Here is a 57,023-nt window from a genome sequence, read left to right on the forward strand (position 1 = left end):
GGCGCCGCCGTGAGGCAGTCCTCGCGGCCCTCGTATTCCACCGAACACGGTCCGCTGAAACCGAAGTCCTTGATCAGGCGAAGGACACGCGGCAGGTCCATGTCCCCGAGTCCGAACACGGAGCCCTGGATATGGTCACCTGCCAGCGTTTGCAGCCAGCCGTCGCCGGGGTTTCGCTTCCGGCGGTAGAAATCCTTCAGATGCACCACAGACGCGTAGGGGATGAGTTTGGCGACGGCCGATTCCGGCACCTCATCGACGCACAGGAAGTTGCCGATGTCCAAGGTGATCTTGAAATTGTCGCGGTCCACCGCGTGCACCAACTGCAGCAACCGTTCGCTGACGTTGAAGGCCATGCCGTGGTTTTCCACGCTGGTGGTGATTCCCAGGGTTGCCGCGTAGTCGGCGAGTTCCCTGGATGCAGGGACCACCTTCTCCAGGGCATCCCGGTATTCGATGTATGAGGCGGGGCGCCAGGCCCACGGGACAACATCGTGGCGGAAGCGGCTGATCCCCATCCGGTGGGCCGTGTCCAAGTGCGTCTTCACCCGGGCGATTTCAGCCGCCGCGTCGGCGCCAAGGAAATCCGCACCCACCACATAGTTGACCAAGGCGATCCCGGACGCCTCTGCACGCTCGCGCAGCCCTTCGGCTGCCCCCTGGTCCGCGGAAAGGTCCACGCCCAGTCCGGCCTCGGCCACTTCGAGATGGCCGGCCTGATGGGATGCCGCCCAGCCCGGCAGGTCCAAAAGGCCCACCCGGCCGTCAGCCAAGGCTCCCGCCAAACTGTACGTACTCAGCCCAATCTGCATTGTTCGATCCTCTTCCGTGGAGTCCGCGTGCCGTCACTTGCGAGCCCACGTTAGGCAGGATTCCGGGCGAAAAGGGCTGGTTGAACTTCATTCGGCATTGAACTTTCGCGGCCGCGCCCCGGTCCCGCAGCGAACCTCAATATCGTGGCAGGCATGATGGAAAAGAAGCCCCGGATCCTCATTACCGGAATCGCCCTCGAGGCCAGCACCTATTCCCCCGCCCGGACCCGCATGCAGGACTTTGTCCGGCGGGATGGCCAGGAGATCTTGGACCAGTACCCCTTTTTCGCCCCGGACCATCCGGTGCGCGAGGCGGCCGATTGGCTGCCGCTTGTCCACTTCCGTTCCATCCCGGGCGGGGCTGTCCCCTCCGCGGACTATGCCGAGATGAAACGGACGATTCTTTCCGCTGTGGCGGATGCGTTGTACGCAGGCCCCGTGGACGGGCTCTATTTCGACATCCACGGTGCCATGAACGTTGAAGGCCTCGACGATCCCGAGGGTGATTTGCTCCTTGCCCTGCGCGGTCTGATCGGCCCGGACGTGCTGGTGTCCAGCGGCATGGACTTGCACGGCAACGTTTCCTGGACTTTGGCGCACCAACTCGATATCCCCAGTTGCTACCGCATGGCCCCGCACGAGGACTGGCTGGAAACCAAGGAACGCGCCGCCGTGAACCTGTTGGAGCGATTGGCATTACCGGAGGCCGCCCGCCGCCCCATCAAGGCCTGGGTTCCGGTCCCCATCCTGCTGCCCGGGGAAAAGACCAGCACCCGATTGGAACCGGCAAAGTCGCTATATGAGGAGGTCGGGGTGATCGCCGGGCGGCCCGGCGTGCTCGACGCCGCGCTGTGGATCGGTTATGCCTGGGCAGACGAGCCGCGCAACCGGGCCGTGGTGATGGTCACGGGTGATGACGCCGACGCCGTCGCACGCCATGCGAGCGGGCTCGCCGTCGAGATGTGGAACCGGCGGGACGAGTTCCGTTTCGTGGCGCCCTCGGCGCCGCTCGCTGAATGCCTCGCGGCAGCGGAGGCGAGCACGAAGCGGCCGTATTTCATCAGCGATTCCGGGGACAATCCCACGGCCGGGGGAGCCGGTGACGTCACTTGGACCCTGCACAAACTCCTTGGGCACCCACCCATCGCCGCCGGAACGATGCAGGCAATCTACGCTTCGATCCCGGATCCCGCCGCGGTGGACGCGTGCATCGGCGCCGGCGTCGGTGGATCCGTCTCGGTGGACGTGGGCGCCCGCGTGGACGGCACACAGTCCGGTCCGGCGAGGCTGGACGGCATTGTGGAGCACCTGGCTCAGGGCGACCCTGTGGCCATTGACGAGGCCGTCATCCGCGTTGGCGGGCTGCGCGTCATCGTGACCCGGCGGCGCAAGCCGTATCACCTGGAATCGGACTTCCTCCGGAACGGCTTGGATGCCCGGACAGCCGACGTTGTGGTGGTCAAGATCGGCTACCTCGAGCCAGAGCTCTTCGACATGGCCGCGGACTGGATGTTGGCGCTCACTCCAGGCGGGGTGGACCAGGACCTGCACCGGCTGGGCCACCGCAGGATAGCGCGGCCCATGTTCCCGTTCGACGACGGCGGTGCAGCGCCCGACCTGACCGCACGGTTGGTACCCGCGTCGAACCAGCCGGCGGGCGTCGAGCGCTGAGGGGCGGGCCGCGTGCGTCCGGGCTCCAAATCGGACCCAAACTAAGTTCGATTCTGAACTAAGTTAGAGGCCCTTCCGAAGCATCATTCCTCCATGATTTCGTTTCCTGCATGGTCAATCGACCCTGTGAGTTCAAAGTGGAGGAAGCGATGAAAGAACTTAGTCGACGTGGTTTGCTCGGTCTGGGCGGAGCCCTGGGTGCCGCAGCCTTGCTGTCCGCATGTGGCGAGGCCTCGGGCTCCGCCTCTTCGGACAGCCTCTCCACTCCGGCAAAGCTGCGGGTCTGGTTCATGAAGGACTCCGTGTCGGACAAGGCCCAGGCGTGGCTCAAGCAGGAGTTCGAAAACAAGTTCCAGGGATCCACCCTCACCATCGAGCAGCAGGAGTGGGATGGCATCGTCCCGAAGCTCCAGACGGCCCTTGCCAGCCCCGAATCGACGCCGGACATCATCGAACTCGGCAACACCCAGGCGCCCACCTTCTGTGCGGTAGGAGCATTGGCCGATCTGAGCGGCATGAAGGAAGAGCTGGGCGGTGCGAATCTGACCAAATCGCTCGTGGAACTCGGCAGCTTCGAGAACAAGATGTACGCCGCCCCCTTCTACGCGGGAAGCCGGATCGTGTTCTACCGGAAGGACATGTTCCAGAAGCTCGGGCTCGCGATACCGAAGACCATTGACGAGCTGACCGCCGTCGCAACGAAGATCCAGACCGGCAACCCCGAGAAGAACGCACACTTTTCCGGGATGTTTCTGCCCGGGATTTCCTCACAATCCGCGTTCGCTTGGGTCTTCAGCAATGGCGGGCGGCTGGCCGTGCAGAAGGACGGGAAATGGGAAGGCAGCTTATCCTCGCCGGAAAGCCAGAAAGCCATCGCCCAGCTCCAGCAACTGTGGACGACCGGCTCCACCACCGGGACCATCACGGATTCGACCATCGGTTCCCAGCCGTACACCGCCTTCAACACGGGCGAGGCGGGAATGTTCTTCGGCTTCAACTTCCATCTGAAGAAGATCAAGAAGGAACTCCTGGACGCCGGCAAGGTGGGGTACTTCAACTTCCCGTCGCCTAAGGGCGACGCCGTGGGCAATCCTTTTGCCGGCGGCTCCAATGTGGCCATCTCGAACAACAGCAAGGCGCGGGGGCTGGCCAAGGAGGCCCTCAAACTCATCTTCAGCAAGCCGTTCCAGGAGTTCTTCGCGACCGAGGGAGGCTGGGTCCCGGGAAACCTGAACTACGCCGCGGCCCTCGGGCAGGACGAATTGTCCAAGGTCACCATCGAGGCCGTCAGGAATTCCGTGGGCACCCCGGCAGCAAAGAACTGGGCATTGGTGGAGAGCGCCAAGGTGGTTGACGACTTCTTCGTGGCCATGGGCGCGCTGAAGGATCCCGTGGGGCTGGCCAAGACGGCCGACGCCAAAATGACGGAAATCCTCAACAGCAAGTAGGCCCGGCGGGAAGCAGAAAGGACCGAAGCCATGACCGTAACCAGTACGCGTGCGAAGCCGGAAGGGACCCTGCCCGACCGGACTGAACCAGCGGCCCCCAGGAAACGCAGGCGCAACCCCCTGCCGTACATCCTTCTGCTTCCCGCGGTGCTCATTGTCCTGGTGGATATGGGCTACCCGTTGCTCCGCCAAATCACCATGGCGTTCCAGCACTTTTCCCTTGAGCAACAGTTCGGCAAACCCGCGGAATTCGTCGGGCTCGACAATTTCACCCGGGTGCTCGGCGATTCGGCATTCTGGCTCACCCTGGGTAGGTCCCTTGCCTTCTGCCTTGTGTGTGCCGCCCTGACAATGGCCATCGGGATCGGAGGCGCGCTTCTGCTCACCAAACTCTCGCGCCCGGTCTCCGTCTTCGTCCAGGCCGCCATGCTGCTGGCCTGGGCGATGCCCGTGTTGTCCTCGCTCCAAGTGTTCCAATGGATCTTCGATTCCAGGTCCGGGGTGGTCGACTGGACACTGGCCGGACTGGGAATGCAAGGGATGGCTGGCTACAACTGGTTTTCCAATCCCCTGACCTTCTTCGCGGTAGCGGCCATCCTGGTCATCTGGATGAGCGTGCCGCTGGTGGTCTTCATGGTCTACGCATCGGTCACCCAGATCGATGAGTCCATGCTGGAGGCCTCAACTCTCGATGGTGCCAACGGCTGGAAGCAATTCCGGGAAATCACCGTTCCCACCATCGCCCCGGTTCTCCTGCTGGTCACGATCCTTGAAATCATCTGGGACCTGCGGGTCTTTACGCAGATCTTCATCCTGCAGAAAAACGGCGGCATCACCGAGCAGACCAACGTCCTTGGCACATACGTCTACCAGGTGGGCTTGTCCGGCGGAGACTACGGTGTGGCTTCCGCGACCGCCCTGATCATGCTGCTGATCACGTTGCTCCTCACTTGGCGTTATGTCACCCAATTCCTGAAGCAGGGAGAAGTCTGAATGGCCCTCAAACCCAGCCCCGTCCGCCGCTCGGCGGCCAACATCACCGGCCTGGTCTTCGGGCTGCTGTGGATTTTCCCGGTCTACTGGTTGGTCAACAATTCGCTCGTCACGGACGACGCCTTGCAGTCCCGCACGCCGTCGTTCCTGCCGCTCGACTTTACTTGGGCGCACTACGAAACAGTGCTCCACGACAGCCGCTTCTGGTCCGCCCTGCGGATGAGCTTCGGGGTTGCCCTGATTGTGGTGGTGGCCGCATTGCTTTTCGCCTTCTTCGCGAGCATGGCGCTCAGCCGCTTTCGATTCAAGGGCCGCAAGATCATCATCATCTCGGTGCTCGTGATCCAGATGATCCCTGCTGAAGCCATGTTCATTTCCCAGTACAAGATGATCGACAGCTGGCACCTGCTCAACTCCGTGCTCGGCCTGAGCCTGCTGTACGTCGGGGCGTCCGTGCCTTTCACTATCTGGATGCTCAAGGGATTTGTTGACGGGGTCCCTGTGGAGCTCGAAGAGTCAGCGATGATTGACGGTTGCTCCCGAATGGGCGCATTCTTCCGGGTGACCTTTCCGCTACTGGGCTCCGGACTGGTGGCCTCCGGAATCTTCGCCTTCTTGGCCGCATGGAACGAATACACATTGGCGCTGGTACTGCTGAGCAGCGACAACAGCAAGACCCTCCCGCTGTGGATCCAAGGCTTCAGCGGCCAGAACCAGGCCACGGACTGGGGTGGGATCATGGCCGGGTCCACCCTCATGGCGCTACCGGTGATCATTCTCTTCGTCATCGTCCAGAAGAAGATGGCCCAGGGCCTCGTTGCCGGTGCGGTGAAAGGCTGACATGCAGTTGAGTGTTCAAACCGCCGGTTCCCCTCCGACGTCGTTGATTCCGGGACCGGGCGCTCCGGTGATGGTTTTCGACGTTGGCGGCACCGACCTCAAATACGGCGTCGTGGACTCCACGGGCCGCTTCGCACACCAGGGAAGCACACCAACGGCAATTGGTTCGCAGGAGAAATTCCTGGACCAGCTTTCCGGCCTGGTCGCCACCTACCAGGCTGGGCCCCGGGAGCAGCGACCGCAGGCAATCGCCGTCAACGCGCCGGGGATTGTGGATGCGAGCACCGGCGTTGTGGTCTCCGCAGTGAACCTGGGCTGGAGCGACTTCGCACTCTCCTCGGCTTTGGAAGCGCGCGTCGGACTTCCTGTGGTGCTCGGCAACGATGTGCAGATGGCCGGTTTGGCGGAGCACCGTCTGGGGGCAGCGAAGGGGCTGCGGAACGCCCTGGTGTTGGTCATCGGCACCGGGATCGCCAGCGCGGTCATCCTGGACGGTGAGGTGTACGACGGCGACGGGTACGCCGGAGAAATCGGCCACGCCCGCATGGAACCACTCACGAGCACCGTGGCCATCCTGTGCACGTGCGGCGCGTCAGGATGCCTGCAGACGGTGTCCTCAGCCTCGGCCATCGCACGCAACTATGCAGCCGTCTCCGGCACCCCCGTTGTTGGCGCGAAGGAAGTGATGGACGCCGCAGCAGCGGGTGACCCGGCCGCCGTCGGGGTCCTGAACCAGGCATATGACGGGCTCGCGCTGGCGATCGCGCAGAGCGTCGCACTCCTGGCGCCGCAGGCCGTCATCTTCGGCGGTGGCCTGTCCAATGCCGGCGACGCGCTCCTTCGCCCGGTAGCGGAGCGGCTGGACTCCATCCTGAGTTTCCACCGCAGGCCCCGGCTCCTGCCTGCGCGGTTCGGCTCTTCGGCGGGACTTCTCGGCGGCGCAGTGCAGGCCCGTCGGCTACTCTGCAAAGAGCAGCCCAACGGCGGGCAGCAGACACCGAGCCCCTGGAGGGACTGACTTTGGGTTACAAGCCTTCCTATGCCAAGACCGTCAAAAGAACCGGTCCCCGGGACATCGCGCTGACTGAATACTCCTCCAGCATCCTGTCCATGATCGCGAGCGGCCGGGCGACGTCGCGCGCCGACCTCGCGCGCACCCTGAACCTTGCCCCATCCACCATCACCATCAAGGTGAACGAGCTGATGGAAGCCGGGCTCATCAGCGAGAGCGGCTCAGGTTCGGCGACCGGAGGCCGGAGGCCAACGCTCCTGGAACTGGTCCCGGATGCGGGGTTCATCCTGGCGGCGGATTTGGGCGCCCATCATTTGTGGGTCGGCAAGCTGAACCTCTCAGGCAATCTGCTTGTCTCCGAAATCAGGACCATCGACATCAACGACGGCCCCGAAGTGGTTCTGCCCCAGGCCGCCGCGATGATGCGTGCCCTGAGCGATCCGGCCGTCGACCCTCCGCTGCGCGGCGTAGGGATGTCCTTGCCCGGACCGGTCAACTTTGCCTTGGGTGCGCTCGACTCGCCGTCCAGAATGCGCGGCTGGCACGAGTTCAAGGTCCGGAACTGGCTTGCCGAGGAATTCGGGACTTTGGCGGTAGTGGACAACGACGCCAACATGATGGCTTTGGGTGAGCACACGCTGCGCCAGCGGGAATCACCCGATTCCAAAGTCCGGCAGAACACGCTGTTCCTCAAAGCAGGGGCCGCGATCGGCTGCGGGCTCATCATTGACGGACAGGTCTACCGGGGCGCCACGGGAGCGGCCGGAGACATCGCCCACGTGCAGATCCCGGCCGCGGGCGATGCGCCATGCTCTTGCGGCAACCGCGGCTGCCTGGAGACGGTGGCCAGCGGGTCCGCCATCATCCGCGACCTGGCCGCCGTCGGGATCGATGCCGCGGACGTCAACGACATCGTCCTGCAGGTCAACAACGGCGACCCGCACACCACGACGCGAGTCCGCACTGCGGGCCGGATTTTGGGGCAGACCCTCAGCATCGTGGTGAATTTCGTGAACCCGGATGTGGTGGTGCTGGGCGGCGGACTTTCCCAATTGGAGCCGTATGTCGCCGCTGTGCGCTCGCAGCTCTACGAAAGCTGCCACCCGCTCGCCACCAAGAACATCGTGATCGAAGCCTCGCTCGCCGGTTCGCAAGCAGGCCTGCTAGGCGCGGGGCAGCTATGCCTGCGCACCGTGCTGGCCTCGTGAACATTCGGCCCGTCCGACGGAGGAACCATGAAGATTGAAATATGCGTGCAGGACCTGGACGGTGTTCGCTGTGCCATCGAAGCCGGCGCGGACCGCGTCGAGCTCTGTTCAGCGCTTGAGGCCGGCGGCCTTACCCCGAGCGCCGGCCTCGTTGAGGCAGCCGCTGGGCTCGCGCGCGACGCCGGTCGCCAGGATTTCGTCCACGTGCTCATCCGCCCGCGGCCGGGTGGCTTTGTCTATACACCTACCGAGATCGAGGTCATGAGGCGGGATGTCCGGCAGTCGCTTTCCCTCGGTGCCGACGGGGTCGTCGTCGGATTACTGACCGCGTCGGGCGACGTCGACGTCGCTGGCGCCGGGGCGCTGATCGATGCCGCGGGCGGGACCTTCGTCACGTTCCACCGCGCGGTGGATGCGGCCCGGGATCCGCTTCAAGCAGTGGACGACGCCGCCCGGCTGGGTGCGCAGCGCATTCTCACCTCGGGTGCAGCCCGGGCCGCTGGCGACGGTATTGACATGCTCAAACGCATGGTTGCGGCCCTCCCCACTGACGTTTCCGTCATGGCCGGCGGCGGCGTCACTGAGCGGGCCATACCCGCGCTTTTGGCCACGGGAATCCGTGACATACACTTCTCTGGCCGTAAGCTCATGGTCGATTCCGCTCCGTCCGGGCCAGGCGGCGGGGATGGGATACGCTCAGTCACGCATCCGGCCACAGTGGAGCGGATGGTCAAGGCGATGCGCACAGCGGAGGCAATGACGCACATGCGCTGATTTTTGCCACATTGTGGGGAATAGCAGCCGCATGGTGTATGTTGCACATTCGCCAGCAAATATACAAGAGAAGAGATAACCCCAGGTGGCAACCGATTACGACGAACTCCGCTCCGACGTCGCGGAATCCCAAAGCACGTCACTTCAGGCCCTGCAGTCTGCCAATGCTCCGGACGCCCGCAGCGTTGTACGGGAGCTGGACGAAGCCGATGCTTTTGAAGGCAACGAGGTACCAGGCGGCGAATTCGTGGCCGAGGAACTGATCATTGCGGTCGTTCCCCAGAAGGAAGACGAGTTCACGTGCTACTCGTGTTTCCTCGTCCGTCACCGCTCCCAGATTGCCCGTGAAAAGAACGGCCACGCCTACTGCGTAGAGTGCGAGGGCTGAGCCTCTGAGGCTCAGATCCGTCCCTCACAGTCCCGTCCCCGAGAGTTGCGTTCATCACAGGGGATTCAAGCGCTTCTTCTTGGCGAGCTTTTCATAGCGGGCCTCGGAGTCCGCGGCTCGCTGCTCTTCGGCAGCGAGCAGGGGGCCATAAGGCGAGTTGTCCTCCACCGATCCGCCGGTATCGTTTGCGAGGCGGAGCAGCACCGAGCGGCTCACGACGCTGTCCTGGTGCTCTCCTAGGATCTTCTGGATCTTCTGGGCGTTACGCGCCAGCTTCACGGCGGGCTTCCCATGAACGTCTTGCAATGCTTCGGCTGCATGGCGCAGGCGTTTGGCGTCTTTGCGGACCTGATGCAGTGCCGCGTCGTTTTCGTCGCCGCTGTTCCGGGCCACTGCCTTCTGGGACCGGCGCAACCGTTTGATCGCTTTTCCGGCCAGCTTGGCCGTGACGGGACGGGCCTTCTTCCCGGCACGAGGCCTTACGGGAGGCTCGTCGCGGAACTCCTCAAGCGCGTCCAGGAGCCGGAAATACCGTTTCGTTCCCAAGGAGCGGAGCATCTGGCGATACCCGGAGTTGAAGGCGGCCTCGAGTTCGTCATTGATCTTGGTGGCAGCTGGGGCGGGTACCAAGCCGTCGGGTTGCTCATTCATCAGTTCCCCGATCCGGTCGCGCAGCACCTCGGCATCCCGGGCCTTGCCCAGGACCTTGCTCAGCCATTTCAGTTCGGCCTTGAGCTGATCCCCGGCGTCGGCGTCGAAGAGCTTGCCATACGTGGACAAGGTCGAGCGCAGCCTGCGGGTGGCCGAGCGCATGCGGTGAACGGCGTCGTCGAGGCCTTGCCGGACTCCGGAGTCCAGTGCGGTGATTTCGGCGATCTGCGCGGCAACGTAGGCAACTATTGCGTCTCCGGCAGAACCCTTCGGACGGGCTTTTGGTGGCGTCGGCACAGCGGCTGGCCAGGCCGTTCCGAATGCGCGGGCAAGCTTGGAAGCATGCCCTGAGGGGGTTGCGCCGGCCCCTGACAAGACGCGCTCCGCACTCTCGAACAGCGCTTCATCGCCGTGGACCAGCTCGATTTCCCATTCCCGCCATCGCCTCTCCAATTGCCTTGGGTGCAAGGTCTCGGCTGTCACGTGGTCATCCACGAAGTCGGCCAGGGTGACGTCTTCGCTTCCGTGCAGGCGATGCAAAGTGCGGCGGGTATGGATCCGGGCCACGGGCCTGAGCTCTTCGCCGCGGGTGAAGACGATGAGCCTCTCCGCCAGTTCCTCGGGGACGATCTCGGGCTGCCCCAGCGGCGCCTGGATCTCCACACGGGTGTCCCGGTCTGCGGGCAGTTTCAGGTGCCATCCTGAATCGGTGCCGCCGGTGCGGCGCCGCAAGGTGATGCGGTGCCTGGCAAGGGTCAGCCCGTCCGTGTCGAAGTAGACGGCCTCGAGTTGATGATCCGCAGGGTCTGCGACCTGTTCGACGCCGGTGATGTCCACGAACGCGGGAAGCGGCGTTTCCAAGTCGGCGTCGTACTTGCGTTCTGTTTCCACGGATTCCTGGGTCGACATGTCGTTTCCCGTCCTTCTCGTAGCTGCTCGCACCTATAGGCATCCTCCCACCAGGCCTCCTGCAGGAAAAGACCGGGCCAAAGCATCTCCAGCGGGTCCCTTGCGGGCGCGGCGATCTGGAGAAGAATGTGGGCATGACTTCGACGCCGAGCCTCGGTCCGTTTGTTGATGGCTTCACTGATGGCTTCACTGGGGATGCTTCGTGAGCGCGTTCGTGCTCGTGCCCGGAGCAGGCGGCTCAGCCTGGTATTGGAGCCGCGTCGTCCCCCTCTTGCAGGAGGCAGGCCACGATGCTGTCGCCGTCGATCTGCCCGGCGACGACGAAAATGCGGGCCTGCCCGAATACGCGCGCCTGGTTGGGGCCGCTATCAGTGGCCGGAACAACGTCGTGCTTGTAGCGCAATCGCTTGGCGGTTTCACGGCACCCATGGTGGGAGCCCGGACCGGCGTCGCAGAGATCGTCTTCGTCAACGCGATGATTCCCAACCCGGGTGAGACCCCCGGAGCATGGTGGGACAACACGGGCTGGGAGGACGCGCGCAAGCGTGCTGCCGCGGCCGGCGGTTACAGCGCGGAGTTCGATGTGAACGAGTACTTCCTGCATGACGTTCCGCCGGAGCTTGCGGCCGAGGGGGAACCATACCAGCGCCCCGAGGCCAACGCAGTCTTCGCGTCGAGCTGCGAATTCGTGGAGTGGCCGGCAGTTCCCATCAGGGTGCTCAGCGGTGAGGGGGACCGGTTTTTCCCGCTCGAGTTCCAGCGCACGGTCGCACGCGATCGCTTAGGCATTGAGCCGGATGTCCTGCCTGGCGGGCATCTCCTTGGGCTGTCGAATCCGGTTGGGGTTGCGGATTATCTCTTGCGCCGATGAACTTTTTACAACCCCGGTCCTTCGATTCCCTAGACCGGAGTCGGCCCAAGCCCTAAGATCGCTCTGACGGCACCAGCCCTGGCTGATCGATGTCCGTCGCGGTCTCACCCTTAAGCGTGAGCGCCGGGTCCGTTCCGCGACTCCTGGGTCTCCGAACGGGCCCGGTCGACCTCCGTCCGGCTACTCAATGGCGATGCTGATGCGGCGCGCTCAGTGTCCGAAGGCACCAACTTCGCGATAGTTAGAGAGTAATTACTCGTAGATGGTGACTGTGGCCTTCCAACGGAGGATGCTTGATTGTTGGGAGGGAAAATCATGACACGAGATGTGACTCATTTCGAGCGACTTTCGGCGTGGACCGAAAACGACATGAAGCCAGCCGTCGGCAAGTTGTTGCGCGGTGATGGTTTGCCTGCCGATGCCCGGGAAAGCAACCATCCCTCGCCCTTGGATTTCCAGATCCCCCAGGAACTGGACCGCGCCTTGGAGTCGGCTTCACAGACGCTCAGCCTCACGCCCAGCGAGATCCTGCGCGAGGCCCTGTCTGAATGGCTGGGCACTCACGGACAGCCGGCCACGGGCCACCATCCGTTCGGGAAGCACACCGCGCTGTAGGGTCGGCCAGGCTGCGGGTCGAGGAGCTGCAGCCGCTACTGGAGGCTGCCCTGGGCAGCGTCTCCGTGCTGTGCGGAGCGGAATGGCGACGCCGCAAGGAACACAGCAGCCGCCACGAATCCCGCGAGAGCGATCCACAGCGTCGGCTGGTACCCGATTGATACGGCGAGCAGGCCACCGGTGGGTGCGCCGACCACAATCATGGCCCGTGGACTCGAACTATCCATGGGGTTTCAGCGTCCGTTCACGGGCAGGCTGAAGCCGATAGAGCGGACACTTGTGGCGACGCCGCCCACCCGGGGACTGGGCGCCCATGGCCAGTCCCCGGGTATGCAATGCAAACTGCTCTTAGCCGCCGCAGTACTTGCTGTAGTTGGCGCCCGCGTTCTGGTAATCGTTCTTCAGGGCGTTGAGCTTCGCCGTATCCGGGTTGTCCTTGGAAGACTCGTCCAGGTAGTCCACAAGCGTCTTCAGGGTGGGCTTCAGCTCATCCGAGGACACGGCTTCGATCGGGCGGAGCTGGTTCGCTACCCGGATGGTTCCCGTTTTGTCCGTGGTGTTCGTGGGGTTCGAGATGACGGTCTTGACCCGGCTGCAGGTGTCCGCGGTGCTCAGCTGCTGCGGTGCGGAGCAGGCTGAAGCGGAGAGGACGAGCCCGGCCGCGAGCAGGGCTGTGGTGATTTTCTTCATGGTTCCCTCAGTAGTTGCTGACGTTTGATTGTAAGCAGACCGGGCGTGGCGCCCAATGCAGGCTTGGCCAGCGGAAGGGTCTATTGCGTGCATCCTAGGGCCTGATGGTCACAAGGGAGGGGCCCCTTGGCCGTCTGGCCGCGGAACCCCTCCAGTGTTTGAGGCGCGCTGGATCAGCGCTCAGGAAGGGCCTTGGTCCCCTCGATCTGCACGGCCTGCAGTTTGTTCGGATCCAGGCCAAGGGTCTTCAGGATGGTCGGGGCAATCTGGGTCGTCTCGACGGTGCTGGTCACTGTCCGGGCGTGTTCGTCATTTGCGCCGGAGACCACGAGCGGCACATCGCGGTCGTCCGCGCTGGCTCCGCCGTGTTCGGCGATCTTGGCCTTGCCGCCGGTGTAGACCACGCCCGTCTGGGCGATGCCCAAGATGTCCGGGTAGCGTGCGTCGCTGGTTTGGGTGCCGAAGTAGTTCGCAACCTCGCTGCCCGCGTAGATCTTGCTCAACCCCGAGGTTGCCACGGTCTTGGCAGCACCGTTGACGTCGTTACCGGCGGCCGAATGCCCTGCCAGGTAGTCCTTGGCGAACTGCGCAGCTGCCTGCGAGTGGTCCGAAAGCCACAGCTGCATGATGTCGTCGTCGGTGGAGAACGCAACGAGGTCTGCGGAGCCCGGGTGTGCGGACTTCCACGCGGCGTTCAGGCCGTCGATGATTGCGCTGTCAGGGACCCTCGTCAATGTCGACGAGTCCATCGGTGACTGGCCGTGCTTGGCAGAAAGGATCACTGTGGTGTCCTTTGCGTGGCCGGAAGCGGCCAGTGCGGACTCGAACTTCCCCACGGAAGCGTTGACGAAGTCCAGGGCTTTGCTCAGGAGCGGCCCGGGAACGGTGCCGCCCTGAAGGTAGCCGCCGGTCAGGCCGTCCGACGTCGGGAGCTTCTGAGCCGTCGACACGGCCTGGAAGTTCATCCCGAAGATGCCCGGTACTGCGGCCGTCTTGGTGCCGGAGTGGTCCTTGCCGTCGATTTCGTTCACCACGGCCTGGACCTTGTAGCCGTCGTACTGCTGGGTTGCGGCGTTGTCCTTGGTCCAGTCGCCATTGAAGGGAGCGGGGGCAATGCTGTTGATCTCAGGAGTGAACAGGTCATCCAGGCCCTTGCCCGAAGGGCCGTTCAGGATTTCGTATGCAGGGTGCTTGTCCGACCACGCCGTGGTCAGGCCAGAGCTCTTCGCCACCTCGAAGACCGTATTGACCTTCAAGTACTGGTGCGGATAGACCGGCTTGCACGTCGCCGGGTCAACCGGGAGGGCGGCCGGGTCGAGGAGAGCGCCGGGCTGTCCCGTCATGTTCAGGATGCTGGCCGGAAGCCCGGCCAGGCCTTGGCCGGCGTCGAGGGCGTTCTGGTCCTTGTCGGCGGCTTCGGTGAAGGCCACTTCGGCGCCGGGCGCCGTGTTCTTGCAGTCCGTTGTGCCGGCTGGCAGGAGTGCCCTGTTGAAGGTGTCGTCATAGTAGACGCCGGTGGTCCCGGGATTTCCACCGGTCAGCTGGCCGACCATGCCGGGGAAGGAGTCCGAAGGCACGGGAGTCTGGGCATGCGTGTAGCTGGTGCCGTGGTTTACCAGCGACGCCAGTGCCGACGTCGGGTGGTTCTTCACGTACAAATCCAGGTCCTTCTGGTGGAGGCCATCCACCGACAGCAGCAGGACATGCTTCGATGTTTCGCCCTGGCCGCCCTGGCCCTTGTTGCTGTCTGATTCCTGCTGGCCCTGGACGTCCTGGACCTCCTGGCCGCGTGAAGCGTCGTCGGCAATCGCCGGCGCCACCGCGGATCCGGCCATGAGCACGGCCCCCAGGACCGCTGCTGTGGCAAGCCCGTTTTTCTTGGCTGTCTTCATCAAAGTAAGACCCTTCGCTATTGCGTTCTTATCGATCGAAAATGCGTCCCCGGATGATTCTTGTTGCGGGGAGGGACTCCGTCTTGCCAATTGGGCCCAACCGCGGAAACGTTCACGACAGGTTCAATTGCGGGTAGCCGAACTCTTCCGAAACTCACAGGAAGCCCGCGTACCCCCGCGGGTGGCCGGGGGTACGCGGGCTTCTGTTGTCGGTACGGTCCCTAGGAGGACGTCGCGCTGAATTGGCTCCCGCGTGATTCGTCCGCGTCCTCGGGGCTCCAAGCCGGTGGTTGGAAGTGCGCTCCGCCGAACATGGGGTAGGACAGGATTCCTTGTTGGTCCTGGAGCTGCGCCCACGGCCTGTTGATGCCGAGTGTGCCGTAGCGCCGGACCTGCGTGACCCGGTCGAGGTCAAGGACGGCGAAGAGGATTTCTTCGCCTCCCCTCGCTTGCTGCATGATGGTGCCTTCCGGGTCCACGATGACGCTTTCCCCCACTGCGGACGGGTCGGCGCCGTTGACGTTGACCACGTACACCTGGTTTGCGAAGGCGTTGGCCCGTGACATCACGATTTCCATTTCCCTGTCCCGGGTTGTGGTCAGGGTGGGCTGGATGATGACTTCTGCTCCAAGCCATGCCAGCTGCCGGGATACTTCCGGAAAGCTCCCGTCGAAGCAGATGGCGAGACCCACCCGTCCGCGGTCAGGGATGTCGAAAGTCACGAACGAGTCGCCGGGCGTGGTGGTTTCGAACGGGCGCCAGGGAAAGAGCTTCCGGTATCGGGCCACGATCTCGCCGTCGGGGGAAACCGCGATTGCGGTGTTGTACGTGTTTCCTCCATCCGTTTCAAGGAGGGAACCGGGCACGAGCCAGACCCCCAGACGGCGGGCCAGTTCGGAAATGCGGGCGGTGAGCTGACTCGGGATGGGTCCGGCGGAACGCGTCTCGCCGTCCGGGTCCGGGATCAGGAATTGCCCGGGTGCAGCGAGAAGCAGTTCGGGTGCGACGATGACGTCGACTTCGGGGCCCAGGATTTTGGCGGTCTCCGCCTGGGCGGCGAACCGTTCCCAGGTTGCTTCGACGTCGTAGGGAACGGGCTTCGTTTGGATTGCCGCAATGGAAAGAACTCGCATTTATGCCTCGGTTTCGCTGCTCAGGATGGCTTGCAATTCGTTTCGGGTGGAGAAGTTTCCCCGGGCGATCGTTTGCCCGGAAAAGTACGCACGGAGTTTGGGACGGATGATTCCAATGACCACGACACCCAGGGCCAGGGCGCCGATTCCGATCCAGAAGACGGTTCCGATGCCCATCCAGGACATCCCGGCGTATTCAGGGGACAACATGTCAATGGCGCTGTATATGAAAGCCCCCATCATCAAGAGCGCACCAAGGCCGGGCAGGATGCCTTTGAGCCAGAGGGAAGAGGCCGAGGCGCGCATCTGGGGAGCAAAGTACACAACACAGGCCAGGGCCGTTGCGGCGTAGTATGCGGCGATCATCAGGCCGACCGAAAGAATTGCCAAGCCGATGAAGTCGGCACTGATTGACGCCAGCGCCACGGTCACGCCAATGCTCAGGAATGCCCACCACGTGATTGACCTTGTTGGGGTCCCCCTGGATGCGTGCATTTTCGTCGTCGCTGCCGGCAGCGCGCCGTAGGTGCCCATGCTGAGCCAGGACCTGGGGTTGCTGATTGCTACGGTCATCAGCGCCGCCAATGCCGAGAGACCAACGGCGAGGATGATGACTTGCCCGAAGAGGCCACCCGTTGCCTGGGGGCCAAGGACTGACAGGACGTCCGAGACGGTTGTGGGATCCGTGATTCCTTTGGTCCCGGCAAATCCAACGGCAGCTGTTGCAGTCACGACGTAGAAGAGCAGCAGGATCACCGTGGTGATGACCACGGCCCGCCCGGGGGTGCCTTTGCGGTCAGTAGTTTCTTCATTCACGGCTATGAGAGCGTCCCAGCCCCAATAGATGAAGAGGCACAGAATGACACCGTGGACCAGCCCCGAGAGATCGCCGGAGGCAAAGGGATTGAACCAGTCCAGGACCGGCGTTTCCGCACCGGTTACTGAACTGCCGGCGGCCATCGCGATAAAGGCTCCAATGCAGAACCCGCCCAGGGCAATCAGTTGCAAGGCAATCAAGGCGTACTGGAGCCATGCGGAAAGTTCGATTCCCCGGGCTGCCACAACAGCGCTGAGGGCGATCAGCCCGCAGGCAATGGCGACGACGATTACCGGTTGGGAGGCCGCCCATCCAAGTCCCAGAAAGGTCAGGAGGTACGTCGTGGCAACCTGGGCCAGGGCCGCGCTGGCGATGAAGGTGGCGACCTGTGGTACCCAACCGCCGAAAAACCAGCCGGCCCACGGCCCGAACACCCGTGAGATCCACACGAAGACTCCGCCGCAGTCGGGCATTTCCCTATTGAGGTCCCGGAACGCGAATGCCGTGAACAAGATGGGGAGGAACCCTAGAAGGAACGCGGCGGGCGTGCTCGTTCCCACTGCCAGGACAACGAAACCGAGGGTTACGGCAAGGCTGTAGGCAGGTGCAACCGCGGCAAGTCCCAGTGCCACTGTGGGGCCGATGCCGATCGATCCGGCCTTCAGTCCTTTGGTGGCAGCGAGGGACGGAGGGGCGGGGGACTGAGGGGCGAGGGGCGGTGCGGTCGGAGGTGGAAGGTGGTGCGACATGGCGACTCCCTATCGAATCGAAGCTATTTGAATCACATTCAAATTTGAATGCCATTCAATACTCGATTAGGCTGGCTGTCAATGGGCGTCGAAGCAGGGGGATGGCAATGACAGGTCTCAGCAAGAGGGAAGTACGCCGCCGGGAGATCGCTGCAGCGGCGCTGGCCGTGGCCGCTCGTGACGGTGCAGAAGGCGCGACTCTGCGTGCAATTGCAGCGGAGGCAGGTATGGCCGCCAACGCCGTCCTGTACTACTACGGGAGCCTCGCCGACATTACGGCCGCTGCGGTCAAGGCCTCCTCCGACCGCCTTCTTGAGAAATTGTCGGAGGCCGTAAGTGCCGACATGAGCCCGACTGTCCGCCTCGCCGCGGTTATTCGGGCTGGAACCACCGCGGGGCTGGACGATGATGTCTCCCGGATACTCTACGAATACTGGCCCCATTCGCTCAGGGACGCGGAGCACCGGCGGATACAAGGGGAACTCACCAGCGCCCAACAGCTCATCTACGAAAGGGTCATTGCCGAGGGAATAGAGGCCGGCGAGTTCTTTCCGGTTCTTGCCCCGGCCAAGATCGCACGCACCCTCGTGGCCCAGGAGGACGGCCTCGTCATGGACGTGCTGGCCGGCAATGCCAGCAGTGACGACGTGCTGGACTTGATCGCGAGCCTCGCCGCGGCCCTTCTGGGGGTCGACAGGGACGCGCTACTGGACAGGAATTCTGAAACTCACCGGGAAGGACTCGGCGCGGGCGTCCCGATCATAGACGCGGGCGGCGCCGGGAAGGGGGCCGTCGGGTAGAGCCCGGCGACCTGCGTCATGTAGTTGGCCCATTGCGGCCCGGCCAGCATGTAGCCATCGATGGCCGTGTAGAACTTGCCGTTGATCGTGACGTTCTGTCCCGCCCGGCTCTGTCCTGCCATGGTGTCGCCGAAGAAGGACGCTGTGGCGAGCCCGGTGGTGTATCCGACCACCCAGGTGGAGCCGTTGCTGTTGTTCGTTCCCGTCTTTGCCGCGGTAGGGAACAAGTCCTGGACTTTCGGTTGAATGTAGATGCCGGATCCCCGTTTCAGGACGTCCTGGAGCACGGAGTTGACGCCGCGGGCAACCTCGGGCTTGATGGCCGGGTGGCATGAACTGGCTTGGGCGGGCAGCTTCGCGCCGGATGGATCCGTGATGCCCGTAATGGCGATCGGCCCGCAGTACCTGCCGTCATTGGCGAAAGTGGCAAAGGCGTCGGCCATCACGAGCGGCGATACCTCGGTGCCGCCGAGGAGGTTGCCCAGTTGGTGCATGTTCACGGGTGCGTTGTCCACACCACTGTGGAGACCCACGGCATCCACCACCCTCTGGATGCCGCAGAAGTCCAGTTGGGTCGCCTCGGCAAAGGTTGCGGTGTTGATCGAGTTGTAGAGTCCGTAGTTGACGGGCATCGGGCGGTAGTATCCCTCATCGTTGTTGCGGAGATCGTCCGCTGTGCCAAGGCCGGCGATCTTCTGGGCTGTGCTGTATCCGCCCAGCACCCTCCCGCAGCTGTCCCTCCAAGGGAATCCCAGTGGATAGACCCTTCGCGACGCGTCCACCACTGTGGTCATGGACTTGCCTTCGTTGAGCCACTCCGTGAAAGTGAACGGCTTCATGGCGGAACCTGGCTGGAAACCGCCGGCTCCGTTGAGGTCATTGCCGTTGGCGTCCTTGGAATCAACGTTGAAGTTCAGCTGCGTGTCGAACTTCCCGGGCTCTGGAAGGAACACTGTGTTCTGTGCCATGGCCAGGATCTTGCCTGTGCCGGGCTGCACTGAGACCAAGGATGCGCCCCATTTATCCGGGTTCGCCCCCGCCGTTGCATCGACCTGTTGCTGTGCTACTGCCTGCAGGCGGCTGTCCAAAGAGGTGGTGATGGTCAAGCCGCCGCGGTACAGAAGCTGTTCCCGGTCCGTGACGGTAGCACCGTAGGCCGGATCATTCAGGATCAGATGGGAGATGTAGTCGCAGAAGTACGCAGCCATGTTTGCGGCGGCACAGCCTTGCCTCCCGGGCGTAATGGTGAGCTTGAGGGGAGTGGCGACGGCGGCCGCGTACGCTGCTTGCTGGATCTTGTGCTGGGCGAGCATATCGGCCAATACCAGGTTGCGCCGCTTGATGGCATTGTCCGGATGGATGGAGGGGTCGTAGAAGCTGGGGCTGTTGACCAGGCCGGCGAGCAACGCCGCTTGTGGAAGGCTGAGGTCCTTGGCGGACACGCTGAAGAAGTGCTGCGCTGCGGCTTCGATGCCGTACGCGTCCCGATTGAAGAACACGATGTTCAGGTAGCCCTCCAGGATCTGGTCCTTCGTGAATTTCTTCTCGAGTTCGACCGCGAGCTTCATTTCGCGCACCTTGTCACCCAGGGTTTTCTGGCCGCTGAGCACCACCTGTCCGGTCTGGCCTGCCGCCAAACGGGACTCGTTCAGTACGTTGGTCACGTACTGCTGCGTCAAGGTCGACGCACCCTCGTTGGTGCCCTTGGTGAAATTGGACGCTAACGCCCGGAGAATCCCTTGGGGGTCGATGCCGCCGTGCTCGTAGAAACGGCTGTCCTCGACGGCGACAATCGCGTCCTTGATGTAGGGCGACATCTGGTCCAGGCTGACCTTTACCCGGTTCTCGGCATAAAAGGTGGCGATCGTCTTTCCGTCTGCGCTGAGCACCTTGGTGGACTGTGACGGCGAGTTGACCACCAGATCACCCGGGAGGTTGTCGAAGTACTGGATCGAACCGCTCACGGCCATGCCGGCCGAGGCCACGCCCGGGACTACCAGCCCGGCGGCCAATACACCACAGACCGCACTCACCAGGAAGAATCCCAAGACCCTTCGCAGGACCCTGGCCAAACCACTTTTCGGGTTGTTTTTCCGAGCCATTTTTCCAGCTATCAACCGTGCGTGATTTCAGATTACGCCGCCATTCCACCCGTCACATAGGCCCCAAAATCCGTGGCGACACGCCCGCTGCGGTTATGTTCGTCACTTCGCCCGCGCGCTGACCGTGTCCGGCGATTTTCCGGATGCATACTGAAGTTATTCGGGTGCGGTGATGGAAGGCAGGTGGCAGCCGGTGGAGACACTGATGGCTGTTGTGAGGAGCGAGTATTTTCCGGCGGGAGCCGTGCTCGTGGGCGTGGTTTTGTTCTGGACAATCGGATTGCTCGGAGGGTTGTCCTGGTTGAGCGGAGCGCAGCAGCCCCTGGCCATCCTGACGTGGTTGATCTTCATCTACGGCGTGGTTGTGCTGTCTCCCCTCGCCGGAATCTGGGCCGCGGTGGACCTTGCCCGCCGTTGGTTGCGGAACCGCCAGGCCCGCCGGCAGCAGCTCGGATCGGCCGACGTCGAGTCCCTCTAGCACCTGCCATGATCCGACCGCACGGAACGAGGACTCCCATGATCACACGCGTCGACGTCGATGAAGCTGCCGCCCGGATTGCGGGGAAGATCCGCCGTACGCCCGTTTTCGAGGCGGATGCCGGGACGGTGCCCGGGCAATTGTGGTTCAAATGCGAATTCATGCAGCACACGGGGACGTTCAAGGCGCGGGGTGCCTTCAACCGCGTGCTGGCTGCCCGGGAGCGCGGCGAGCTGAAGGACGATGTTGGAATCGTCGTCGCCTCAGGAGGCAATGCGGGGCTGGCGAATGCCTACGCCGCGGCGCAACTCGGCGTGCCCGCGACCGTTTTTGTCCCCGAGACCGCACCTGCCGTGAAGGTCAAGAAACTGAAGGCCAGCGGAGCCACGGTGGTCCAGCGCGGAACGGAGTACGCCGAAGCGTTTGAGGCCGCCCTCGCCTACGCTGCGGAAACCGGCGCGGTTTACTGTCACGCCTACGATCAAGCCGAAATTGCCGCTGGCGCAGGCACGGTAGGCTCGGAACTCCTGGAACAGCTAGGAGACGTTGACACCGTTGTGGTTGCCGTTGGAGGCGGCGGGCTCATGGCGGGAATCGCCGCCGCCGTCGAAGGTCAGGCCCGGGTTGTCGGCGTCGAGCCGGACAATGCTCCAACCCTCTTTTCGGCCCTCGCTGCGGGGGCGCCGGTTGACGTTGCCGTCTCCGGGATCGCCGCAGATTCCCTGGGCGCCCGGCAGATCGGCCGGATCGGTTTCGAGGTGGCCGTCCGGACAGGCGTGCGGACGGTCCTGGTGTCCGACGACGACATCGCCGCGGCACGCTCCCTGCTCTGGGAGCAGTACCGGATAGTCGTGGAACATGGCGCAGCCGCCGCTTTCGCGGCCGTGAACTCCGGAGCGTATGTTCCGGCAGAGGGGGAACGCGTGGCCGTGATCCTCTGCGGGGCCAATACCGACCCCGCCACGGTCTAGGCAGCGTGGCCCTGCCGCGAGCGCTCGGCAGTTGCTAAGCTCTAGCCACAATGCCGGGGCACGCAAAACCGCTTCACGATCGGACAGTGGCATGACGCGATTGATCATCATTGGCCCTCCTGGCTCGGGCAAGGGTACCCAGGCTGAGCACATCGCCGCGCATTTCGGTATACCTGCGATTTCCACCGGAGACATCTTCCGCGCGCACGTCGGAGGCAGGACGGAACTCGGAGCCGAAGCCAGCAAGTACATGGACAGCGGCGAGTTCGTGCCGGATCACGTCACCAATGCCATGATCCGGCAGCGACTTGGCAACGCCGATGTCCTGGCAGGATTCCTCCTGGACGGATATCCCCGCACGACGGCGCAGATCGAGGCATTGGACGGCATTCTTGCCGGCAACCGGCAGCAGCTGGATGCCGTCGTCGAACTAACGGTCGACGACGACGAGCTGGTGGCGCGAATGCTCCGCCGGGCGCAGGAACAGGGCCGCAGCGATGACACGGCGCCAGTGATACGGCGTCGCCTGGAGCTCTATCGCAACGAGACGCAGGCCGTGGTTGAGCGATACTCCGAGCGCGGAATCGTGCTGGCCGTGGATGGTTCCGGCCAGCGGGAGGAGATCACGGCCAAGGCCATAGCCGCTATTGAATCAGCACTAGGAAAGGGACTGTGAACGGTCAACCGCCTACCGGCCAGAGGATCGAAGACTATGCAATGATCGGGGACCTGCACACCGCGGCCCTGGTCAGCACGGCGGGCTCCATAGACTGGCTGTGCCTCCCACGTTTCGATTCGCCTGCGTGCTTCGCCGCGCTCCTGGATTCCCCTCAAGCCGGGCGCTGGCTCTTGGCGCCTGAAGCCGGGGGAATCTGCACGCGCCGCCAGTACCGGGACGGAACCCTCATCCTGGAAACGGACTGGGAAACCAAAGAAGGACACGTCCGGGTCATCGACTTCATGCCGCCGCGCGACGCCGTCGCGGACATCGTGCGGGTGGTTGAAGGGATCCGCGGGACGGTCAAGATGCGCGGGGAGCTGATCCTGAGGTTCGACTACGGACACGTGGTGCCGTGGGTGCGGCGCGACAGGCACGGCCTCCGCGCGGTTGCCGGTCCGGACTCCGTCTACCTCAAGACCCCGGCGCCGTTGGTCGGCAAGGACTTCACCACGGTCAGCGAGTTCACGGTGAACGCCGGTGACCACGTGCCCTTCGTCCTGACTTGGGCGCCCAGCCACGAACGGCGGCCCCGCACCGTCGAGGCAGATATCGCCCTGGACGACACGGCAGCATTCTGGACGGATTGGTCCAAGCGTTGCAACGTCCGGGGGCCTTACCGGAAAGCCGTTCAGCGTTCCTTGATCACGCTGAAGGCCCTCACCTATGCGCCAACCGGGGGCATTGTTGCCGCGGCCACTACCTCGCTGCCCGAGCAGATCGGCGGGCCCCGGAACTGGGACTACCGCTATTGCTGGCTCCGTGATGCCACGCTGACGCTTCAAGCCTTCCTGGCCGCAGGCTATACCGAGGAGGCCGCCGCGTGGCGGGACTGGCTCCTGCGCGCTGTGGCAGGCGACCCGGCCGACCTCCAGATCATGTACAGCCTGCATGGCCACCGGCGATTGCCGGAGACGGAACTGACCTGGCTTTCGGGATACCAGGGTTCGACGCCGGTGCGCATCGGGAATGCGGCGGCCGAGCAGCTCCAGCTGGACGTCTGGGGAGAAGTCCTGGACTGCCTGTCACTGACCCGTGCATCGCTGATGACCATCGGCGATGAGTCCTGGGCTATCCAGACTGCCCTGATGCGCCACCTTGAGAGCACCTGGGACCAGCCGGACAACGGGCTCTGGGAAGTACGCGGCCCGCGGCGCCACTTCGTGCACTCAAAGGTGATGGCCTGGGTCGCGGCAGACCGCATGGTCCGGGGAATCCGTGAATCCGGGATGCCCGGCCCTTTGGATCGCTGGGAGGCGCTGCGGGACACCATCCATGAAGAAGTCATGACCCATGGATTCGACGCGGACCGCAATACTTTTGTCCAGTCCTACGGGAGCAAGGAGTTGGACGCGAGCCTTCTCCTGATCCCCAAGGTGGGCTTCCTGCCGCACGACGATCCGCGCGTCATCGGCACCATCGACGCCATCCAGCGCGAGCTGACGGAAGACGGCTTCGTGTTGCGCTACCGTCCGGAAGACAGCGACGACGGACTGCCGGGCGGGGAGGGCGTCTTCCTTGCGTGTTCCTTCTGGATGGTGGACGCACTCTTGGGAGCCGGACGCCGTGCGGAGGCGACGGCCCTCTTCGAGCGGCTCCTGGCCCTGCGCAATGATGTGGGCCTGCTGAGCGAAGAATGGGACGCACACGCGGGCCGCCAACTCGGCAATATGCCCCAGGCATTCAGCCATTTCGGTTTGGTGCTCAGTGCCTTGCAACTTCACCACGGCAAAGCGCACCACAGCAACGTCCCGATCGGCGGGGTCCCGCCGTCGGGCTCTTCGGCGGAGGCATCGGAGTCGTCGTCAGCCTCAGGGGCGGGCTTGACCTGAGGTTCCGGAGCGCTTGGGCCAGCGGAAGATCCGGCCTGCCAACGCCAGCCCCGCGCCCAGGTTGAGCATTGGCAGGTAGGCCCGCGCCACTGCGGTCCCAACGGCAGGCAGGGAAGCCGCATCGGGGTAGAGCATGTAGAGGGGCTCGTACCGGGGCCGGAATTTTGCCTTGAACGCCAGGAGTGACCTGAACCCGTATACCGGTTCCAAAGTAGCCCCCAACCAGTCGAGCAAGCGGTCGAGGCTGCCGGGCGGCCGGGATCGTGGCCTTGGGCGTGGCATCTCGGAAGGATCCTCTTCGACCCGTGCCAGGGGTGCTCCGGAAAGGCTCACGAATTCGCATCCTTCATCCTTGAGGCTGAGGGCCGCGGAAGCGATGAGGAATTCGATGCTGGCACGGAATCCACCGCTGCGGCGCCGCATGAAATCCAGGGTCCAGCCCACGATGTGCCCGTTGCGGTATACGGGCAACCAAGATGTGACTGCGTGGACTGTGTGGCGCTTGTCGATTGCAAGCAGGCAGCGCACCTCGGGGTCGTCGAGCTCGTCAAGGCTGCCCAAGGTAAAGCCCATTTCGGGCATGTTCCTGTCTGCCACCCATTCTTCGGAGATTTCCTCGATCTGGACCTGGACTGAGAAAGGGGCCGAGGCGTAACTCGTCCATTCGTAGCGGATGCCGGCCCTCGAAGCATTGTTCAACGCCGTGCGGATGTCCTGGAACTTCTTTCCCTTGAAGGAGACCGAATGCAATGGCAGGACCGTTTCCTGGGCTACCTGTGCAGAGCTCCATCCGGAGGAATCCGCGTGGTCGCGCAATTCCTGGGGTACGGAGTAGAAACACGGTGTCCACCCATTGCCCCTGCAATAACGGGCAAATTCTTCGAAGACGGCGGCCATCTCGGATTTGGGCCCCACCGGGCCGCCGAGCGTGAGAGCAACCCCTGTGCTGACCCGGTACGCAACAAAGGACTCCCCGGAAGAGGAGAACCAGTACATGTTTCCCGGCCATGTGGTCATCCAGGACAGTGAGCTTCCCTCCCACGTCTTGATGACTTTCCGGGCACGCTCCGTGCTGGCGTCGTGCCGGGTGTGGGCCTGGTGGAGGAAAGTCCTGAAGATCAGGACGCCCGCGACGGCCCAAAAGACGACCCCGACGCCTTCGTACACGAGAACAGCGGCCGTGCCTTGGGGGAAGATGGCCGGGGGCACGTCCAGGACGAAGCCCAGCGGGAGGAAGCGGTCAGGGACATCCGCCAGCAGATCCGGCAGACCTGGAACTGGGGAGAAATCCTGGGCCAGGAAGAAGCCGGCTCCGACATAGACGACACTGAGCACAGCCGCCATCGCAAGTACCCGGACCGCGAGGCGCCGGTAGGTCCCCTTCGGCGCCTGGACATGAAACAGCCGCCGGGTCGCGAGCAGGATGATGGTCAGCGCAAGAGGCAGGAGCAGCGGCAGGGCCAGGGTGAACGGCTGCGAGGAAGCCGATCCTTCGATTGCGACAATCCCCTCGCTCGCACCGGTATCCGAAGTAGTTTGCTGCAAGACTCCAGCGAGTGCGATTCCGGCCAGAACGGAAAGGCCCACCTGGATCAAAAGGGTCCCTACCCAGGCAAAACGCCGTCCCCGGCGGAGGCCCTCAGCAAGCAACAGCAGGAGGAAAGACGGAAGGATGGCCATGAAGATCCCGCCGGCGCCGGCGCGCAACTGCAACTGGGCGACGGCACAGTCCTTCGCCTGCGCCGGATCCGAGCAGAGGCTCTGCAGTGTTTGGGGATCGACGGGCTGGATGTTGGTGAACAGGAAACGCAGGATGGACAACGGTCCCATCGCATGCGGGATAAGGCCGGCGACTACCGGACCGATCGCCGACACCGCAATGAGCAGCGAAAGCAGCACACGCCCTTCGTGCCGGGAACTGACCGGACGCGCAAACCGCGGCCGGCGCCCCATCAGCAGAGGCCCGAGAACCGTGCCCGCACCCGCGGCGCCGAGCCTCACCAGGTCCGCAAACCCTCCGCTGTACAGGGCCAGGAGCAGCAACAAGGCGAAGACGACCAGCCGGATCCGGCGCCTCCACAGGGTTGCCATGGACGCAGTTCCCGCCATGGCGGTACCGATGATGAATGCGCTCGGACCGAAGAAGAGGTGGCTGCCTATCTCCTCCGTCCAGTTACCAAGCAAGCCTTGGGCCAAGGCAAGGAATCCCAGGGCAATGCCAACGCCCAGAATCTGGCTGGAGACAGCAGCTATTGCGTACGCCCGCCGTCCCATTCGCCGTTCCAAAGGCACGCCCAGCAGCAGCACCAACGCAGAATCCAGGACGTAGCCCGTCAGGTCCCTGGCCCAGGCTGCGGAAGCCACAGCGGCCCACCAGTGATCTGGAAGAGAGCGCGGGGTCAGTGCGACGTTGAGCCGCCATTGCGCATCCGGTCCCGTGGCCAGACTCGAGGTCAGCGCTCCCAATCCCCAGAAAACGATGACAAAACCCAACGTGAGCTGCACGGAGCGCAGCCATCCCGTCCAAGATCGCCGCAAACGGACGTCGGGGACGGACGGGGTTCCCGGCTCGGGCGCCGGTGCGTGCACGGAGTTCCTATCTGTGCGTCGGAAGGATGGGTGCGAAATGAAATTCTTTCACACCGGCCGTCCGAGCAGGATAATTCCGACGTCGTCGCCACCTTCCCCGTTCCGATCCAATAGACTCCGACGTAGGCAGGCTGCCGGCTCGTTCCGTCACCGGCCTTTGGGCAATGGAAAGTTGCTTCTGCAACGCTCTAACGAAGAGAAAGCACGCTCGGGACAGGACGATGGACAAACCTCGCATATTCCGCTTCGCCGTCGCCGTTGTAGCCGCTGCTGCGGTCCTGGCCGGCTGTGCACAAGCGCCCGCCGTACCTGCCGACCCGTCCAGCGGGAACCCGACGGCGGCCCCGATCGCGCCCTCCGGGAGTCCGGCGGCAGCGGCCCAGGGCCCCAAGAAACCCGATTCCGGGCAGGATCCGTCAAAGCTTCCCGTGGGGTCCTTGTACAAGAACCCGGGCAACAACCGGAACGAAATCATCCTCGAGGACATCCGGCATACGGCTGTCCTCATTGGTGACTCCCAGTCGGAGCCACCGGGCTCATGGCCACGCGTGGCTTTGGGTTCCCTTGGTTACAAGGTGTACTCCGTGGCCCGCGGCGGTACAGGATACGTGGCCGCGACGAAGGCCAGTGGCAACTACATCGATGCGCTGCAACGTGGAGACTGGGTCCTGCCGTACGGGACCCCGCCGCTGATCATTGTCGAAGGTGGTGGCAACGACGCCTCCCGCAACGCCAGCGACGAGCAGATCACGGTCAACGCGAACAGGCTGCTTGCCGCCCTCAAAAAGAGGTACCCGCAGGCGAAGATCGCGATGATCGGAACCCTCGCCAGGGGCGCCAACGCCGGCGGGGGCCGGCGTACGCAGGTTGACACTTTGCTGGGCAACATCGCGGCAAAAGCCGGAACGACATTCTTCAGCGTGGGCGACTGGGTCAGCAAATATCAGCTTGCCGGGGACTTGGTAGACGGCGTGCACCTGAACGCTGCCGGGCATGCCAAGCTGGGCGGTGTCCTGGCAGCGGACATGGCCGCGGCGGGCCTTCGTCCGCAGCCGGATCAGGGGAGTGCCTCATGAAAATTGCAGTAACCGGAGGAAGCGGGAAACTGGGCAAGAGCGTGGTCCGTAGGCTGAGGGCCGATGGCCACGAGGTCATGAACCTGGATCGCGCCGGTATGAAGGCGCGTGGAACGGTCACTGTGGACCTCCGCAACTATGGCCAGGTGGTGGATGTGGTCTTTGGCCTGGACGACCGCCACCACGGATTCGACGCGATCGTCCACCTCGGAGCGATCCCGGCTCCCGGACTGGTCCCGGATGCCGCAACGTTTGAAAACAACATGCTCTCCACCTACAACGTCTTCCAGGCCGCCAGGAGGGCAGGGATCAAGAAGATCGTCTACGCCTCCAGCGAGACAGTGCTGGGGCTGCCGTTCGACGTCGATCCTCCTTACATCCCCGTGGACGAGGAATACCCGGCGCGGCCGGAAAGCACCTATTCCTTGGTGAAGCATCTCGAAGAACAGATGGCCATCGAACTCACGCGCTGGGATCCCGAGCTGAGCATTGTGGCGTTGAGGTTCTCGAACGTGATGGACCCCGAGGATTATGAAGCTTTCCCGTCCTTTGATGCCGATGCGAAACTCCGCAAATGGAACCTCTGGGCGTACATCGATGGGCGCGACGGCGCGCAAGCTGTTGCTCGTGCCTTGGAGAACGGCAAACCGGGATTCGAAGCGTTTATCATCGCGGCTGCGGACTCCGTCATGAGCCGCTCAAGTGCGAGCCTGGCCGCCGAAATCTTCCCTGAGGTCCACGTGACCAAGGATTTGGGAGAACATGAAACCTTGTTGTCCATCGACAAGGCCAAGCGCCTCCTTGGTTTTGCACCGGAGCACAGTTGGCGGGACTACCACTCAAACCGCACCACACCCACCGAAGACTGAGTTCGCCGAAGACTGACGCTGGCAGAACTTCGCGCGCCGGAGAACAATTGATTTATGGTCAGCTATTCAGCCCTTGAAGACGCGTCCAGCAAGAATCCGCATGACTGGGGCCGGGCGATGGCAACGGCGATGACAAAGCTCCTGGATGCGGCTCGCATTGACGGACGGCATTTTGAACACGAGTTTCTCTATGGCGAAGAACTGCGCTTGAGGATCGACGAGAACAACGACGGCGCCACGGTCAAGCTCACGTGGACGCCCACGGACCAGGACCCCGGGCAGGAGGAGTCCCCCTAGTCGTTGACCAGCTGTAGCAGGCCCGCGGCGCTGAGCTTGCCGGCGAACGTTGTCGCAACCTCAGAAAGTTCCGTCTCAGCCGCACGGCGGGTGCCATCGACGTCGCCGTTGAGCACTGTCGGCGCGAAACGCACGTGGGTTGCATCCTCGATGCCCACAAAGTTGAGCCAGTCCGCGAAAAATGTGCTGCTGAAATCCTGCCCGAAAGCTGCTGGCACGCCCGGCGCATACACTCCGCTGGTATGGATGGCCAAGGCCTGCTTGCCCTCCAGGAGGCCGCGGTAGCCGGTGGCCGGATCAAAGCCGAAGCTCCAGCCGGGCTGGGTCACGATGTCAATCCACTGCTTGAGGACATACGGGACACCGGCGTTCCACATCGGAATATTGAAGACGTAGGCATCCGCCGCGGCGAACTGCTCGAAGACAGCTCGGGCGGCCTCCCAAGCGTTCATCTGTTCGGAGGTTTGGCCCTGCCCGGAAAACACGGCCATCTTCGCGGCAGCGGCGATGCGCCCGAATTCGGGGAGGACGCCGGCGTCGAACAGGTTCAACGTCTCGACCTCAAAAGTCCCGTCTCCGGCAGACCGAACTTCGTCAATGAAGTGACGGGCAAGCCTCAGCGAGCCGCTGAGCGAGTCGCGGGGAGAAGCGTTGATGTGCAGGATCGCGGGCATGATAGTCCTTTCGGGCGGTGCCTTGGGCCGGGCGAAATGCCCGCCTGTATGATCCTCGCGGAGTTGTCGATGGCCCGGAAGAACGCACTTTGATGTGCCTAGGGCACTTTAAAGTGCCCTGCCTTGCGGTGCTTCGGCAGGAATGGCCTCAAGACTAATCCGTGTGACAAATATTGCGGGAGCTTCCCGGAAGGAAACGCGTCGGTAGTACGCTGAGGCCGGCAAACGGATGAGCACGGGGAAAGTCTGGGGCAATGTCTCTCACAGCGGAACTGAAGCGGCAAGCAGCACAAACCGAATACAACGCGGAGCTGATCCATTGCCCTGCGCGCCACCTCCTCGAGGCAATCAGCAGCAAGTGGGTCACTTTGGTGATGCTGGCGCTCGCGGAAGGTCCACTCCGGCACAGCGAACTCCGCAAACGGATTCCAGGGGCCAGCCAGAAGATGCTTACGTCCACTTTGCGATCGCTTGAACGCGACGGGCTCGTGTCGCGCTGCATTACCGCGTCTGTTCCCGTGCGGACCGACTACGAGCTGACGCCCCTTGGCCATTCGCTGCTGAGCGTTGTCCACGAGATGAAGGAATGGGCCGAGGCCAACATGGACGACGTAGCTCATGCCCGCCTGGAGCACGACCGTCGTGCCTCAATTTCGGGTGACACGCGCTGATGTGGCGCTAGCGTCCACCAGCCAAGAACGGTGCTGCCGATGGATAACATGGCTACCCCGCACCCCCGTTGCTTCCGAGCAGGCTCCGCGTCAGGGCCTCGCTGTCCGCCATGAGCTGTCCCACTGCGGAGCCCAAGTGCACGTCGCTAGGGGTTTCGCCCGCCAGCGCGGCCGCGACCACCGCGCGTCGGATCAGTTCCTTCGCGAACGACGCCGTGGTGCCGGCGGTGTGGGCTGCGGCACCTTCGATAGCCGAACCCGAGAATGAGATTTCGTTCGAATACAGCCGTAGCAGTTCCACGCGTTCGTGCTTGGACGGAAGCGGGATTTCGACCGCCAGGTCCACGCGTCCGGGACGCTGGGCGAGGGCCCGTTCCAGCAGGTCCACGCGGTTGGTCGTCAGTACGAACGCGACATCGGCATCGTCGTCCAGACCGTCCATCGCGTCGAGCACCTCGAAAAGCAACGGTTTGGGCCCATGGCCGAAGCTGCGGTCTTCAGCGATCAGGTCGCAGTCTTCGAGCACGACGATGGACGGCGCCAAGGCCCTCGCGATCTTGGCCGCTTCGGAAATTCTGGCGAGCGAACCGCCGGAGAGGAGCACCGCCGTCGTGCCCTCGCTTTGGCTTAACAGGTACCGGACCGTGTGTGTCTTGCCCGTCCCCGGCGCCCCGTAGAGAAGGAGGCCGCGTTTGAGATGTTGTCCGTGTACCGCAAGGATGTCCGCTTGCCGCGCAATGCCAAGGGTGTGGCTCTCCACCTTGCTGAGGAGCCCATCCGGAAGGACCACGTCACTGCTGGCGAGCTGCGGGCGCCTGATGAAGGTCACGCCGCTGATGCTCGGCCCGTAGTCGCTGACGGCGAGCGCGATAACTTGGCCCTTGAAAACGCTTTGGTGCTCCATTTCGCGCCGCACCTCGGCAAGGAGTTCGGAAGCGACCCCAGGGTGCGTGGCCAGGACTTCAAGTGACGCGGTTTGCCGGCCGCGATCCAACTTCGCGCCGCGCTGGAGGACCGCTACGGGTGATCCGGCGTAGTTGAAGAGCCGGAGCCCCAGCGCAACGGCTTGTCGCTGTTGGTCCGGACCAGTGGCGAGGTTGCTGTAGTCCGGCTGGGCGAGGGGAAAACTCGGGTAACTGCGGGATTGCTGCAACATGTCGCTGAACGACATGTGGTGGCGCTGATCGCCGCCGCCGATTCCTACCAGCCGCCAGTCCGGGTCGCGGCCAGCCAGCCCTTCCATCACGATGTCCACATCCACCAAGCGATGCTGCGGGATCTCCTCCGTCACGACGGAAAGTTCGTGGGCGGGAACGGCGAGGTGCCTGGTCAGTGCCTGCAGCAGTTGTTCGCCGTCATCGGCACGGTCCAGCCCAAACTGGGCCAGCCTTGTCAGTGTTCCGAAGTCCTCGATGAATTTCCCCAATTTTTCATCCATGCACAGACCCTAGCAGGAGGGGCATTGCACGGTCAGCGGGCCGGTGCGACAGTGAACCATGGCTACGGAGGAAGACGCCCGAGTGATTTGCCGTGGATTGCCAGGCGTAAGCGAGCGGCCCAGTTGGGGCCAGCCGGCGTGGTTCGGCAAGACATTGATGGCCCGGATGTGGGTCCGCCTGGCGAGGATCGACGTCGAGGAACTGGACGAACTGCTGCAGGAGTCGTACCGGCTCGCGGGCGGAGGGGCACCTGGCGGAGAGAAACCTGGCGGGGGAGCGACGGGCTGAGCATTGCGACTCAGCAGAGCCCGTTCATGGTCGCGATAGCCACTTGCCGAAGCTGCTCGAACTCTGCTTGGCCGCTGCCATCCGTCGATTCAATGTGCTTGTCCGTGTCGGATGGATACGCGAAGCTCATTGCTATCTGGCGGCTCCCGTCGCTCGTGGATAACGCGATGCTCGCAAACCATGTGCTGCCGCCGTAGCCGTAGTAGAAGCCGTTCGTGCATTCGTCATTCCAACGCTGCAGGCCGAGTCCGTGGTTGTCCTGCCACAGGGTTTGCATGTCGCGGAGGGTGCTCGCCATGAGTAGCCTGCCCTGCATGAGCGCTGCATAGAACGTGTTGATATCGCCTACCGTGGAGATGACTCCTTCTGCGGGAGAACCGACGAGATACTCCGGCTGCGAGGCGTTGATGCGCTCGCCGTCGATGAATTCATAGCTCTGGATCATGTCGCGCGCATCACGGTCCGGCTCGGCTGACAGCGAGGTGTGGCTCATTCCGAGCGGCACAAAGATATCTGATTTCAGGACATCGCCGATAGGCCGGCCGCGGAGTTTTTGCACGATCGCGGCCAAGGCGAAGTAGTTGGCATCCGAATAGCGGAACAGCTGGAAGTTTGCGTGCGCCCACGGCACGGTCCCGGCCATCCGGAGGTAGTCCTTGATGCTGAACTTCGTGTCGATGGCCTGCTTGGTCGGCATGGCCTTCAAGATGGCTTCCGGTGCGTCCGGCAGGCCGGAGCTGTGGTTCAACAGGGAGCGGACCGTGACAGGGCCCGGCGGGTGGACGAGCTGCTCGAATTCCGGGAAGTACTCCGTGACAGGGTCTTCAAGGCCCAGCTTTCGTTCCTGGACCAGCTTGAGTACTGAGACTGCAACCATTGACTGAGTGATGCCGCCGGCCTGGATCCGGTCGGTCACGGCTACCGGTTCGCCGGTCTCGACGTCTTGGCTCCCGTAAGCCTGGGACCATTCCCGGCCCCGGACTTTGATCTGGACGACGACGGCCGGCGCGCCCCGGTTGAGCATTTCATGCGCAAAGAAATCCGCAACAGGGGATTCCGGCACTGCCCCTTGCGAATCGGACGACGAGGTACCTGCGGGGGGTTCACTTGTCAGAGGGTAAGTGCAAGCGCCGGACGCCAAGATCAAGGCCAGGACGACGGCCACCCGGAATCCCGCCCGGGGTACGCCGGAAGTGTGAGAGGCCCGCGCAGCCTCCATGGCTGCCTCCTGAAGCTACGCCGCGGGGCAACGGCTCGGCGCCCTTGCCCCCGTAGTTTGATCGTCCTCTTCGGAAGCGAGGGGGTCAACGTTGAGAACCCGGGTGCGGCCCAAACCCAACCGACTCGCAGTAGTTGTCGTTATGAGCGCTCATAACGACAACTACTGCGGGGGCCCACGCCGCCAGGGTTCCCTGGCCGAGCTTGCGACGCGAGGGTGGCGGTGGGGATCAGTTGGGGTAAGGAGAGGCCTAGGTCAGCTTGACCTGACGGTTGACGTCCTTGTACAGCAGGTATCGGAACGGGCCCGGGCCGCCGGCATAGCAGGCCTGCGGGCAGAAGGCGCGCAGCCACATGAAGTCGCCTGCCTCCACTTCGACCCAGTCGTTGTTGAGCAGGTACATGCCCTTGCCCTCCAGGACGTACAGGCCGTGTTCCATGACGTGGGTTTCCGGGAACGGGATGACCCCGCCGGGCTGGAACGTCACGATGTTCACGTGCATGTCGTGGGCCAGGTCGTTGGGGTCCGCGAAACGCGTGGTTGCCCAGACACCGTTGACGTCAGGCATTTCGCCGGCTTCAACTTCGTCGTCACTCGTGACAAAGGACTTGGCTTCGTAGCCCTCAAGGCGCTCGTAGGCCTTGCGGATCCAGTGGAAGGAGACGATGTCGTCCGAGACGTTCTCAAGGCCCCAGTTGGAACCGGCAGCCAGGTAGGCATAGCCGCCCTCTTCGAGCTGGTGCAGTTCGCCGTCGAGGGTCAGGTTGACCTTGCCCTTGGTGACAAAGACGACGCCTTCGACGCCTGCTTCGAACTCTGCCTTGGGAGCGCCGCCACCCGGGCCGATCTCAACGATCAACTGGGAGAACGTCGTGGCGAATCCGGAGATCGGACGGGCAATGATCCAGGAACGGGTGTTCGAGAAGCCCGGCAGGTTGCTGGTCACGATATCGGTCAGCACGCCCTTGGGGATGACCGTGTACGCCTCCGTGACGATCGCGCGTTCAGTGGTGAGGTGGGTCTGCGGCGGCAGGCCGCCCTGGGGATAGTAGTACTTGCCCATCATTGGATCCTTACTTGGAGGTGGTGTGTGCGAGCCGGGGATGCGCCAGTGCAGTCAGCCGGGGGAGTTCGACGCCGGCAAGCGCCAGCACTTCTTCGGCACCTACCGCTCCGCACTGGACGCCGCGGAGGACGAAGGCGGCCAGTGCCCGGGCGGTGGCGGGTTCGTCCATGACGCCGCCTTCGGTGCGTTCCACGTAGTTGCGGAGGCGGGCCGCTGCGGCGGGCAGGCCCTCGCGGTAGAAGGCGTACGTTGCAGCGAAACGGCTCGGCAACTGGGCAGCATGCAGGTCCCAGCCCTGGTAGTAGCCGCGCTCAAGGGAGCGGCGGACCAAACGGCCGTGCAGCTTCCACGCGTTTTCCACGTTGTCGCCCACCGGGATGATGTTGGTGGAACCGTCCGAGAGCCGGATGCCCGTCCCCGCAACGGCCAACTGCATGACTTCCTTCGCGAAATCCGCCACCGGGTGCTCCATGGACTGGTACTCCGCGGAGATCTGCAACGAAGCGGAGTAGTCATAGGTGCCATAGTGCAATCCACTGATGCGGCCCGGAACTGCGTGCGGAAGCTGGGCCACGGGGGAGGTCCCCTCCGGGCCGAGGATCAGTTGCGGCGTCTCTACCTGGACTTCGAAGCGGAGCCGGCCCGCCGGTAGCGAGTGGATCTCTTCGAGCCGGGAGACCGCGAAGTCCATGGCCTGCACCTGGGCCACCGTGGTGACCTTCGGCAGGGTCAGGATGAGTCCCTCGGGCAGTTCTCCGGCCGAGGCCAAAGTGGAGACGAACAGGTCCAGGGTCTTCAGGCCACGTGCCCGGGTGGGGGCCTCGAAGCACTTGAACCGGATGCCGATGAACGGCGGGGCCGAACCTGCGGCAACGGCTTCGCTGACAGCCTGGGCAGCCGCTACGGCCGCGACGTTTTCTGCTTCGTCGCCCCGGTCGCCGTAGCCGTCCTCGAAGTCGAGGCGCAAGTCCTCGATCGGTTCGCTGCGCAGTTTGGCAGCCACACGGGTGGCGACGGCGGCGGCCAGTTCGGGCTCCTGGCCCAGCAGCGTACCGAGCCTTTCGAGCCCGCCGTGGGCCTCCGCCGTCGTGATTGCCTGGGCGCCCCATTCAGCCGACATCGACGGCGTGAAACGGTCCGCCGGGACGTACACCGTGTGCACAGGCTGGCGGGTGCCGTCGTCGCCGGGGTAATTGCGCTCCAGCAACTGGTCAGTGGCGGCCAGTTGGGAGTCGATCGCGGCAAGATCTGCCGCCGAGAAGGAGGATGCGGCCATTCCTACACCAGCTCGTAGGCGGGAGTGGTGAGGAAATCCGTGTAGTCCTCGGAGAGACAGATGTCCGCGATCAGGCGGCTCGCCGGCTCGTAGAACTTCTCGAAGGACTCGGCGTCGACCTCTCCGTGCAGGCGGTCAGTCTCTTCGCCAAGGATCCGGGTGACCAGTTCGCGGGTGACCGTGTTGCCGGTGTCGGCGAGGACGGACTTGTTGCGGATCTGCTGCCACACCTGGGAGCGGGAGATTTCCGCCGTGGCGGCGTCTTCCATGAGGTTGTGGATGGCGACGGCGCCGCTGCCCGAAAGCCACACCGCGGTGTACGCGACGGCGACGTAGAGGTTCAGGCGAAGCCCGGCCTCGGTCACGTGGCCACCGGCTGAGGAGATGTCCAGCAGCTGATCGGCGGTGACGGAGACCTCCGGGCGCTGCTTGTCCAGCTGGTTCGGCTTGTCGCCGAGCACGGAGTCGAACACTTCGCGGCACGTGGAGACGAGGTCCGGGTGGGCCACCCAGGAGCCATCGAAACCGTCGTTGGCCTCGCGGGTCTTGTCCGCGCGGACCTTCTCGAAGGCCTGGGCCGTGATTTCGGGCTCGCGGCGGTTCGGGATGACGGCTGCCATGCCGCCCATCGCGAAGGCTCCGCGCTTGTGGCAGGTCTTGACCAGCAGTTCCGTGTAGGCCCGCATGAACGGGGCCGTCATGACCACGGACGCGCGGTCCGGCAGGATGAAGGACTCGCCGGCGTCGCGGAAGTACTTCACGATGCTGAACAGGTAGTCCCAACGGCCCGCGTTCAGGCCGGAGGCGTGGTCCCGCAGTTCGTAGAGGAACTCGTCCATTTCGAACGCGGCAGGGATGGTTTCGATGAGCATGGTGGCACGGACACTGCCCTGCGGGATGCCGAGGTAGTCCTGGGCGAAGACAAAGATGTCGTTCCAGAGGCGTGCCTCGAGGTGGCTTTCCATCTTGGGCAGGTAGTAGTACGGGCCGTGGCCGTTGAGCAGGAGCTGCTTGGCGACGTGGAAGAAGTGCAGGCCGAAGTCCACCAGGGCGCCAACGGTGGGTTCGCCGTCGAGCAGCAGGTGCCGTTCGTCCATGTGCCAGCCGCGGGGGCGGGCGACGACGACGGCGAGCGGCGCGTCGGTGCGGAGCCGGTATTCCTTGCCCTCCGGGGAGGTGTAGCTCAGGGTGCCCTGGGCGGCGTCGCGGAGGTTGAGGATGGCGTCGATGACGTTCGCCCACGTGGGGGTGCTGGCGTCCTCGAGGTCCGCGAGCCACACCTTGGCGCCGGAGTTCAGGGCATTGATCGCCATCTTGGCCGGGGAGGCCGGGCCGGTCATCTCGACCCGGCGGTCCTGCAGGGCCTGGGGTGCTTCGGCGACCTTCCAGTCGCCGTTGCGGATGTCCTGCGTTTCGGGCAGGAAGTCGAGGCGGCCGGTGCGGGCCACTTCTTCACGCTTGGCGACGCGGGCCGCGAGGAGCTCGGTGCGGGTGCCCGCGAAACGGCGGTGCAGTTCCTCCACGAAGGCCAACGCCTTGGGAGTCAGGATCTCCTCGGCGCGTTCGATCGGCCGGGGGTCTGTGACTGTGAGAGCCATGGGGTGGTCCTTTCCTAGGGAGCGCTCTAGCGGGCTGCGTTTGCTGCGTTTGCTACGGCTGCGGCGACGTCGGCGGCAACGTGGGGGTCGAAGACGCTGGGGATAATGTAGCTCGCATTCAGTTCATCATCTGCAACCCGCTTGGCGATAGCCTCTGCGGCGGCCACGAGCATTTCCGGGATGATGTCCGATGCTCCGGCGTCGAGGAGTCCGCGGAAGAAGCCCGGGAAGGCCAGCACGTTGTTGATCTGGTTCGGGAAGTCGCTCCGGCCGGTGGCGACCACAGCGGCGTGCTTGGAAGCGATCACCGGGTCGATTTCCGGGGTGGGGTTGGCCATGGCGAACACGATCGCGTTCTCGGCCATCGAGGCGACCTGCTCTTCACCGATCACGTGGGGAGCGCTGACGCCGATGAACACGTCGGCACCCTTGAGGGCTTCGTGCAGCGTGCCGGAGAAGCCTGCCTCGTTGGTGTTCGCGGCAATCCAGGAACGGTGCTCGTCGTCGTACTTTTCGCCCGAGTGGATGGCGCCGGAGCGGCCGGCGGCGACAATGTGCTGCGCGCCCTGCGCCTTGAGGAGCTGGATGATCGCAGAGCCGGCGGCGCCGACGCCGGAGACAACGATCTTGACCTCGGACAGCTTCTTGTCCACCACGCGCAACGCGTTGACGAGGGCCGCGAGGGTGACAATTGCCGTTCCGTGCTGGTCGTCGTGGAAGACCGGGATGTCCAGCTCGTCGCGGAGCCGCTTCTCGATTTCGAAGCAGCGCGGGGCTGCGATGTCTTCAAGGTTGATGCCGCCGTAGACCGGAGCCATGGCCTTGGCGATCATGATGATTTCTTCAGTGTCCTGGGTGTCCAGGCAGACCGGCCAGGCGTCGACGTTGGCGAACTGCTTGAACAGCGCGGCCTTGCCTTCCATGACAGGCAGTGCCGCGGCCGGGCCGATGTTGCCCAGGCCAAGGACGGCCGAACCGTCGGTGAGGACGGCGATGGTGTTCCGCTTGACCGTCAGGTTGCGGGCAGCTGCCGGGTCCTCGGCGATGGCGAGGCAGACGCGAGCGACGCCGGGAGTGTAGGCGCGCGAAAGGTCGTCGCGGTTGCGCAGGGCCACCTTCGGGACGACCTCGAGCTTGCCGCCCAGGTGCATGAGGAAGGTGCGGTCCGAGACGTGCTGGACAGTGACGCCGTCGAGCGCGTTGAGGGCGTCCTTGACGCGGTTGGCGTGGTCTTCGTCCGTGGTGTTGCAGGTGACGTCAACAACCAGGGTGTCGTGGTGCGACTCGGTCACATCCAGCGCGGTGACGGCCGCACCGGCAGCGGCGACCGCAGCGGCCAGCTCGCTCGTGGCAGTGAAGCTCGACGGCGCGGCGACGCGCAGGGTGATCGAATTTCCGGGGCTCGGGTTCGCCATTGAATTTCCTCCTCGTACAGGCCCTTAGCGGGCCTCCGCTCAAACCGAATGTTTTCGTATTATGGATATTATTATCTACAAAGTGGAAACACAAGCCCTGATCGGCAGGCAAGCATTCCGGCGTCGCGTGCTGTATCTTGAGTGTTCTAAGCAATTCTTTTCACGATGCGGATAAGAGTTGTCGGATTCCGAGCCATAGGAGACAACGGAATGGCTGAAAAGCCCTCGGGAGGCGTGCAGTCCGTCGAGCGCGTCTTCGAACTGCTGGAACTCATCACCGACGCCGGCGGAGACGTCACGTTGAGCGAACTGTCGTCGTCGACAGACCTGCCCCTCCCCACCATCCACCGCCTGCTGCGCACGTTGGTGTCCCTCGGCTACATCCGGCAACTGCCCAATCGTCGCTACGCACTGGGCCCCCGGCTCATCCGGCTTGGCGAAGGCGCCAACAAGCAACTCGGAGCCCTTGCCCGTCCCCAGTTGAAGTCCCTCGTGGACCGGCTCGGCGAAACATCCAACATGGCCGTGCTGGATTCCGACATGGTCATCTACGTTGCCCAGGTTCCGTCACTGCACTCCATGCGCATGTTCACAGAGGTGGGCCGCCGCGCCCACACGCATGACACCGGCGTCGGAAAGGCCATCCTGGCCCAGCTGGATGACGAAGTGGTCCGCGGCATCGTAGCCCGCACGGGTATGCCGACTCCCACGGCAAAGAGCATCGGGGACATCGACTCCCTGCTCGCCGATTTGAACCGGATCCGTGAACGCGGCTACTCGATCGACGAGGAAGAGCAGGAGATCGGCGTCCGTTGCTTCGCGATGGCCGTCCCCAACGCTCCGACGCCGACCGCTATTTCCGTTTCCGGACCGGTGTCCCGCGTGGACCAGCACTTTGCCGACCGCGCCGTGCCGTTGCTGCGCGAGGCCGCCCTCGCGATCTCTGCCGAGCTGAACCAGAACTAATCCGTCCCGATGCTCGCTCACTTGTGTCGGGTTTCGGGTGGACGCTGGCTCACTTGTGTCGGGTTTCGGGCCGACGCTCGCTCACCTATGTCGTGTTTCGGCCGATGCTCGCTCACGGGGTGAGCGAGCATCCTGGTATTTGGCCCCATAGGTGAGCGAGCGTCCGGCGGGTCCGTTCCGTGGGGAGGGGCGGGCGCTCAGGCGAGGGCGCCGTCGTTCGCTTCGACGCCGTTAGGCTCCAAGTTGATCATCGGGGAGCGCCGCTCGAAGTACCAGAAGGTCAGCAGGCCCAAGGCGCAACCGAGGAACCAGCTGTAGTTGCCGATCCACGTGGCGTTGACCGTGGTGGCACCAGAGTCAAGGAGCGCTTTGGGGACCAGGACCGAGGCGATCGACACCACGCCGCTGATGGCGACTGCCTTCACCGCGTTCGGGTTGTAGCCGTTGCGGAACCAATACTTGCCGCTGGGCTTCATGGTGTACATGTCCTCAACCCATACCTTCTGCTTTCCCACGAGGTAGTAGCCGGCGATGAGGATGCCGAAGAGCGGGCCGATCAGCGCCCCCAGAACCCCGAGGGTGTAGTGGATGGCGTCGTCATTCGAGTACCAGTTCCACGGGGTCAGCACGACGGATCCGCCCGCGGCGATCATGCCACCCATGCGCCAACTGATCTTCTGCGGGCTCACGTTGGAGAAATCGAACGCCGGCGAGATGAAGTTGGCCACGATGTTGATGCCCACGGTCGCGATGACAAAGGTCAGTCCGCCGAGCAGCACCGCGAACACCGAATCGATTTCCTGCACGGTCTTGACCGGGTCCGTGATGAGGTGCCCGAAGACCGGGATGGTGGCCGACGCCGTGATGACCGTGAGCAGCGAGAAGAACAGGAAGTTGATGGGCAGGCCCAGGAGATTGCCCTTCTTGACGGCCTGGAAGCTCTTTCCGTAGCGCGCGAAGTCGCCGAAGTTGAGCATGGGGCCGGAGAAATAGGACACCACCAAGGCGATCGCGGAGATCATGACCGGGATGGAGGCCGCGAAGTCGAGCGGTTCGCCCGCGGAGAGGTTGAGGCTGATGTTGCTGATGCCGGCCTTGGATACCAAGTAGATGGCAAGAACCAACATGACAACGTAGACGGCCGGTCCGGCGAAGTCGATGAACTTGCGGATGCTTTCCATCCCGTTCCAGAACAACGCGGCCTGGGCTACCCAGAGGATTCCGTAGCAAATCCAACCCAGGGCGGAAAGCCCGAGGAATCCGTACTGGTGGACGTCGTACAACGGTTTCATGGCCGGGAAGAACTTTAGGAACACGATCACCAGTGCTTCCGATGCCAGGAAGGTCTGCACCCCGTACCAGGCAACAGCGATGAGCCCGCGGATGATGGCGGGGATGTTGGCGCCCTTGACGCCGAAGACCGCCCGGTTGATCACGGGATACGGCACGCCGGTCTTCTGGCTTGGCTTTGCCACGAGGTTGCAGAAAGCCTGGACAATCACGATGCCCACCAGCAGTGCCACCAACACTTGCCAGCTGGCCAGGCCGAGGGCAAAAAGACTGCCCGCCGTCACATAGCCGCCGATGCTGTGGACATCTGACATCCAGAAGGCGAACAGGTTGTAGCTGCTCCAGCGCTGGCTCTTCAGGGGCGCGAGGTCTTCGTTGCTGAGCCGCGGATCGCGGAGTGCCGCGGCGTCGTCGGTCGGGCTGCCCGGCAGGGTGCCCAGCGCGCCTGTGGGCCTTGTGCCGGTTTGCTCTGGGGCGAGTTGTGCTTCGGCCATCAGTTCCTCGAATCAGGGTTTTCCACGACAGGGGCAGTCGTTTCACTGATTCAATTCAATGGAACAGATGTTTCAGGACCGTTTCCGGGCAGCTAACTCTTCTTTACGCTTGGCGCCGGGTGCCCGGCGAGCGAGCCGAGGACAGCCGCCGTCGGACTACCGTCGCTCGATCTCTTCCAGTGCGTCGAACACCCCGGTGATTTCCCGGACGCGATCCCTTCCCGAGCGGCCCTTCGCCGCCAACACCCCATTAGCGATGACGCTCATGAGGCTCATGGCCGACGCGTAGCTGTCGAAGGCTCCGCTGCCCTCCACCGGGCATTCGATCCAGAGGGAGGCATCGGACGCAAGCCAGCGGGCGCTGGGGTCTCCGATCAGGATGGTGCTCGCGCCGGTGGAGGTGGCGGCCTTCAGGACATGCTGGAAACGGTCCGGCCTGCGCCGGAAGCCAAGCAGGACCACGACGTCGTTCCCGTCCAGTCCTGCCAGCTCCTCGCCCACGCTCTGGCCCGGCTGAGGGGCCAGGCTTACCGATGAACGGCATTGTAGAAGTTGCTGCCGTAAGTGGAGGGCTACGGGGAAACTGTTGCGGAAACCGATCAGCAGGACATTCCGGGCCTCAGCCAGTTGTTGTGCAACATTGAGGAGGCGATCGTCGTCGAGCGTGTCGAAAAGGCGGTCCAGGTTCTGCTGTTCCTGTGCCAAATGCAGGGGGACCCCGCCGTCGCCCTCTTGCCTGGCGAGCGGCACTCCGCTGGACCTCAGGCTCCGGGTGTGTTCCTTGACCTCATTGAAATCGGCGAATCCCAGCCGGCGGAAGAGCCTGCTCATGGTGGCCTTGGAAACGCCGCTTAGCTGGGCGAGCTCGGCCGCGTTGTAGACCGCAAGGTCGCCCAAGCGGTCCAGCAGGGTGTCCGCGGCCTTTTGTTCCTGCGGCCCAAGCTCCGAGTAGTGTTGTTCGATTCGCTCATCGATCCTCATGAAACAACCGTCTCACGCGGATCCGTAACTATCGCGAAATGGCAGGTGCTGCCCTTCTTGAGGAAGAGGGGCAACACCTGCCAGTTCGGCGCAGAAAGGCGCTTAAGGCCCGTCAGTGTTCGGCGGCGGTGCTCGACTTGAGCGGCACTTCCTTGCCCTCGGCGTCGATCAGCTTGCCGTTCTCGAAACGGTCGCCGTTCGCAAGGCAAGCAATATCCGATTCGGTGACCACGCGTCCCGTGCCTGCCACGAACACCGACTGGTTGTCCGAGTTGCCGGCCTTGAAGTGGTTGAAGAGCACGTTCAGCAGGATGGCCATGATGGCGGCCGAGCTGATGCCCGAGTGGAAGATCGTGGAGAACCAGGATGGGAACTGGTCGTAGAACTTCGGGGCCGCGATCGGGATCATGCCGAAGCCGATGGACGCAGCCACGATGATCAGGTTCATGTTGTTGCGGTACTCCACCTTGGAGAGCGTCCGGATGCCGCTAGCGGCCACAGTCCCAAAGAGTACGACGCCGGCGCCGCCCAGGACGGGCGTCGGAACCGCTGCGACCACTCGGCCGAGGACGGGAAGCACGCCGAGAACCACCAGGATGAGTCCGCCGGCACTGACCACGAAGCGGCTCTTGATTCCGGTGATGGCCACGAGGCCGACGTTCTGGGCGAAGGCGCTCTGGGTGAAGGAGTTGAAGAGAGGTGAGACGGCGCTTGAGAGCATGTCCGCACGCAATCCGTTGCCGATGCGCTTGGAGTCGACCTTGGTGCCCACGATTTCGCCAACCGCGATGATGTCCGCCGAGGTCTCGGTCAGGGTGACCAGGATGACGATCAGCATCGAAACAATGGACGCGATTTCGAACGTGGGAGCACCGAAGGCGAATGGAGTGGGGAAGGCAACGATCGGACCCTGGCCGACCTTGGAGAAATCGGCCATTCCCGTGGCGAGGGCGATGACGGTACCGATAGCCATCGCAAGGAGGATGGAAAGTCGGGAGATGGCCGCGTTGCCGATCTTGCTGAGGAGCAGGACAATGCCCATCGTTGCGGCGGCGAGACCGATGTTCGCCATGCTGCCGTAGTTGGGTGCGGCGCTGTTGCCGCCCATGGCCCAGTTGGCTGCGACGGGCATGAGGGTCAGCCCGATCGTCGTAATGACGGTACCCGTGACCACAGGCGGGAAGAACTTGATGATCTTGGAGAAGAGGGGAGTGATCGCCAGGCCGATCAAGGACGCCACAATGACCGAACCAAACACCGCCTGGATTCCGCCGCCTCCGTGGACGATCGCCACCATGGTGGAAACGCCGGCGAAGGATACGCCCTGGACCAGCGGCAGCTGCGATCCGAAGAACGGGATGCCGACGGTCTGAAGGATGGTGGCGAGGCCGCCGACAAACAAGCAGGCCGCGATCAGGAGGCCGATGTCCTGAGAGGACATGCCCGCGGCGGCTCCGATGATGAGCGGCGGTGCGATGATGCCGCCGTACATGGTCAAGACGTGCTGGAAGCCGTAGGCGAATGTGCTCCCGATCGAGAGGCGCTGGTCCTCGGGGCGGTCCGGCCCGGACTCTGCGGGGCGGGTTTTCTTCTTGGTGTTCATGGCAGACTTTCTTGGTTCATGGCAGACGTCTTTGTCTGGCTAACTTTGTCTGGCTAACAATGTGGTTTTGGGTATGGTTGCCCAACTGACTCGCATTTGATGTCGTTTTGAGGCTCCAAAACGACATCAAATGCGAGGGCCCACGCCGCCAGGGTTCCCTGGCCGAGCTTGCGAGGCGAGGGAGGCGGTGGGGATCAGTTGGGCGGGTACCTGGGGGCTTAGCAGAAGCCGGCGATGCCGTTCCACGCAGCCGGGGCAGGTGTGGTGTTGTCGCGCTGGACCGTGGCTTCGATCAAGCCGTACGGGCGGTCAGCCGCGAAGAAGACCTCGTTGGGGTTGTCGAGGCCGAACGGGCTGAGGTCCACCAGGAAGTGGTGCTTGTTGGGCATCGAGAACTTGATCTCGTCCACTTCGCTGTGGGCCTCGAGGACCTTCTTGCCCATGTCGAACAGGGTCTGCTGCAGGGCGTGGGAGTAGTTCTCCGTGAAGCCTTCCAAGAGCAGGGCCTTGATGTCCTCGTAGCTCTTGTTGAAGTCGGTCCCGGCAGCGTCGAGCCCGGTGTTGTAGCGCCAGCGTGCCGAGACGTCGGTGGCGAGGATGCGGTCCGTGGTCTCGGGCAGCGTGGTGTACCGGTCGCGGGGGTAGCCCACGAAGCCGGACTGCGTGGTCTTGAGGACGGTCAGGTCCTTGAGGCCGGAAATGACGTGCGTCGTATTGCCTTCGCGGACCACGACGGCGGTGCGGACTTCCTGCCCCTTGCGGACAAAGCTGTGGTCGTGTTCGGAGCCGTGTGCCTGGATGCGGTCCCAAGTGTAGGCCTCAGCTTCCCAGCGGCCGCCCGTGACCCACTCGAACCCCGAGGTGAAGTGTTCGCTCAGGCGCAGCAGGAAGCCTTCGGGGGAGCCGATGCCGTCGCGGGCAAAAGCGTAGATGGTGTTCTTCTGGGTGTCCGTGGCGACGACGTGTGCGTTGTCGCCTTGGAGGTGCGCAGCCTGGAAGTCGCCACGCAATTGCGAGGTGACGTTAAGGTCTTCGATCTGGTGGCGGTCGGTGTCGCGGGTGACTTTGACGACGCGGACTTCAGCCTTGCCGTACTGGTTGTCGCCGAGGACGATCTTGTTGCTCATGGTCATATCCCAACTTCTATGAGGTGGAACCCCTAAGGTCCACCAATGAAATTAAGCGCGTGTTTCGTACGCGTTTCTGGTGGAGCCGACCCAACAAAAAAGAGCCGGCATCCGTTGATGCCAGCTCATTACGACCCTGCCTGCTGCTCCCAGGTTACGTGACCTGCGCCACGAATTGAAGAAAGCGTAGCCCACGTTTGCCAGTGGTGTACATCACTTCCGGAGAATCGTTATCTACTTTCCGATTGTGACCGACGGCGGCTGGCGGCGGGGGCGTGGCCCCGCGGGCACCCCTTGACGCGGTTCGGGAATCCCCTCTACCATTTCCATATAACAAAAAATGTTTTCCAAGATGTGGAAAGTACTCAAAAGCTTCAACCGCATCGCCACGGAGAACTTGAGCGCATGAAATAGGAGGACAGATGGACTCGCAGGATAAGAACAACGTCGTGGAATTCCCCGCGCCCGGCCAGGAACTGTACCTGCCGTTCGGCGCCACGGATCCTGACTTCTACATTCCGGCCGACTGTGACCGCACGCCCGGGACTTTCTCCCGCTGGCTGCGCGCCCTCCCGGTATTCGGCCGGCAGCGTTCCTAGGGCTCCTGCCCCTGGGGATGAGGGACTCTGCGCAACAGAGCCAAAAGGCGGGCGGCACTGAACCCTCCCTTCGGGGGTGGTGCCGCCCGCCGCTTTGTGCCGTGGGACGGATATTTCGCCCGGAGCCTACATTGGCAGGGCCTTGGCGATGGTCGAAACGATCATGCTCGCTTTGACCGCCACCAGGATGAAGCTCACAGCCACCAGGCCAATCAGTGCCCAAACCGGCGCGAGTCCGCGCTGCGGAGCGACCTTGTGGACAATCACGGAGCGGCCCACCACGTAGACTCCGGCGCCCAGGAAGGCCCATGTCCAGTGGAAGGGGCGGACCACCCCGTCCCTTTGCAGCTTTTGCCAGTCGAGGTAGGACAGCAGAACACTGACCCCGTAGATCAGCCAGCCCGAAACGATGAGCAGGAAATATGGAACGCTGAATGCGCTGGGGTCGAGGGTGGGTACACGCCTGGCGCCGACATACCGCAGGTGGAAGACCGGATTCCAGAGCAGCAGGATGATCAGGGTGATCACCGGCAACAGGGTGACGAGCCAGATGAATGGGTCGTAGACCGGGGTCTGCTTGCTGATTTCCGGGCGCGGTGCGGGCTGGACCGGTCCCGCGTATTGCGGAGGCCCCCCGTACTGCCCCGGACCGCCGTATGGCCCTGGCCGCGCGGCCTCGGGCCACGCCGCGGCGGGCTGACCCATTCCGGCCTGAGCCGCGCCGGCCTGACCCGGGCCGGCCTGACCCGCGCCGGCCTGGCCCGCGGCGGGCTGACCAGCGCCGGCCTGGCCCGGTGGGTTCCACGCGTTTCCGGTCCAAGCGTTGCCGTCCCACCACCGTAGTTGCCCGGAGCCCGAGGGATCCGGGTACCAACCTGGAGGAGTCGGCGTGTTGTTCTGGGGGACGGTCATGATGTGCCTCCTGATCTACGACCTAATCGAGAGGCTACTCCTAACCCCTGACGATTTTCTGTGCGGCGGCTGAATGTTTGGCAATAAGTTCCGGGATGTCCAGATCGGGGATCTGACCGTCCACAACGCGCCACTTACCGGCCACCATGACGCGGTCGGCGCGGTCGGCCGCGCAGAGCAACAAGGCCGCGATGGGATCGTGGCTGCCGGAGAAGCGCAGCTCGTCAAGCGTGAACAAGGCTAGGTCGGCCTGCATCCCGGGAGCGATCTGCCCGATGTCCGTGCGGCCCAGCACCGCAGCGGATCCTCGCGTCGCCCAGCCGATGGCGCGTTCCACAGGGACGTCCGCGCCGTAGCGCAGCCGCTGCAGATACAGCGCCTGCCGCGCTTCGAGGATCATGTTGGAGGCATCGTTCGAAGCCGAACCGTCCACTCCCAGCCCCACCGGAACTCCGGCCGCCTCAAGTTCCAGCACCCGTGCGGTGCCGGACGCGAGCCGCATGTTCGACGTCGGGCAGTGTGCGACGGCGGTGCCCGCGGCACCCAGCCGGGCGATCTCGTCGTCGTCGAAATGGATGCCGTGGCCAAGCCAGGTACGTTTTCCGAGCCAGCCGACGCTGTCCAGATAGTCCACCGTGCGCAGCCCGAACATCTCGCGGCAGAAATCTTCCTCGTCGATGGTTTCCGCGAGGTGTGTGTGGAGCCGGACATCCAGCCGTTCGGCCATGGCGGCGCTCTCGGCCATGATTTCCCTGGTCACGGAGAACGGCGAGCAAGGGGCCAACGCGATTTGGATGACCGCTCCGTCTCCACGTTCGTGGTACTCCCCGATCAGCCGTTCGCTGTCCGCGAGGATCACCTCCGGACGCTGCACAGTGGAACGCGGCGGCAGCCCGCCGTCGTCCTCGCCCAGCGTCATGGACCCTCGGGTGAGGGTGGCGCGCATCCCGAGTTCACGCACGACGCCGACCTCGATATCGATCGCGTCCTCAAGTCCCGCGGGGAAGAGGTAGTGGTGGTCGGCTGCCGTGGTGCAGCCGGAAAGCAGGAGTTCCGCGAGTGCTACCTTCACGGCAAGTTCGAGGCTGTCCGGCGTCAGCCGCGCCCACACGGGATACAGGTTCTGCAGCCAAGGGAACAGGGGAGCGTTGGCCGCCGGACCCCAAGCCCGCGTGAGGGTTTGGTAGAAATGGTGATGCGTGTTGATGAGCCCGGGTAGCAGGACATGGCTGCCGGCGTCGAAGGTTTGATCGCATTGCGCGGAAGGCTGTGCGCCGGCGGGGACGAGCTCGGCGATTTTCCCGTCGCTGACCACGATGCCGCCGCTGGCGTCGAGCCCGTTGGCGGTGAACACTGCGAGGGGATTCTTGATCCAGAGCCGGGAAGGTGCAGGCCTTGCTGGAGTTGCTGGCTGGAAATCGGATTTCGGGGACACGGGGATCCTTGTCTGGTCGGCGTAATTGCGTTCCAGCTCAGTGGTTCCTGTCTGCTGATCCAGGTTCCGGAGGTCAACCCTGCCGGTGGCACCCAGCGTAGGTCGCTCGTCGAAGTGCGTCAATGTGACCGGCGCCCGAACACGGCCTCATGCCCGGCGTTCAGCGTGAATTTCACATCTCGAAACTTTTTTTCCAGAAACTATGGCGCGGCTCACATCTCCGGTGCTAATCTCAATTTGCCAAAGGCGGGCACCCGGACTCCGGGAAGCTATCTACCAGGCGAAACCTTCAAAAGCACATGCTGAAGCCTGGTAATCGCAGCACTGGTCCGTCATGTCCAGACGCCTCCCTGGTTACAGGCTTCCTCAGCACTAAGGAAGTCGCACATGAGTACCACCGTCACGGCCGAACGTTTCTTGGCCACTTCCATTGAGCTGGCAACAGCCAATGTCCTCAACAGCGGCGGGCCGTTCGGCGCCGTCATTGTCACCGCGGATGGCCGCGCCTTCGAAGGCGTCAACCGGGTCACCGCTACCAACGACCCCACGGCCCACGCCGAGGTCACCGCCATCCGCAATGCCTGCCGCGAGCTCGGCACCTTCGATCTCAGCGGAGCCACCCTCTACACGAGCTGCGAGCCATGCCCCATGTGCCTCGCCTCGGCGCTCTGGGCACGCATCGGAAACGTGGTTTTCGCAGCAGACCGGCACGACGCCGCATCCGTCGGCTTCGACGACGCCGTCTTCTACGAATACTTCGAGAACGAAGACCGGGACAAGCTTATGCCGGTCCGCAAGCTGGAACTGGGCGACCCCCAGGTCCCGGCCATCCTGGAACCGTTCAACACCTGGAACACGCTTGACTCCAGGATTGACTACTAGGGCCCGGTGGCTGAAATGACAATCCTGGACCCCGCAGAAATGCGAACGGCAACTGAAAAGCAGGCTGCGCCTTCCGGCGCAGGGCAGACAGAAGCACGCGAAAAGCACACGGCAACCGGACTGGCGCAGCGGGGCAGCAGCCCCAGGCCCCCGGCGTCGAACTCCTTCCTGGATCGTTTCTTCCAGATCACCAAGCGTGGCTCCACGCTGGCCCGCGAATTCCGCGGCGGCATCGTCACGTTCTTCACGATGGCCTACATCGTTATCCTCAACCCCCTGATCCTGGGCGGATTCTCAGCCCAGAACGCACCCACGGATGTAGCTGGCGGATGGTTGTCCGCAGCACAGGTGGGGGCAGTCACCGGCCTGACCGCCGGTGTCATGACGGTCCTCTTCGGCCTCATCGCGAACCTACCGTTCGGGCTCGCCGCAGGCTTGGGAATCAACTCGTTCCTCGCAGTCGCCGTCATCCATGAAGTCACCTGGCCGGAAGCCATGGGCCTGGTGGTCATCAACGGCATCCTGATTGTCCTGTTCGGCGTCACGGGCGCCCGGACCGCGATCTTCAAGGCTGTTCCCAAGGAACTCAAGGCCGCCATCACCGTTGGCATCGGCCTGTTCATCGCCTTCATCGGCTTCGTCGATTCCGGTTTCGTCCGCGCCACAAAAGGCGGACCGCCGGTACAGCTCGGTAACGATGGCTCCATCACATCTATACCTACCCTCATTTTCATTGTCGGTCTGCTGGTCATGGGAATCCTTGTAGCCCGTAAGATCCAGGGCGGCCTCCTGATCGGAATCGTCGCCACCACGGTCCTCGCCGCCGTCGTCGAGGCCGTCATGCACATCGGGCCTGGCAGCGCCGCCAATCCCGGTGGCTGGCACCTCAACACCCCGGTACTGTCCGGCCAGCTGGTATCCGCCCCGGACTTCAGCCTGGTAGGCCACTTCGACCTCTTCGGTTCGTTCTCGAGGATCGGCGGCCTGGCGGCCACGATGTTGGTGTTCACCCTGGTGTTCACCAACTTCTTCGACGCCATGGGCACCATGACCGGCCTCGCCAAGAGCGCCGGCGTGGCTTACAAGGACGGTACGTTCCCCAAGCTCAAGTCGGCCTTCATTGTCGAGGGCCTGGGCGCGGTAGCCGGCGGCGCGACGTCGGGTTCGTCCAACACCGTGTACATCGACTCCGCTGCCGGCATTGGCGAAGGCGCCCGTACCGGCCTGGCGTCGGTGGTCACCGGCCTGCTGTTCCTGGGGTCGATGTTCCTGACCCCGCTCACCAGCGTGGTTCCGCTCGAGGTCGCAGCCGCAGCCTTGGTGGTAGTGGGAGCCATGATGATGGCACAGATCCGCGAGATCAAGTTCTCCAAGTTCTCCGTGGCCCTGCCGGCCTTCCTGACCATCGTCACCATGCCGCTGACCTACTCCATCGCCAACGGAATCGGCGTCGGGTTCATCTCCTGGGCCGTGATCCACGCGGCATCGGGGAAGGGCAACAAAGTCCACCCGCTCATGTGGGTGGTGACCGTGGGCTTCCTGATCTACTTTGCCCGCGGGCCGATCAGCGCGCTGATGGGAGCGTAGCCGGCCATTGAGACGGCGGTCCGGCCGCAAGTCACCGCAATGAATAGGCGTCCGCCGATCGTCACCAACCGCATAGTGCGGACGACGACGGCGGGCGGCGGTGGGGTACGGCCGCTCCGCTAAGGACCGGGGTGGGAAATGAGAGGCCCGCCCCGGTCCTCTTCGCGAAACGGGTGATCACGCACCCAAGCTTCCCCGAACACACGCAAGGAATGAGAATATGAGGCAAGATCGCACACTGCCCCGGGCGGGTCTCCGGTCCGGGACCTCGGTAAAGGAGGTGTTGCCATGCTGGATTTGATGCCCTCGCTGGGCACCTGGCGACCCGCGGTCTCCGGGCAGCGATGCGCCGTCGCCACCATCGTGGCCGTGGGAGGTTCCGTGCCCCGGCCCCCCGGCACGTCCATGCTCGTTTCCGAACAGGGCGACGTGCTTGGCAGCCTCTCCGGAGGTTGCGTGGAAGGCGCCGTGGTGGAGGCCGCCCTTCAAGCAATGCGCGACGGCGGCAGTCGCCTCGAGTCGTTCGGCTACAGTGCCGAGGACGCGTTCGCCGTCGGGCTCACGTGTGGCGGCGAGCTCGAAGTCCACATCCAGCCGACCGGGGCCGCCGGCCTGGACTTGGCTTCATTGAACAACGCTTTCGGCGGCTCCTCCCTGGCACTCATCCGCAGGCTCGACGCCGCGGGAGGCGCCGTCGTCGTTCCCGATCCGGCAGCTTTTTCCGCCGCAGGTTCACAAGAACTTTCGGACCTTCTTGGCGGGGATGACTCCGTGATCCGCGCGGCCGCGGCGCAGCTTGAACCGCTTCTCCGCGGAGGCCGTGCAGGGATGGTGCGGCTCGCCCCGGCCGAAGGCTGCGGGGGCTCCGGGCCGGAAACCGAACCCATCACCCTCTTCGTGGAAAGCCGCCTGCCCGCGGCCCGCATGCTCATCTTTGGCGCCAACGACTTCGGCGCGGCATTGCTCCCCGCCGGGAAACTCCTGGGCTACGAGGTCACCTTGTGCGATGCGCGGCCCGCTTTTGCGAGCCAGGGCCGTTTCCTCGCCGCCGACCACCTTGTCACGGACTGGCCGCACCGCTACCTTGCCGCCGAAGCAGCCGTCGGCCGGATCGATTCCCGCACCGTCGTGTGCGTGCTGACCCACGATCCCAAATTCGATATTCCCCTGCTGGAAACCGCCCTTGCCTTGGATCTCGCCTATGTGGGAGCCATGGGTTCCAGGCGCAGCCACCGGCAGCGGATTGATGGACTGCTGGACTGCGGCATCCCGGCCGCGGCCCTTGAGCGCCTGCATTCGCCGATCGGGCTGGATCTTGGCGCGGTCACTCCCGCCGAAGTGGCCGTTTCCATTACCGCCGAAATCCTCGCGTCCCGCGCTCCGCAGCCGGCCTCCGCCCGGGGTTCGCTCAAGGACGGAACGGGACCGATCCACCGCACCAACACCCCCGAACAAACCCAGGAGAACCCATGGACATGAACACCATCGAGTCCGTGGTTGCCACCACGGATCCAGGCCAGTGGCGCGAGGGCGATGCTTGGCTCGCCGGCGGCACGGTCCTGTTTTCTTACGGAAGCCCGGTGGGCAGCGAGGAGCCGCTCAAGCGGTTGCTTGACCTAGGGCAAGCAGGCTGGCCGGCCGTAAACGTGAGCGACGCCGGCATTGAGCTGGCCGCCACCTGCACCGTCGCCGAACTCTACGCGCTCCCGGTGTCTGACGCTGTGGCCGGCCGGAACTGGCCGGGACTGGCTCTTTTCCGGCCGTGCTGTGACTCTTTCGTGGCTTCCTTCAAGGTGTGGAACATGTCCACCGTTGGCGGCAATGTGTGCACCGCCCTCCCCGCCGGGCCGATGATTTCGCTGTGCGCAGGTCTGGATGCGAGGGCCACCATCCTTGGCCGGCACGGCAGCAGCCGTACGGTTCCAGTGGCCGAGTTCGTTACAGGGGACGGGAAAAACTGCCTGGCACCCGGCGAGCTCGTGCGCAGCATCCAGCTGCCCGCGTCGGCCTTGGGGGCGAAGGTCGCCTTCCGCCGGCTCTCGCTCAGCAACCTCGGGCGATCCGGGGTCCTGCTGATCGGAAGGCTCGACGCCGATGGCAGCTTTGTCCTCACCGTCACCGCCGCCACCAAACGGCCTGTTCAGCTGCGGTTCGCTGCCGCGGAGTTGCCGGACGCCGAGCGGCTGGCCGCCGCCGTCGCGCATTTAATCCCTACAGAGCTGTACCACGACGACATCCACGGGCTCCCGGAATGGCGCCGCGACATGACCTTCCGACTTGCCGAGGAGATCCGCGCGGAGTTGCTCGAGCCGGTTCCGGACGGACCGCTCACCGTCTCGGGCGATTTCTGGCCGCCGCACGCCACGTCGCCGCAACCATCCACCCAACTCGCACAGAAGGAGGCCTGAGCATGGCAATCGAGATCAACGGAACCGCCACCGAGGCCGCACCCCGCCCGGGCCAGTGCCTTCGGACGTTCCTGCGCGAACAGGGCAACTTCGGAGTCAAGAAAGGGTGCGACGGCGGCGACTGCGGCGCGTGCACCGTCCACGTGGACGGCACACCCGTGCACAGTTGCATCTACCCCGCCGTCCGCGCCGAAGGGCACTCGGTCACCACCATCGAGGGGTTGTCGAACGGGGAAGAGCTTCATCCCGTGCAGGAGCAGTTCCTGGAAAACCAGGGCTTCCAGTGCGGTTTCTGCACGGCCGGCATGATGATGACCGCCGCCACCTTCGACGAGGAACAGAAAGCCAACCTCCCGCGAAACCTCAAGGGAAACCTGTGCCGCTGCACGGGCTACCGCTCGATTGCGGACGCCGTGTGCGGTAGCCACGGGCACGACGACGGCGACGCCGCGTCGCGGGCCGGCGCGGGAGCTAAGGGTTCGGGCCAGCTCGGCGACAACGTTCCCGCCCCCGCGGGTCGCGCCGTCGTCACCGGCACCGCCCGCTACACCCTCGACGTCCCCGCGGAACAGCTCCCGGGACTGCTGCATCTGAAGCTGCTGCGCTCGCCACACGCGCATGCCCGGATTGTTTCCATCGATACGACGGCGGCCCTCCAAATACCCGGCGTCGTCGCGGTTTTCACGCATGAGGACGCGCCGGACCGGTTGTTCTCCACGGCCCAGCACGAGCTTTACACCGATGATCCCGACGACACCCGCGTCCTCGACAACGTGGTGCGCTTCATCGGCCAGCGGGTTGCCGCCGTCGTCGGTGAATCGCTGGGCGCAGCGGAAGCCGGGGCTCGGGCCATCAAGGTGGAGTACGAACTCCTGGACGCTGTCTTCTCGCCGCAGGACGCGTTGCTGCCCGGTGCGCCAGCGATACACGGAGAGAAGGACGGGGAAACGGCCCGGATTTCCCGCCCACAGAACAACGTCGTGGCGGAGGTCCATTCCGAGCTGGGGAACGTCGAAGCCGGATTTGCCGCGGCCGACTTCATCCATGAGAACACGTACCAGACCCAGAGGGTGCAGCACGTCGCGATGGAAACGCACTGCTCCATCGCCTGGGTGGAACCCTCCGAGAACCCCGGGGAGGACCGGCTCATGGTGCGTTCCTCCAGCCAGGTCCCGTTCCTGGTCCGGCGGACACTTGCCCGCGTGTTCGATCTTCCCGAAGACCGCATCCGCGTCGTGGCCGGGCGCGTCGGCGGCGGGTTCGGCGGCAAGCAGGAAGTGCTCACCGAGGATCTCGTGGCCATGGCGGCACTCAAACTCCGCCGGCCCGTGCAAGTGGAATTCACGCGCACCGAACAATTTACCGCCACCACCACACGTCACCCCTTCACCATCAAAGTCAAGGCCGGGACGAGCAGTGACGGCCACTTGACCGCGATGAAGGTGGACGTGGTCACCAACACTGGTGCATACGGAAACCACGCGCCTGGAGTGATGTTCCACGGTTGCGGCGAATCCTTGGCCGTCTACAAATGTGCCAACAAGAAAGTGGATGCGCAGGCCGTCTACACCAACACGGTCCCGGCCGGCGCCTTCCGTGGCTACGGCCTGAGCCAGATGATTTTCGCGATCGAATCCGCCATGGACGAGCTCGCTGTCGGAATCGGCATGGACCCCCTGGACTTCCGGCTCAAGAACATGGTCCGGCCGGGTGACGACATGCTCTCCACGAACCCGGAACCGGAAGAGGACGTCTTCTACGGCAGTTACGGTCTGGACCAATGCGTGGCGCTGGTCCGCGATGCCCTCGAACGCGGCGGCCAACGCTACCGGGACGCCGGGCTCGACGATCTCGGTCCGGAGTGGGTCACGGGCGTCGGTTCCGCGCTGTCCATGATCGACACCGTTCCGCCTCGCGGGCACTTCGCCCACACGCGCCTCAGGCTCCTGCCGGACGGTACGTTCGACGCCGCCGTCGGGACGGCCGAGTTCGGCAACGGCACCACCACGGTCCACGCCCAACTGGCGGCGACCGCCCTGTCCACCTCGGCGTCGAACGTGGCCGTGCGCCAGTCCGATACGGACCTCGTGGAGCACGATACCGGCGCGTTCGGCTCCGCAGGAACCGTGGTGGCCGGGCAGGCAACCTTGCTCGCAGCGCAGGAGCTCGCAGTGCGGATCCGGGCCGTGGCTGCTGCGTTTGCCGGTGTTTCGGAGGCGGAGTGCCTGCTCGAGGACGGTGCGGTGCGTTGCGGTGAGCGGGTCTTGGCGCTAGCGGAGGTGCACGACGCCGCGCGGCAGCAGGGCATGGAACTCGCCGCCGAAGGGCGTTGGGGCGGAACTCCGCGTTCGGTTGCCTTCAACGTCCACGGATTCCGGGTGGCCGTGAACACCGGCACGGGGGAGCTGCGGATCCTGCAGAGCGTCCAGGCGGCCGATGCCGGCGTCGTGGTCAATCCACGGCAATGCCGCGGCCAGGTGGAAGGCGGAATCGCCCAGGCGCTGGGTGTCGCACTGTATGAGGAAGTCCGCGTGAACGACGCAGGCAAGGTCACCACCGACATCCTTCGGCAGTACCACATCCCTTCCTTCGCGGACGTGCCACGCAGCGAGGTCTACTTCGCGAAAACGAACGACCAGATGGGGCCGCTCGGCGCGAAGTCCATGAGCGAGAGCCCGTTCAACCCCGTTGCGCCCGCGCTGGCCAACGCCATCCGGAACGCCACCGGGGTGAGGTTCGCGGCGCTCCCTATCGCCCGGGACAAAATCTACCTGGCACTGAAGGACGCCGCCGCCTCCGCCCCCACCCAACTGACTCGCATTTAATGTCGTTATCGAGCCTCATAACGGCATCTATTGCTAGTCAGTTGGGGGTGGCTAGCCGCTGAGGAGGTGCAGCTTGTCTTTCGTGTCCACGTCGGCTCCGTCGGCGAGGTCGCTGCAGTCGATGACGTCCACGAGGCCGGGGTGTGCTTTGAGGAAACGGCGTGCTCCGGCGTCGCCCACGGCCGATTCTGCTACCTCGGCACGGAGCGTGACGTCGATGATCAAGGGGTGGCCGCGCCTTAGCTTTGTTGTGTGGCCACCGTCGAAGGCGGCTTCCGGGTATCCCGCCGCGGTCACCCGGCCGGCTTGGTGCGCTGCTAACAGCCTGGCGACGACGGCGGGGGTCACCCCAGGCTGGTCCACCAAAGTCACCATGACATTGTGGCCGTGTGTAGCTGCCGCAATACCGGTGCGGAACGAGCTGGCCATGCCGGTCGCCCACTCCGGGTTGTCGACGACGAGGTACTTGTCCAGCTCCGTAGCGCCACGGACATCCTCGGCTCCGGCACCGAGCACTACGACTACCTTGGAGCATCCGCCGTCGAGCAATGTCTTGGCGAGCACTTCAACCAAGGTGCGGCCGCGGAAGGGCAGCAGCGCCTTGGGGCCGAGGCCCAGGCGTGTCCCTGCGCCGCCGGCCAACAGCACACCAACGGTGGGCGCGGGGCTGGAATCGTTCATGGGGTTCACCCTATCCATGCGCCCTCGAGAGATCTCTAGGTTCACCTTGCACTCCAATATAGGTCTACCGAAAAAGGTTGAATATTACCCGCGGGTAGGCCTTCTGGCTGGCTCCCATGGCCGATATTCTCTTAGGGACTTCACGAGAGTCAGTGGTCATCGAAGGGGATGCAATGACGCATCCGCGGTGGAAAGAGGGTTTATGTCTGGCATTTTCGAAATCTTGACGGCTGGGGAGCAATCGTTCCGTTTCCGGTTGAAGGCCGATGATGGAACGGTAGTGGCAGTGTCGCCCAGGTTCCCGGATATTGCGGCCCTTGTGGCCGGTATCAACGCAGTCAGGGAGAATGCCGCCACAGGATTCGTGGTGGATCGCCGCTCG

Annotated in this window: 51 protein-coding genes (2 of these 51 running past the window's edge); 28 read left to right on the top strand and 23 right to left on the bottom strand. The window is 63.9% G+C overall.

Annotation, left to right across the window (positions count from 1 at the left end):
• On the bottom strand, positions 1–812 hold the 5' portion of the coding sequence (locus ACFVTG_RS19580; protein WP_390282534.1) for a sugar phosphate isomerase/epimerase family protein. 43 nt of this gene lie to the left of the window's left edge; 812 of the gene's 855 nt are visible here — the first part of the coding sequence; it begins with the start codon at positions 810–812; its stop codon lies beyond the left edge, outside the window.
• A gap of 153 nt (positions 813–965) precedes the next feature.
• Between ACFVTG_RS19580 and ACFVTG_RS19585 the strand changes: the two genes are divergently transcribed.
• The 8 genes from ACFVTG_RS19585 to ACFVTG_RS19620 all read left to right on the top strand — a co-directional run bounded on the left by ACFVTG_RS19585 (position 966) and on the right by ACFVTG_RS19620 (position 9,146).
• A complete protein-coding gene (locus tag ACFVTG_RS19585) occupies positions 966–2,483 on the top strand; it encodes a M81 family metallopeptidase (RefSeq protein WP_390282535.1) in 1,518 nt (505 codons plus the stop codon).
• A 149-nt stretch (positions 2,484–2,632) separates the two neighbouring features.
• Positions 2,633–3,931 (top strand): extracellular solute-binding protein, encoded by a 1,299-nt coding sequence (locus ACFVTG_RS19590; protein WP_390282536.1) that lies wholly within the window; start codon positions 2,633–2,635, stop codon positions 3,929–3,931.
• Between the two features lie 30 nt (positions 3,932–3,961).
• Positions 3,962–4,924, top strand: coding sequence for a sugar ABC transporter permease (locus ACFVTG_RS19595; RefSeq protein ID WP_284753690.1), 963 nt, complete (start codon positions 3,962–3,964; stop codon positions 4,922–4,924).
• Complete coding sequence (locus ACFVTG_RS19600; protein WP_284753692.1) at positions 4,925–5,764, top strand: carbohydrate ABC transporter permease; 840 nt, start codon at positions 4,925–4,927, stop codon at positions 5,762–5,764.
• A gap of 7 nt (positions 5,765–5,771) precedes the next feature.
• Positions 5,772–6,782: an ROK family protein gene (locus tag ACFVTG_RS19605; RefSeq protein ID WP_390282537.1), complete on the top strand. Its 1,011-nt coding sequence runs from the start codon at positions 5,772–5,774 to the stop codon at positions 6,780–6,782.
• A 2-nt stretch (positions 6,783–6,784) separates the two neighbouring features.
• Positions 6,785–7,984 carry an ROK family transcriptional regulator gene (locus ACFVTG_RS19610; RefSeq protein WP_284753696.1) on the top strand — a complete coding sequence of 400 codons (1,200 nt, stop codon included), beginning with the start codon at positions 6,785–6,787 and terminating at the stop codon, positions 7,982–7,984.
• 27 nt (positions 7,985–8,011) lie between these two features.
• Entirely contained in the window at positions 8,012–8,758 is a 747-nt protein-coding gene (locus ACFVTG_RS19615) for a copper homeostasis protein CutC (RefSeq protein WP_390282538.1), read from the top strand.
• An 85-nt stretch (positions 8,759–8,843) separates the two neighbouring features.
• A complete protein-coding gene (locus tag ACFVTG_RS19620; protein ID WP_059389433.1) occupies positions 8,844–9,146 on the top strand; it encodes a DUF4193 domain-containing protein in 303 nt (100 codons plus the stop codon).
• 54 nt (positions 9,147–9,200) lie between these two features.
• Here the strand turns inward: ACFVTG_RS19620 and ACFVTG_RS19625 are convergent, their stop codons facing one another.
• A complete protein-coding gene (locus tag ACFVTG_RS19625) occupies positions 9,201–10,706 on the bottom strand; it encodes a CHAD domain-containing protein (protein ID WP_390282540.1) in 1,506 nt (501 codons plus the stop codon).
• A gap of 202 nt (positions 10,707–10,908) precedes the next feature.
• On the opposite strand from ACFVTG_RS19625, the gene ACFVTG_RS19630 reads away from it, so the two are divergent.
• On the top strand, positions 10,909–11,577 hold the full coding sequence (locus tag ACFVTG_RS19630; protein ID WP_390282541.1) for an alpha/beta fold hydrolase: 669 nt from the start codon (positions 10,909–10,911) through the stop codon (positions 11,575–11,577).
• 315 nt (positions 11,578–11,892) lie between these two features.
• Positions 11,893–12,192 (top strand): hypothetical protein, encoded by a 300-nt coding sequence (locus ACFVTG_RS19635; RefSeq protein WP_284753700.1) that lies wholly within the window; start codon positions 11,893–11,895, stop codon positions 12,190–12,192.
• A gap of 35 nt (positions 12,193–12,227) precedes the next feature.
• On the opposite strand, the gene ACFVTG_RS19640 is transcribed toward ACFVTG_RS19635, so the two are convergent.
• The 5 genes from ACFVTG_RS19640 to ACFVTG_RS19660 form a co-directional block, all read right to left on the bottom strand.
• Positions 12,228–12,419 (bottom strand): hypothetical protein, encoded by a 192-nt coding sequence (locus ACFVTG_RS19640; RefSeq protein ID WP_390282542.1) that lies wholly within the window; start codon positions 12,417–12,419, stop codon positions 12,228–12,230.
• 121 nt (positions 12,420–12,540) lie between these two features.
• Entirely contained in the window at positions 12,541–12,882 is a 342-nt protein-coding gene (locus ACFVTG_RS19645; protein WP_284753703.1) for a hypothetical protein, read from the bottom strand.
• Between the two features lie 173 nt (positions 12,883–13,055).
• A complete protein-coding gene (locus tag ACFVTG_RS19650) occupies positions 13,056–14,774 on the bottom strand; it encodes an alkaline phosphatase family protein (RefSeq protein ID WP_390282543.1) in 1,719 nt (572 codons plus the stop codon).
• A gap of 221 nt (positions 14,775–14,995) precedes the next feature.
• Positions 14,996–15,907 carry a carbon-nitrogen hydrolase family protein gene (locus ACFVTG_RS19655; protein ID WP_390282544.1) on the bottom strand — a complete coding sequence of 304 codons (912 nt, stop codon included), beginning with the start codon at positions 15,905–15,907 and terminating at the stop codon, positions 14,996–14,998.
• On the bottom strand, positions 15,908–17,473 hold the full coding sequence (locus ACFVTG_RS19660; RefSeq protein WP_390282545.1) for an APC family permease: 1,566 nt from the start codon (positions 17,471–17,473) through the stop codon (positions 15,908–15,910).
• Between the two features lie 107 nt (positions 17,474–17,580).
• Between ACFVTG_RS19660 and ACFVTG_RS19665 the strand changes: the two genes are divergently transcribed.
• Entirely contained in the window at positions 17,581–18,273 is a 693-nt protein-coding gene (locus tag ACFVTG_RS19665; RefSeq protein WP_284753710.1) for a TetR family transcriptional regulator C-terminal domain-containing protein, read from the top strand.
• Here ACFVTG_RS19665 and ACFVTG_RS19670 read toward each other — a convergent pair.
• On the bottom strand, positions 18,201–20,375 hold the full coding sequence (locus ACFVTG_RS19670; RefSeq protein ID WP_390282547.1) for a transglycosylase domain-containing protein: 2,175 nt from the start codon (positions 20,373–20,375) through the stop codon (positions 18,201–18,203). The genes ACFVTG_RS19665 and ACFVTG_RS19670 overlap by 73 nt on opposite strands.
• 205 nt (positions 20,376–20,580) lie before the next feature.
• On the opposite strand from ACFVTG_RS19670, the gene ACFVTG_RS19675 reads away from it, so the two are divergent.
• The 4 genes from ACFVTG_RS19675 (at position 20,581) to ACFVTG_RS19690 (ending at position 24,374) form a co-directional block, all read left to right on the top strand.
• On the top strand, positions 20,581–20,853 hold the full coding sequence (locus ACFVTG_RS19675; RefSeq protein ID WP_284753713.1) for a hypothetical protein: 273 nt from the start codon (positions 20,581–20,583) through the stop codon (positions 20,851–20,853).
• A gap of 38 nt (positions 20,854–20,891) precedes the next feature.
• On the top strand, positions 20,892–21,824 hold the full coding sequence (locus ACFVTG_RS19680) for a threonine/serine dehydratase (protein WP_284753714.1): 933 nt from the start codon (positions 20,892–20,894) through the stop codon (positions 21,822–21,824).
• A 91-nt stretch (positions 21,825–21,915) separates the two neighbouring features.
• Positions 21,916–22,500 carry an adenylate kinase gene (locus ACFVTG_RS19685; protein ID WP_390282549.1) on the top strand — a complete coding sequence of 195 codons (585 nt, stop codon included), beginning with the start codon at positions 21,916–21,918 and terminating at the stop codon, positions 22,498–22,500.
• A gap of 41 nt (positions 22,501–22,541) precedes the next feature.
• Positions 22,542–24,374, top strand: a complete 1,833-nt coding sequence (locus ACFVTG_RS19690; protein ID WP_390282584.1) for a glycoside hydrolase family 15 protein — start codon at positions 22,542–22,544, stop codon at positions 24,372–24,374.
• On the opposite strand, the gene ACFVTG_RS19695 is transcribed toward ACFVTG_RS19690, so the two are convergent.
• Positions 24,354–26,963 (bottom strand): bifunctional lysylphosphatidylglycerol flippase/synthetase MprF, encoded by a 2,610-nt coding sequence (locus ACFVTG_RS19695; RefSeq protein ID WP_390282550.1) that lies wholly within the window; start codon positions 26,961–26,963, stop codon positions 24,354–24,356. The two genes, ACFVTG_RS19690 and ACFVTG_RS19695, sit on opposite strands and share 21 nt — an antisense overlap.
• Positions 26,964–27,184: 221 nt before the next feature.
• Here ACFVTG_RS19695 and ACFVTG_RS19700 point away from each other — a divergent pair, with 221 nt between their 5' ends.
• The 3 genes from ACFVTG_RS19700 to ACFVTG_RS19710 are packed head-to-tail and all read left to right on the top strand — an operon-like array spanning position 27,185 to position 29,205.
• Entirely contained in the window at positions 27,185–28,039 is an 855-nt protein-coding gene (locus ACFVTG_RS19700; RefSeq protein ID WP_284753719.1) for an SGNH/GDSL hydrolase family protein, read from the top strand.
• A complete protein-coding gene (locus ACFVTG_RS19705) occupies positions 28,036–28,908 on the top strand; it encodes an NAD-dependent epimerase/dehydratase family protein (RefSeq protein WP_390282553.1) in 873 nt (290 codons plus the stop codon). The genes ACFVTG_RS19700 and ACFVTG_RS19705 overlap by 4 nt, the downstream gene beginning before the upstream one ends.
• A gap of 54 nt (positions 28,909–28,962) precedes the next feature.
• Entirely contained in the window at positions 28,963–29,205 is a 243-nt protein-coding gene (locus ACFVTG_RS19710) for a hypothetical protein (RefSeq protein WP_284753723.1), read from the top strand.
• On the opposite strand, the gene ACFVTG_RS19715 is transcribed toward ACFVTG_RS19710, so the two are convergent.
• Entirely contained in the window at positions 29,202–29,879 is a 678-nt protein-coding gene (locus ACFVTG_RS19715) for an FMN-dependent NADH-azoreductase (RefSeq protein WP_390282555.1), read from the bottom strand. The genes ACFVTG_RS19710 and ACFVTG_RS19715 overlap by 4 nt on opposite strands.
• Positions 29,880–30,133: 254 nt before the next feature.
• Here ACFVTG_RS19715 and ACFVTG_RS19720 point away from each other — a divergent pair, with 254 nt between their 5' ends.
• Positions 30,134–30,550: a winged helix-turn-helix transcriptional regulator gene (locus ACFVTG_RS19720; RefSeq protein ID WP_390282557.1), complete on the top strand. Its 417-nt coding sequence runs from the start codon at positions 30,134–30,136 to the stop codon at positions 30,548–30,550.
• A 52-nt stretch (positions 30,551–30,602) separates the two neighbouring features.
• On the opposite strand, the gene ACFVTG_RS19725 is transcribed toward ACFVTG_RS19720, so the two are convergent.
• The gene (locus ACFVTG_RS19725) at positions 30,603–31,988 is read right to left on the bottom strand and encodes an AAA family ATPase (RefSeq protein WP_390282558.1); all 1,386 of its coding nucleotides are present in this window, start codon (positions 31,986–31,988) and stop codon (positions 30,603–30,605) included.
• 58 nt (positions 31,989–32,046) lie between these two features.
• Between ACFVTG_RS19725 and ACFVTG_RS19730 the strand changes: the two genes are divergently transcribed.
• Positions 32,047–32,277, top strand: a complete 231-nt coding sequence (locus ACFVTG_RS19730; protein ID WP_390282559.1) for a hypothetical protein — start codon at positions 32,047–32,049, stop codon at positions 32,275–32,277.
• A gap of 10 nt (positions 32,278–32,287) precedes the next feature.
• On the opposite strand, the gene ACFVTG_RS19735 is transcribed toward ACFVTG_RS19730, so the two are convergent.
• From ACFVTG_RS19735 to ACFVTG_RS19755, 5 genes are all read right to left on the bottom strand, one after another.
• A complete protein-coding gene (locus ACFVTG_RS19735) occupies positions 32,288–33,340 on the bottom strand; it encodes a serine hydrolase domain-containing protein (RefSeq protein ID WP_390282560.1) in 1,053 nt (350 codons plus the stop codon).
• A gap of 406 nt (positions 33,341–33,746) precedes the next feature.
• Positions 33,747–34,559 carry a bifunctional allantoicase/(S)-ureidoglycine aminohydrolase gene (locus tag ACFVTG_RS19740; RefSeq protein ID WP_284753733.1) on the bottom strand — a complete coding sequence of 271 codons (813 nt, stop codon included), beginning with the start codon at positions 34,557–34,559 and terminating at the stop codon, positions 33,747–33,749.
• Between the two features lie 10 nt (positions 34,560–34,569).
• Positions 34,570–35,838: a DUF6986 family protein gene (locus ACFVTG_RS19745; protein WP_390282561.1), complete on the bottom strand. Its 1,269-nt coding sequence runs from the start codon at positions 35,836–35,838 to the stop codon at positions 34,570–34,572.
• Between the two features lie 2 nt (positions 35,839–35,840).
• Complete coding sequence (gene aceB, locus ACFVTG_RS19750; protein WP_390282562.1) at positions 35,841–37,436, bottom strand: malate synthase A; 1,596 nt, start codon at positions 37,434–37,436, stop codon at positions 35,841–35,843.
• A gap of 26 nt (positions 37,437–37,462) precedes the next feature.
• Positions 37,463–38,851: an NAD-dependent malic enzyme gene (locus ACFVTG_RS19755; RefSeq protein ID WP_284753739.1), complete on the bottom strand. Its 1,389-nt coding sequence runs from the start codon at positions 38,849–38,851 to the stop codon at positions 37,463–37,465.
• Between the two features lie 210 nt (positions 38,852–39,061).
• Between ACFVTG_RS19755 and ACFVTG_RS19760 the strand changes: the two genes are divergently transcribed.
• Positions 39,062–39,817 (top strand): IclR family transcriptional regulator, encoded by a 756-nt coding sequence (locus ACFVTG_RS19760; RefSeq protein ID WP_059389461.1) that lies wholly within the window; start codon positions 39,062–39,064, stop codon positions 39,815–39,817.
• Between the two features lie 197 nt (positions 39,818–40,014).
• Here ACFVTG_RS19760 and ACFVTG_RS19765 read toward each other — a convergent pair whose 3' ends face one another.
• From ACFVTG_RS19765 to pucL, 4 genes are all read right to left on the bottom strand, one after another.
• Positions 40,015–41,601 (bottom strand): NCS1 family nucleobase:cation symporter-1, encoded by a 1,587-nt coding sequence (locus tag ACFVTG_RS19765; protein ID WP_390282563.1) that lies wholly within the window; start codon positions 41,599–41,601, stop codon positions 40,015–40,017.
• A 156-nt stretch (positions 41,602–41,757) separates the two neighbouring features.
• Positions 41,758–42,582 carry a MurR/RpiR family transcriptional regulator gene (locus ACFVTG_RS19770; protein WP_390282564.1) on the bottom strand — a complete coding sequence of 275 codons (825 nt, stop codon included), beginning with the start codon at positions 42,580–42,582 and terminating at the stop codon, positions 41,758–41,760.
• Between the two features lie 112 nt (positions 42,583–42,694).
• Positions 42,695–44,185 (bottom strand): nucleobase:cation symporter-2 family protein, encoded by a 1,491-nt coding sequence (locus ACFVTG_RS19775; protein ID WP_390282565.1) that lies wholly within the window; start codon positions 44,183–44,185, stop codon positions 42,695–42,697.
• Positions 44,186–44,403: 218 nt separating this feature from the next.
• Complete coding sequence (gene pucL, locus ACFVTG_RS19780; RefSeq protein WP_390282567.1) at positions 44,404–45,318, bottom strand: factor-independent urate hydroxylase; 915 nt, start codon at positions 45,316–45,318, stop codon at positions 44,404–44,406.
• 416 nt (positions 45,319–45,734) lie between these two features.
• Between pucL and ACFVTG_RS19785 the strand changes: the two genes are divergently transcribed.
• Positions 45,735–45,911: a hypothetical protein gene (locus tag ACFVTG_RS19785; protein WP_172465634.1), complete on the top strand. Its 177-nt coding sequence runs from the start codon at positions 45,735–45,737 to the stop codon at positions 45,909–45,911.
• 126 nt (positions 45,912–46,037) lie between these two features.
• Here the strand turns inward: ACFVTG_RS19785 and ACFVTG_RS19790 are convergent, their stop codons facing one another.
• Complete coding sequence (locus tag ACFVTG_RS19790; RefSeq protein ID WP_390282569.1) at positions 46,038–46,823, bottom strand: DUF2510 domain-containing protein; 786 nt, start codon at positions 46,821–46,823, stop codon at positions 46,038–46,040.
• 40 nt (positions 46,824–46,863) lie between these two features.
• Positions 46,864–48,258, bottom strand: a complete 1,395-nt coding sequence (locus ACFVTG_RS19795; protein ID WP_390282570.1) for an 8-oxoguanine deaminase — start codon at positions 48,256–48,258, stop codon at positions 46,864–46,866.
• 387 nt (positions 48,259–48,645) lie between these two features.
• Between ACFVTG_RS19795 and ACFVTG_RS19800 the strand changes: the two genes are divergently transcribed.
• From ACFVTG_RS19800 to ACFVTG_RS19820, 5 genes are all read left to right on the top strand, one after another.
• Positions 48,646–49,140 (top strand): nucleoside deaminase, encoded by a 495-nt coding sequence (locus ACFVTG_RS19800; RefSeq protein WP_390282571.1) that lies wholly within the window; start codon positions 48,646–48,648, stop codon positions 49,138–49,140.
• A 15-nt stretch (positions 49,141–49,155) separates the two neighbouring features.
• On the top strand, positions 49,156–50,727 hold the full coding sequence (locus ACFVTG_RS19805; protein WP_390282585.1) for an NCS2 family permease: 1,572 nt from the start codon (positions 49,156–49,158) through the stop codon (positions 50,725–50,727).
• 288 nt (positions 50,728–51,015) lie between these two features.
• Positions 51,016–52,206, top strand: a complete 1,191-nt coding sequence (locus ACFVTG_RS19810; RefSeq protein WP_390282572.1) for an XdhC family protein — start codon at positions 51,016–51,018, stop codon at positions 52,204–52,206.
• Positions 52,197–53,135: an FAD binding domain-containing protein gene (locus ACFVTG_RS19815; RefSeq protein WP_390282574.1), complete on the top strand. Its 939-nt coding sequence runs from the start codon at positions 52,197–52,199 to the stop codon at positions 53,133–53,135. Before ACFVTG_RS19810 ends, ACFVTG_RS19815 begins: the two co-directional genes overlap by 10 nt.
• A gap of 2 nt (positions 53,136–53,137) precedes the next feature.
• The gene (locus ACFVTG_RS19820; RefSeq protein ID WP_390282576.1) at positions 53,138–55,960 is read left to right on the top strand and encodes a molybdopterin-dependent oxidoreductase; all 2,823 of its coding nucleotides are present in this window, start codon (positions 53,138–53,140) and stop codon (positions 55,958–55,960) included.
• A 51-nt stretch (positions 55,961–56,011) separates the two neighbouring features.
• Here the strand turns inward: ACFVTG_RS19820 and nboR are convergent, their stop codons facing one another.
• A complete protein-coding gene (gene nboR, locus ACFVTG_RS19825) occupies positions 56,012–56,641 on the bottom strand; it encodes a nicotine blue oxidoreductase (protein ID WP_390282577.1) in 630 nt (209 codons plus the stop codon).
• A 202-nt stretch (positions 56,642–56,843) separates the two neighbouring features.
• Here nboR and ACFVTG_RS19830 point away from each other — a divergent pair, with 202 nt between their 5' ends.
• A protein-coding gene (locus ACFVTG_RS19830) for a YegP family protein (protein ID WP_236812809.1) crosses the window boundary here: on the top strand, positions 56,844–57,023 show its 5' portion. The gene runs 12 nt beyond the window's last position; 180 of the gene's 192 nt are visible here — the first part of the coding sequence; the start codon lies at positions 56,844–56,846; its stop codon lies off the right edge, out of view.

The organism is Arthrobacter sp. NPDC058127, assembly GCF_042884555.1.
Taxonomy (GTDB): domain Bacteria; phylum Actinomycetota; class Actinomycetes; order Actinomycetales; family Micrococcaceae; genus Arthrobacter.

Coding starts and splice junctions, on each gene's coding strand:
- ACFVTG_RS19585 (WP_390282535.1), top strand. CDS start 966: ATGATGGAAAAGAAGCCCCGGATCCTCATTACCGGAATCGCCCTCGAG.
- ACFVTG_RS19590 (WP_390282536.1), top strand. CDS start 2,633: ATGAAAGAACTTAGTCGACGTGGTTTGCTCGGTCTGGGCGGAGCCCTG.
- ACFVTG_RS19595 (WP_284753690.1), top strand. CDS start 3,962: ATGACCGTAACCAGTACGCGTGCGAAGCCGGAAGGGACCCTGCCCGAC.
- ACFVTG_RS19600 (WP_284753692.1), top strand. CDS start 4,925: ATGGCCCTCAAACCCAGCCCCGTCCGCCGCTCGGCGGCCAACATCACC.
- ACFVTG_RS19615 (WP_390282538.1), top strand. CDS start 8,012: ATGAAGATTGAAATATGCGTGCAGGACCTGGACGGTGTTCGCTGTGCC.
- ACFVTG_RS19625 (WP_390282540.1), bottom strand. CDS start 10,706: ATGTCGACCCAGGAATCCGTGGAAACAGAACGCAAGTACGACGCCGAC.
- ACFVTG_RS19635 (WP_284753700.1), top strand. CDS start 11,893: ATGACACGAGATGTGACTCATTTCGAGCGACTTTCGGCGTGGACCGAA.
- ACFVTG_RS19640 (WP_390282542.1), bottom strand. CDS start 12,419: ATGGATAGTTCGAGTCCACGGGCCATGATTGTGGTCGGCGCACCCACC.
- ACFVTG_RS19645 (WP_284753703.1), bottom strand. CDS start 12,882: ATGAAGAAAATCACCACAGCCCTGCTCGCGGCCGGGCTCGTCCTCTCC.
- ACFVTG_RS19650 (WP_390282543.1), bottom strand. CDS start 14,774: ATGAAGACAGCCAAGAAAAACGGGCTTGCCACAGCAGCGGTCCTGGGG.
- ACFVTG_RS19655 (WP_390282544.1), bottom strand. CDS start 15,907: ATGCGAGTTCTTTCCATTGCGGCAATCCAAACGAAGCCCGTTCCCTAC.
- ACFVTG_RS19660 (WP_390282545.1), bottom strand. CDS start 17,473: ATGTCGCACCACCTTCCACCTCCGACCGCACCGCCCCTCGCCCCTCAG.
- ACFVTG_RS19665 (WP_284753710.1), top strand. CDS start 17,581: ATGACAGGTCTCAGCAAGAGGGAAGTACGCCGCCGGGAGATCGCTGCA.
- ACFVTG_RS19670 (WP_390282547.1), bottom strand. CDS start 20,375: ATGGCTCGGAAAAACAACCCGAAAAGTGGTTTGGCCAGGGTCCTGCGA.
- ACFVTG_RS19675 (WP_284753713.1), top strand. CDS start 20,581: ATGGCTGTTGTGAGGAGCGAGTATTTTCCGGCGGGAGCCGTGCTCGTG.
- ACFVTG_RS19680 (WP_284753714.1), top strand. CDS start 20,892: ATGATCACACGCGTCGACGTCGATGAAGCTGCCGCCCGGATTGCGGGG.
- ACFVTG_RS19685 (WP_390282549.1), top strand. CDS start 21,916: ATGACGCGATTGATCATCATTGGCCCTCCTGGCTCGGGCAAGGGTACC.
- ACFVTG_RS19690 (WP_390282584.1), top strand. CDS start 22,542: ATGATCGGGGACCTGCACACCGCGGCCCTGGTCAGCACGGCGGGCTCC.
- ACFVTG_RS19700 (WP_284753719.1), top strand. CDS start 27,185: ATGGACAAACCTCGCATATTCCGCTTCGCCGTCGCCGTTGTAGCCGCT.
- ACFVTG_RS19705 (WP_390282553.1), top strand. CDS start 28,036: ATGAAAATTGCAGTAACCGGAGGAAGCGGGAAACTGGGCAAGAGCGTG.
- ACFVTG_RS19710 (WP_284753723.1), top strand. CDS start 28,963: ATGGTCAGCTATTCAGCCCTTGAAGACGCGTCCAGCAAGAATCCGCAT.
- ACFVTG_RS19715 (WP_390282555.1), bottom strand. CDS start 29,879: ATGCCCGCGATCCTGCACATCAACGCTTCTCCCCGCGACTCGCTCAGC.
- ACFVTG_RS19720 (WP_390282557.1), top strand. CDS start 30,134: ATGTCTCTCACAGCGGAACTGAAGCGGCAAGCAGCACAAACCGAATAC.
- ACFVTG_RS19725 (WP_390282558.1), bottom strand. CDS start 31,988: ATGGATGAAAAATTGGGGAAATTCATCGAGGACTTCGGAACACTGACA.
- ACFVTG_RS19730 (WP_390282559.1), top strand. CDS start 32,047: ATGGCTACGGAGGAAGACGCCCGAGTGATTTGCCGTGGATTGCCAGGC.
- ACFVTG_RS19740 (WP_284753733.1), bottom strand. CDS start 34,559: ATGGGCAAGTACTACTATCCCCAGGGCGGCCTGCCGCCGCAGACCCAC.
- ACFVTG_RS19745 (WP_390282561.1), bottom strand. CDS start 35,838: ATGGCCGCATCCTCCTTCTCGGCGGCAGATCTTGCCGCGATCGACTCC.
- aceB (WP_390282562.1), bottom strand. CDS start 37,436: ATGGCTCTCACAGTCACAGACCCCCGGCCGATCGAACGCGCCGAGGAG.
- ACFVTG_RS19755 (WP_284753739.1), bottom strand. CDS start 38,851: ATGGCGAACCCGAGCCCCGGAAATTCGATCACCCTGCGCGTCGCCGCG.
- ACFVTG_RS19760 (WP_059389461.1), top strand. CDS start 39,062: ATGGCTGAAAAGCCCTCGGGAGGCGTGCAGTCCGTCGAGCGCGTCTTC.
- ACFVTG_RS19765 (WP_390282563.1), bottom strand. CDS start 41,601: ATGGCCGAAGCACAACTCGCCCCAGAGCAAACCGGCACAAGGCCCACA.
- ACFVTG_RS19770 (WP_390282564.1), bottom strand. CDS start 42,582: ATGAGGATCGATGAGCGAATCGAACAACACTACTCGGAGCTTGGGCCG.
- ACFVTG_RS19775 (WP_390282565.1), bottom strand. CDS start 44,185: ATGAACACCAAGAAGAAAACCCGCCCCGCAGAGTCCGGGCCGGACCGC.
- pucL (WP_390282567.1), bottom strand. CDS start 45,318: ATGACCATGAGCAACAAGATCGTCCTCGGCGACAACCAGTACGGCAAG.
- ACFVTG_RS19785 (WP_172465634.1), top strand. CDS start 45,735: ATGGACTCGCAGGATAAGAACAACGTCGTGGAATTCCCCGCGCCCGGC.
- ACFVTG_RS19790 (WP_390282569.1), bottom strand. CDS start 46,823: ATGACCGTCCCCCAGAACAACACGCCGACTCCTCCAGGTTGGTACCCG.
- ACFVTG_RS19800 (WP_390282571.1), top strand. CDS start 48,646: ATGAGTACCACCGTCACGGCCGAACGTTTCTTGGCCACTTCCATTGAG.
- ACFVTG_RS19805 (WP_390282585.1), top strand. CDS start 49,156: ATGACAATCCTGGACCCCGCAGAAATGCGAACGGCAACTGAAAAGCAG.
- ACFVTG_RS19810 (WP_390282572.1), top strand. CDS start 51,016: ATGCTGGATTTGATGCCCTCGCTGGGCACCTGGCGACCCGCGGTCTCC.
- ACFVTG_RS19815 (WP_390282574.1), top strand. CDS start 52,197: ATGGACATGAACACCATCGAGTCCGTGGTTGCCACCACGGATCCAGGC.
- ACFVTG_RS19820 (WP_390282576.1), top strand. CDS start 53,138: ATGGCAATCGAGATCAACGGAACCGCCACCGAGGCCGCACCCCGCCCG.
- nboR (WP_390282577.1), bottom strand. CDS start 56,641: ATGAACGATTCCAGCCCCGCGCCCACCGTTGGTGTGCTGTTGGCCGGC.